Raw genomic sequence first — 57671 nt, 5'->3', positions numbered from 1 at the left:
ATCCCACTGGTTGGCGGATGGTCACGTTTCCGAACGAAGGCCTTGTTCCGGCGCTTGTCGGAGATCGACCGTTGCGGCGGAGATTGCGCTGCGACCTCGAAGAGATAATGCATTGTCGCCCGGAAGGGTGCAGCGGTACCGGGACAACGACATGCATCAAGACAAAGGACAAAAGGCGTCGCATGCTTCATATTTGACGTAACGCGCTTTAGAGCATTTCCGGTTCTGAAGGCCGGCACCTCCAATCCGTTGCCAACTTATTTCTTAATTACTCAGTACAAATCGAACACGGCGAAAAATATCTGTGGTCGCGAAAATGACAAAACTGTGGGAAACTATAATCTACCGATAATAGTCTGTGACAATATCAAGATTAAGCGCAATCATAGCTACGCACTGCGGAAGAAGCCCTACCAGAGGACCCGTCAACCACCCCGGCGGGTCCTCACCTTTGCGAGGGACAGGTTGCAGCGGGGCAACCGTTATGATCGCTGCATCGAATAAAGAAGTGCTGCGCCGACAGCGGTATTCCCCGTTGCGATGGCCTTGCGCAGACCTGTCTATCCGCAAGTAATGACCGGACTCGCGCTCGGCGCCAAGTGCTTCCGCTTGGCGACGAAATTACTGAACAGAAAATTCGCCCCCATAGAGATAATGTCGTTATTATAAAGTGATAGACCAGCTCATCTTTATTATTGAAATAAGCACATCTTGCCGCTATTAACCATAAACAGTTCAGTCATCACAAAACCAACTCTTAAATACAACCATTATCTGAAATATATATTTTTACCTTTTGATAAAATTTTAATTTTATCTTATTTATTATCCGAAGTTATTTCACATGCCGCTCAACGGCACCGCCTTACATCCTTGTCGAAAAAACATAAGACATCCTCACATTCTTTTCCCGTTTCCTTCGCCTCCATGGCGCGGCCAGGCAACACTTGGGAAGGAGCAGTCAGGAGCAAATCGACGATCTCGGCATGAGCCGGCCTCGATAGTGCGCAACACAATTCAAACTTCGGAGAATGATGATCGTGAAGGCGAACGGAGATTTAACTCTTGAAAAATCAAAGAATTACGCAGGTCATCCCACAGCAGCCAGACCGGCATCGGCAAGCCTTCGACCGGTCACTTCAAATCCGCCAGGTGGCCCGAGACCAAAGAGCCGCAGGCTCAGAGACACCCACTCTCGTCGAGCGACGCCCGGCGTGAACAGTCAATCCACCTGCGCGAATGACTTCGCTCAATTCAACACACCCAAATGCCTTTGACTGACCAAATCTGTGTCGAAATGGTCGCACCGCGTCATTGAATTAACCGTTCGTAAAGCATTTACTTGCTCAACTTATAATTTGTGTCATGGTCACTGCAAGTAGTGAGGAGCCGACCTGATGAGTGATATAGCATCGCAGATTCCGGAATTTGGTTATGATGAACGCGTGATGATCTGCCGGAAGCAGATCGAGAAAGCGGTTTATCAGTTCATTGCAAACACGAAGGTCGAGGGGTGCGATCCGGCGGAAGTCGCAATGGCCATCGCGGACATTGCCGACGATTACATTTTACTGCTGGCTCAGAAGCGCAATTTGACCCATTGAGATCAGGGATCGGCCGGCCCGGCCGATCAGACGACCACTGAGACCAAACTCGCCGCCGTCTCCCCGCCCGGAGACAACGTCAACGAAACCGCTTACCGTACATTTTGAATGTCTATTGTGCCCGGGTATCGAATACAGCCCGAATAGCGGCAGCCCAAGACCCACTCCGGATTTCTCCCAGGCTCCAATCAAATCGATTTCCGAATAGATCGATTGCGCCGCCCCTATCCCGGCAGCACTCATCCATTGCCGCAGAGAACACCAGTGGCCGGCCTCACCCTTCGAAGCCCCCTGCGGGGAGCCCAGGATGTGGCCGGAGAGTGGGGGCGGTATTTTCGCTGAGGGTGTTGTCGTCCCTATCAATCAGCCGGGTCCACCGCGCAAAGCAGACCATCGACCGGAATCGCGGCCAGTCTTTCGCGCTTGATATCGGCCCTCCAGGCTTTGACGACGCTCTCCGATCGATAGGAACCATCCGGCTGTTCCACCATCCTGCCGAGCGCAAAGACGAAGTCCTGAGGAAACCGGCTCGACGAGCAATAGCCCGGTTGCAGAAGTTCGTGGCGGGGGCTGGGCTTGACAATCGTCACCTGATCGACCGTGCTCCAGACGGGAAGGTTTCCATCCCTGCCGGTCTGGCGCCGCAGCACCAGCGAGAGCTTCGCGCCGCATTTGAGCTCGGCTGCCGAATAGGCTGGGCCTCCGGCCATTCCGGTCAAGGCCGTTCCACTGACTTCCACACACCCATTCGCAGCAGGAGGCGTCGATTTTCCCCGCGCCTCGCTGGCATGGCCGGCGGCCGGGATCAGAGCAAGAAGAGCGGCGATCGCAGGAAAAGACCGTGACATGGATAAACCATTTTAACGTGAAGCCGGGGAAGAGGAACGCAGGTCGGCTATCAGTGTGAAGGCATGATTTTTCCCGCCTCGCGCAAAGCAGCTGAATTTCACGCGACACCCGCTACCTGAAAGACCGTAGCCTTGCTCCGAGGTGAGTCAATCCCTGCGATTTACGCGACTTCGGCCGCGGTGGTTGGTGGCCGATCTCGCCTTCGAGAGCTCCGAAAGCTAGACTAATGTCTCTTTACGCTCACTTGCGGAACCGGGGAGCTCAATTCAGCCAGATCCTTGGTCAGTTCCTCCCCGACCTCCTGCTTCACCGCCTCAAGGGCAAGATCGAGGCAATTCGTCGCGAATGGCAGTTTGACATCCTGAGCGACCTGTCGCGCATAGGCGATCATTCGCGCCAGTGCGACCAATTCGTCCAGAGCCTCTTCCGCCCTGAGGTCCGCATTTATGTTAGCAGCCGATGTCACGCCCATGCCCATTTCTCCAACGAATTGAAGGAACAATACGCGGGCTGGCGTGGCCAAGCCCGTGAAAAAAGCGTGACACAACTCCCGGTGACGATTGCTGCATTCGTTTCACAATGCAGGCCGTGTAGGAAATGCGGTCTCGTGCAATTTCCAGGACAAATCGGCATTCACGCGGATATCTGCGGCTGCCTGCACTTCTTTCAACAACTCCAGCGCATCGAGGCGTTTTTGATCGACGGAATGCGCGACAAGGGCCGAAAATAGTTTCGGACGATCCGGCGCAGCTATGCCCGCGCATTGCTCGACGATCGCCCGCCACGTCCGCCTCTTGAAAAAGATCGCGCTGGCGGCATTTTCAAGCTCCCGGCGCACGCCTCCTGGAAGCAATTCATTCCTTTCCATGGCATCGAGGGTGGCGCTGACATTGACCAGCGGCACCGTCAACGGTTTGCTGCCGAGCGCGCTCGGCGCGTGCACGAGCGCGACGGCGGCATCATCGACCAGCCGGCCCGAGCGGTAGTCTTCGAAAATGCGGCCGATCCCGATCATGCCGAACGGATGGCATTCTGCAGCCCGCAGCGCGCCCATGCTTGCCGCCCCCAGCACCGTCACGCCAAGCGAGAGAGCGCGGAGAATTTCCTTATGCCAGACCGGCGCGGCATATTCGAAGCCGCCGTCGATCAGGCCGATGACATTGGCACTCTGTTCCACCGCAGCCAGAAGATCCCCCTGCGTCGCAGGCGGCCGGACGCGTATCGCCTCGCCGGCAAGCGCGGCTGCGTCGGGAAGACTGGGACCTGCGAAAATGATCTTCAAAAGCCTATCGCTCTCGCCAGCGCCCTTGTTCCCAACCGCCGAGCACGTTCCCCTTCCGGATTTTCGAGCGCGGGAATAACGACCTTGACGACGCTGAAGGGAAGCGTGTCCGCGCTGAGGCGCACGGCGATGACCGAGCCGATCCCTCTTATTCGCAAAGCCTCCAGCACATGCTGCAGCATCTGCGCCAGATCCCGTGGCCAATGTTCCGGTGCTGAGCCCGGCGATACGGGGACTGCGTCGAAGGCTCGGCGCATCAGCGGCGGCAAGGATCTTGAAAACGTGGCTGGAGAAATATCGTCCCTGGCTCCGCTGATATAGGTGAGCCGCGATTGCACGGCTTCGGTTACCGCCCGAATGGCCGCGCGCACCGGAGACGGATGTGCCCCCGTGCCGCCGGTCACCTCGACAAGGCGGATGTCCCTGCCGCCGTGGCGATGCCGCAGATCCGGAATGCAATCCCCGGGGCCTAACATGGCGGTGAAGCAGGGTATGGCGATGTCGCTGGTGATATCGAAGAGCCTGAGCGTCAATCCCGACGCTTCAATCTTGTCGATCAACCGGCCCAAGGCGTCATCCTGGAATCCGCGGGGATCGACGCAGCCAGCATAACGATCCACTTCCGCGCTGACTTGCCAAAGCACATGCGCGTCCCGCTCGATCCGCTCGAGCACACCGTGGAAAATCGCCTCCTCGAGGTTGTTTCCCGAGGCTAGGCCGTCCGATGACATCCAGTATCGGGCATCGCGCGTACGGTCGAGCACCACCGCTTCAAAGGGGATATAAATCTTCCCGCCGGTGAGAATATCGATGCCGGCCACCCAATCCGTCTCCTCGTCCGGCCCGAGGTCGGGTTTATGGATGGCGATCAGGCAGTCCAGCGCGTCGATCTTGTACCCCATCGCCCGCAGGCCGGACGCGCTGCTGCGGAGCCGATCGACGAACGGTTCGCCGGCAACGGCACGTTCCAGGGCTTCCATGATCGTGGACACCTTGGCATCGACATCGGTCAGGCCTTTCCCCTGAGCAATCACGATCGATCGAGAATTCGGGGTGTATGCGCACCAGACGGGGATTCCGATGTCGTCGAGCCCGGTATGTCGCGCCACCCTGGTAACCCCGAATCTGGACAACAACGGCTCGACGCGGGAAAGAGTTTCCCGCGGCGATATGATCCTGTCGGAATATGTCGATTGGTTCGTCAGATGCCGGCTCAGCCGTCGACGTGGCCGGAAAGAGCGACCTGCGCCGACGAAACGGCGACAGCCAAGTCGACGCCCTTCACGAATGTACCACCGGCTTTTCGCAGGCTGCTCACAGTCGCCAAATCCCCCGTCGGATTGAGCGGCGTAACCGTGCCCGCGTCGAGATCGGCGAGCCAAAGACCAGCCTCGCCCGGTATTCCTATAACGACTACTTTCGCCATGTAAATGCCCCTAATTTATTATTAAAAACCGGCCTTCAACAGGCCCTCCCGGTATAGCTCTTTTTGCCAATGCTCCTTGAACGGAACGATGGCGAGCCACTTCTCGACGTCGAAAACCGGATTGATGCTTTCAGCACGCTGCCGATGGAAAAGCGCCCGCTTTCGATCGCCGATCATTGCGCAACTGGCCGCGGCGATGCGATGGGCCGGCGCTTTGTCTTTCATCGCCTCGACATAGGCGATGGCCTCCTCATACTGTTCCAGAAAGAAGCTAGCTCCCGCGGCGCACCAGAGATAGGCATCAGGCGCGAGCGGATTGAGCGAAATCGCTCTCTGGATCTTGGCGAGCGCATCACCTGGACGGGAGGCATGCACGAGCGTGTCGGCATGGCTGTAGATGACGTCGGCAAAATGCGGGCTGAGCTCCTCCGCCAGATGAAGTGAGGCGACACTGGCATCGACATCGCCGAGATAGAGTTTGGTGACGCCAAGCTCGCGATGGCCCGCCGCCGATGCCGGATCCCGCTCGATTGCGCGAAGCGCATTCTGCTCTGCCAGATGCAGCAGCTCGTTGTCTCCCTGCGCAGTCACGAGCCATTCACTGGTGAAGGTTCTCGCCAGTCCGGTAAATGAGGCGGAGAAATCCGCCTTATGCGACAGCGACTGCTTGAACGCCTTCCGTGCCCGGCGGATATGCGGCAAGGTTAGTTTACTCATCAAGCTCGAGCCAACGAGATAAGCGTGATAAGCCCCAGGATTGGCTTCGAAACGTAACCGCTCCTCCTCGTTCTCAGCCAGCTCACGCGCCACCGACACGGTCAGTTGCTGGGCGATCACCCGCCTTTGGCGCGGCAATATATCGGGGTTCATCGCAAAGCGGTTGGCCCAGATGATCTCGTCCGTGGGAAAGTAGATCAGCTGCGCAAACAACCCCTCTTCGGAAAATCGGGTGTCCAGAAGATAGGCGATCGAGTGTCGGGCGACCACAGCCGCCTTCTCGGAGTCACGGCGGATCTGGCCGGCCGTATGCGGCGCGACGATGGAAATGTTTCGAAGCGCGCACAGTTCTATGGTGACGTCTTCGATCAGGGCGTTGGCAAGGGCAAGTCCGGCATCGGCCTGCTTGGCTGTCGGGGGAAGCAACACCAGACGAGGCAGGATCAGCGGCGCCGACATGCTTTCGATGTCGGTCGGCTGGCTGCCAGGCTCGGAGCGCTTCACCTCCACCCTTGGAGGGCCGTCGCCATTTGCCAATCTCTCGGAAAACGACGAGCCGCGGGATATCTGGTGCAGCAGCGCCCTCACTTGCTCGTCATTCGGGTCCCGCTCGAGGATTTGCAGGGCGGCGCTCGAAATGATGCGTGCCGCGCCGTGCTTCTGCACCTCGGGCAGCGCCTCCAGCAATGCCTGACGCAATTGCAGCGCCTGGGTGTCCCGCTGCGCCCTGATCCACGCATCTATCGGCTTTGTCGCCGGCTTGATATTTCCGATGAAACCGCGCTGGGCCAATTCCGCGATGGCCTGCAGCCGATCCAGCGGCGCTCCGCCGGCCCGAAAGACATCCAGATCGCTCGAAACCGCCTGCATGTTCAGGCGAACCGTCGTGGCGGTGAAATCGAACGCTATTTCAGCGCGTCCGCCGTCCATTTCGCGGATGCGAGACAGCATTTTACGCAGGTTGAGCCGCGCTAATTCCGGCTCGACGTCGCTCCATAGAAACTGTGCCAGTTCATAGCGGCTGAGCTCAGGGCTCGCCCCGGCATAGATATGGGCCATCATCAACAGACCTTTGATCGGATAGCGAACCAGCTCGCCATTCGTCTCGGTCAACCGCAGATCGCCAAATGTCTGCAGATGAAGCACGATCCATCCTCAGTTGTGCACGACCGGATCCTGCAGGTCGCTGTCGATGTCGGGCAAGCCCGAAACCGCCAGGCTTTTGGCCAGCGCCACCAGTTTTTGCCTGATATTCGGATCCTCGATGGCGATAAACGCCTTGTTGAGCGCCAGTCCTTCCTTCGACGAGAGGAACTTGTTCAACTCGCTCGTCTCACCTTCGATTGGTCCGGAACCGCCGTTCTCAAAGAAAAAGCCGACGGGCACGCGAAGGATCTCCGAAATGCGCTGAAGACGGCTGGCGCCGATGCGATTCGTTCCTTTTTCGTATTTCTGAATCTGTTGAAAGGTAATGCCCAGAAGTTCAGCCAAACCGTGCTGGGTCATCCCGAGCGTCTTTCGCCGAACTCTCACGCGGTTGCCAACATAGACGTCGATCGAATTCGGCGATTTGGCCTTCATGTGAATAAGTCTCCCGCTTTATCAGCACGCCCGCTGTATAATGAAGAATTTGAGCAAAAATGCAACTAAAAGTAAATATTTTGTAAGGATTTTTTTCAGCGCCGCGCACAGTGGAAACAACCTGTGGACTACCGCAGGCGCGCGCCATGACGCACATATATAAGGAGTTCCTTATCGAGAAAATCAGAGCGGGGACGGATTGTCGAAATCGGCCCCCACGGCCCTGTCTCACTAAAGAGGCTTTTCAGCCACGGCGATCATCGACTTGGCAAGAGCAGGTATCCTTCCGACATATTCGAAACGAATACTGCGGAAACCGGCATCGAGCAGCAGCGTGCTCAGGGTGTTTCTCGACCAGAACTTGATATGTCCATGATCCCTCAGCGGCATGAAGTGATCATCCATTTTCCCAAGCGCCGCCAGGGCGACATTCTTTAGGTAGCCGTGATAGGGCGTCGATACGACGGCAATGCCGCCGGGCTTGACCAGATCATACATCGTCGAGGTGAATGCCCTGGGATCATAGACATGCTCGACCACCTCCAGGCTGATCACAGCGTCGAAGGTGCCGTATTCGCCGGCAAGCTCGTCATAGGCCGAACCGACACTCAGCGGCAGCCCGGGGTAATTGACATTGGCCTTGGCGATGCCATCGCTTGAAGGATCGACGCCGACGACGCGGTATCCCTTTCTCGCAAGAACTGCCGCCGCCCCGCCCGTGCCGCATCCCAGATCGAAGACATTGGTCTTCGCCGAGCCGGCAAAATGACCCTCCAGCAACCCAAGCACAGCTGGCAGGATGTAGGAATGCGCGGTTGTCGGTTTGGCGTGGATATAGGTGGTCGCATCAAGTTCGACGGACATATCCCTCTCCTTCTGCAATTCGCGGGACCCTATAGAAGAATACGTCGAAAATTGGGTAAAACCTGGCAAAACAGGATATAGACCAAGAATATAACCTGCAGTTTTGTAATAAGAAATTTAACCTTTGCGCGAAGATAAAACAAAGATGGCAGCATCAACAAATGATCGCGCGCAGAGAAATTGGATCGGATTCGGCGACTCTAAAATGCCGCCAACAACGGGAAGAAAAACCCGCCGAGGCCGAGAAGCAAACCAGACTGCGGCGACCCGCTTGCCAGTCACGGCCGTGGATCATCCGCGGTCTTCGCTGCTGCCGCGGGTCGGCGCATAGGACAGGATCAAAGTCCAGTGAGCTCAAAACGCCTCTGCCAAAATATGAATCGCACGCTTCCCGGCGATGGCACGCCCAGATGCCGAACAGCAAGCCAAAGATATTTAACGGATGGATGTATACTGCTGGATCAAGACTGCCCGATCGAAACCCTTCTCGCGTATCGGAGAAGATGAGCTTGCCCGAGAATTCGTCGCCCGCATATGTGAAACAGCCAGTGGGAAAACCGCGGATTCCCGTGGTCTTCTGGTTGCTGCTGACGGTTTCCCTCTCGCTCATCATGGGAACTGTGCTTCTTTCCAACGACATGAAGCACTTGAGGACGATCGATCGCTATTTCGGCTTCGGTCTCTTTTCATATGGGGTCAAGCCCCCGCCGCCAAAGGCGCTTCCCCGCCCGGCGCCCACCGTCTCCGTCACGCTACCCTTGCATGCCACCGAACCGCCTATGGCGCAGACCGCATCGACCTTCCTCCGGACGTGGCGCATTTCAGGAGCGGCAATGTGCGCGGCCCTGCGCGACGCCGGCATTGAAACCAGCGAATGGGCGGCAGCGAGCTTCAACGCCAATACCTTCGAGTGCTTTTTCGAACACAACGGCAGACGTGAAAAGGATCAGCTTCCCAGTTCCATCTTCGTCATCGTTCGCGGCGACGCTGCCGGCACGATCAACAACATACGCGTGAAGATCGTCAATCCCGAGACTGACCAATATGGCCAGCTCGACCCGAACATCCTGCGGATTTTTGAGGTCATGCTGAGCCAACCGCAATGGCTCGATTTTCGTGAGGCGTTGAACGCAATCCAGAACCTGAGGGACATCAAGGAAGACGGCTTCGGCGCCAGCATCACCTTCAGTCGCGAGGTGCTCAATCCGGACCGTTACAATTTCACGCTCTCGTTGGATGCGGCCTCGGGCCCCCAGAAGAGAACGAGAAACTATTTTTCCGACAGAACCTGGCTTCCATCGCCGGAGCCGATGGTCGGGACCGACCCTTCGCAACCGGCGCCGGCATCAAGGCAATAAATCGGGAAAGCGGCGGACGCCGCACGCCATTAACCTGCCTATCAGGCCATGCGACTTGCATCGTCGCCATGCCGGGCCAGAATCTTGTACAGCTCTTTCAAACTGTCCCCGCTCGGTCGTTCGCTGCCGTCACCGCTGGCAAGGCGCCAGACACGCTCGACATGCAGATCGTGCGTGACCTGGGCGAGGTCGTCGTTCAGCAGGCGAATAGCATCCGCCGGTCGACCCAGCCGCCGGGACATCCCCACGAGCGTCGCAAGGAGAATGACGAACACGCCGAAGACCCCGGAAATGACGGCTGCGAACCCCAGGTCATCGAGAACAGCGAGAGCGTTTCGAAGGGTCGCCATAAAAAAAACGGCATTTTGAAATGCCATATGAAAAACGCTCATCACGTAGCTGAACCAATCTTCCATCACGAGCGTCCTCCGGGAAGATCTATATCTTGGCACGGGCTGAAAAGTCTAGCGGATGCTCACAGTATTCGCTCCGGGGAAAGTATATTTGAGGTTGCATTACTCCGCCAAAGCAAACGCAACTCGAGACGGAACCGCCGCAAACCGACCCGGCTGTCGCAAGTTCGGTCGCGGACATGAGAAAAGCCCACAGCGAGGGATCAAATGAACAGAAGAGAGTTCCTCGCTTCGATTCCGCTCGCGCTGTCTTGTGTCCAGGCGGGCACGGTCCTGGCCAGGGCGCCGGCGGAAGCCGGGCTGCGCGCGCTTGCCGACAGCAAATCGTTCCGATTCGGATCGGCAATCGACCTGCAAAATATCGGCGATCCGGGCGCTTGCGAATTCTATGTCGAGAACGTCAATTCGATAACGCCGCGCAACGAATTGAAGTGGAAAGCGACGGAAAAGAGTCCCGGCGTTTTCTCCTTTACTGGCGCCGACAGGGTGGTTGCATTCGCGCGAAAAAACAACATGAGGATTTATGGGCATACGCTGATCTGGTATCGCGTCCCGGACTGGGTGTCTGAGATCACCGACGCGCAAGCGCTTCGGACGGTCATGAACCGTCATATAAAACAGGTTGTCGCTCGCTATAAGGGGTCGATCGATGCCTGGGATGTGGTGAACGAGCCGTTGGAATATGATGCGCCCGACCTTCGGAACTGTGTTTTCCGACGCCTTCTCGGCGACGATTATATTCGCATGAGCTTCGATATGGCGCATGAGGCCGATCCGGGCGCGACGCTGGTTCTCAACGAAACGCATCTTGAGAAAAAATCCGCTATCTTCGAACAAAAGCGCGTGCACATTCTCAAAATCGTCGAGGATCTCGTCACCAGGAAGACTCCGATCAACGCGGTGGGGCTGCAGGCGCATTTCCGCCCGGGCCTCGACCGGCTAGATCCGGAGGGAATGGGGCGATTCTGCGCGGCTCTGAAGGATATGGGTATTGCTGTCTATATCACCGAACTCGATGCGTCTTGCCACTTCCTGAAGCACGACCAAGGCTTCACGCAGGCCGCCTACGCCGATATTTTCCGCGACGTGATCACCGTGGCAGCCGAACGTGGCGACTTGCAAGGCGTCACCGTATGGGGCATGTCGGAAAAATACGGCGAGCCCGATAAAACGGGGACCGATGCCGATGGAGCCTGCACAAAGCGCATTAATCTTTACGATGAAAACAACGCGCCGCGCAGTTCAGTTGATGGCATCAGGCAGGCAATAGAGGCGATGTGATGCGAAAGACAACGGAGACATCGACAGATTCATGAAAAAGGCAGTTATTTATGTAGAAAAATTTCTGCCTGCCAGCCAGGCATTTGTTCTCAATCAGGCGGTAGCGTTTCGTTTGTTCGAGGCAGAAATTCTTGCCGGCACGCGAATTTCCTCGGCCCACACCAAAAAATCCACTGTCCCGGTTCACGACATCCGCCGGTCGCCGATCGCGCGGGCCGGTGAACTTCTGTTGAAAATTCCTCAGATCGGCCTCCCTTTCCTCTTTCCCGCCATCGGTCAGGCCGATCTCGTTCACGCGCATTTCGGCAAGAACGGCTATGTCATCGGCCCGTTGGCGCGGGCCGCCGGCAAACCGCTCGTGACGACGTTTCACGGTTTCGACGCCACCTATCGCGGCGATCCGAAAAAACCGGGCGGCTTCAATCAGGTGCGCTTCTTCGCCAAGGGCCGCAGCGAAATGGCCGGCTGGAACAGCTGGAATATTGCCGTTTCCGATTTCATCCGCGACCGGTTGCTGGCGCTCGGCTTCCGTGCCGACCGCGTCTATCGCCACCACATTGGCATCGATCTCGATCTCTTCAAAATGGAGCCTCGTCCGCGAAAAAAGGGACTGGTGGTTTCCATCGCCCGTTTCGTCGACTATAAGGGCCACCGCTTCATGATCGACGCGCTGGCGCGCGTGGCGGCGACCGGCACGCCGGTCGAATTCGTCATGGTGGGTCAGGGACCGCTGAAAGAGGAAATCGAGACGCTGGCGCGTCGTTCCTTGCCAAGCGTCACGATCCATGAAAATCTGTCGCAGACTGAGATAAGGGATCTGCTGGCCAGTGCAGAGCTTTATCTCCACGGCAGCGTGACCCTCGACAATGGTCACGCGGAAGCGTTCGGCCTCGCCAATCTCGAGGCCGAGGCCGTCGGCACTCCGGTCGTCGCATTCCGCTCGGGAGGCGTGGGCGAAGCGATCGAGGAGGGGAAAACTGGTTATCTCGTGGAGGAGCGGGATGTCGCGGGCATGGCGGAAGCGGTCGGAAGGCTGCTCAACGACCAGGCCTTGTGGACAGCCTTCAGCGCGCGGGCACCGCTTCTGGTGGCCGAGCGTTTCGACATACGTCGTCAAACGGGAATGCTAGAGGACTATTACAGTTCCGTTCTAGACGAATTTGCCAGCCGGGGTCGGACTTGATGGTGCAGACAGGAAAGAAGCCGAAGTGGGGACTGAACGTATTTCGGCCGCTGCGGAACGGAATCGTCAGGGCCAAGTGGCTCTATTATACGAAATTCTGGGGAATGGACATCGATCCGACGGCAAGCTTTTCCTTAAGCGTGCGGTTCGATAAGACCAACCCGAAAGGATTGCATATCGGCGCGGAAACCTATGTTGCCTTCGAAGCCGCGATCCTGACCCACGACCTGACGCGCGGGCTCTATCTGCACACGAGGATCGGCAAACGCTGCTTCATCGGCGCCCGCAGCATCATTTTGCCCGGCATCGAAATCGGCGACGAATGCGTCATCGGCTCGGGCTCGGTGGTAACCAAGAGCGTGCCGCCGCGCTCGCTCGTCGCCGGCAACCCGGCCAAGATAATCCGCAGCGACATCAAAATCATTTCGCGTTACGGCCGCATGGCGACGAATGACGAGCGCGATGGTTCGGTTCAGACATCCGAGTTTTCGGAAACCAGACAACCATTCTGATGGTGGGGAAATAGATATGATTCTATTAAGTGTTATTGTGCCTGCATACAATAACGAAAACGATATATCGATCATCCTCGATGCATTTTCGAAGCAGACGATTGATGCTGATCAAGTTGAATACATAATCGTCAACAATAATAGCAAAGACAACACCAAAGGCATCGTCAACGAATACGCCAAGAAACTGCCTATAACCGTGAGATGCGTTGACGAAAACAACATTCAGAGTTCCTACGCCGCCCGCAACGCCGGAATTCGAGCTGCAAGAGGCAATATTCTCCTATTCACTGACTCGGATTGCGTTCCCGAACCTGAGTGGGCTGCTCGGATGCTGGAAGCCTTCGACAGGCCGGAGATCGGGATCGTTGGTGGTGCAATTCAAGCGAGCCACGGCGATTCTCTGGTCGAAAGATTCAGCTCCGAAGCCAACGTGCTGTCCCAGGAACACAGCCTCAAGAATCCCTTTCTCCCATTTTTTCAAACGGCAAATGTCGCCTATCGTCGTGAGGCCTTTCAGAAAGCCGGTCTGTTTCGCTCACGTCTTAAGACAGGCGGCGATGCGGACATGTGCTGGCGGGTACAGAAGAGCACCGACTTCGAGCTTCGCTACTGTGCTGGAGCAAAGGTCCTTCATCGACACCGCACGACCCTGGCCGGATTAAACGAACAATTCTCTCGCTATGGCCGGTCTGCCGTTTACCTCAACCGGCTGTATGGAACGGAAATCCAGCCGGAACCGAAAACCCAATATTTTATCCGCAAGGGCGTTTCGTGGGCGTTTCTTCACCTTCCCATTACGCTGGCAAAACGGCTGGCTGGGCAAGCTACGAATATCGATCTGTTTCGTGAACCTTTGCGTCTTTATATTCGCTGGTGCCGCAAGACAGGCATTTCGAGTGCTGAAACCGCCGGTCTGCCCAAGGAGCTTGACATCGAATATCTGGGATAACCCAGGCTGACGCGGTATCCTGAGATCACGGCGATACTTGCCTCGAGATATGAACCTGAAACGCAAATAGACCATTCGCCGTCAGACGAGGGCCTGCTGTTGAACGTTACCTATTTTTCTCTCAACTTTCCCGAGTTGACGCAGACGTTCGTTTACAACGAAATGCGGGGTCTCAAAGACCTCGCCGTCGATATTGATGTCGTCGCGTTGCGCCGACCCGCCAGCAATGTATCGAGCCTGCCGGAACAGTACGGATTTTCTGATCGTATTCGGTATGTGCAGGCGGATAAGCGTCGCCTCTCCCGTATCGCCGCGTTAGTTCGAGGAGCGATCCGGCTTCTCGCCCGCGCAGATTTCCGTACCCTCTGGCGCCTCGCCACGATGCGCGACAGCGAGATAAGGTTGCCGATCTCTCAGAAATTGCGCCTAGCAGCCAGTCTTCAGCCCGGCAGCTCTCCTTCGAATGTCATTCATTGTCACTTTGGTCCGGCTGGACGCGTTGTCGCGCATCTGAAAAAACTCGGGCTTATAAAAGTTCCGATGACGACTGTTTTCCACGGTTACGATATTACCCAATATACGGATGGCCGCCCGGAGATTTACCGCGAACTCTTTGAGCAGGCGGATTTGCTTCTTCCGATCAGCGATCTCTGGCGCCGGCGTCTGATAGATCTTGGTGCGCCCACTGAGAAAATAACGACGATACGCTTGGGGGTTGATTGCGACGCTTTCGATTATAAGCTGAGGACCATTCCCGCCGGTCAACGCACGCGCTTCATCACGATCGGACGAATGACGGAGAAGAAGGGGCATCGCTTTACTATTCAAGCGTTTTCGCAGCTTGTTTCCCGTCGCCCGGATCTCGATCTTTCCCTCGATATCGTCGGCAACGGTCCACTGTTTGGCGATATGCGAAGCCTTGCAGAAGCTTCGGGGCACTCGGACAGAATCCAGTTCCACGGAGGCCTGCCGCATCAGGAGATCAAACGCCTGCTGGACGAGGCACATATCTTTGTGCTCCCGAGCGTAACCGCCGCGGACGGCGACATGGAAGGCATCCCGGTGTCGATCATGGAAGCCATGGCGATGGGACTTCCGGTCGTCAGCACACGTCACAGCGGGATCCCGGAATTGGTGGTCGATGGGAGCTCCGGGCGTCTGGTCGACGAAAAGGATGTTCCTGCTCTATCAAGTGCGATGGAGGATTTGGCCAGTAGCCCCGACCTCGTTGGCACAATGGGATCGCAAGGACGGATGATCATCGAACAGGGCTACAATGAACGGAGTCAAGCTCGTTCGCTGAAGCAAGCACTCCAGCAGCTTCAAACAAAAGGGATCTGACAGCTCGCCATGTTGATATTGATAGAAAACACTGTCTGTTTGAATGCGGGTGATGCAGCCATCATGCTGGCGATAATCCGGATTTTGCGTCGCACTTTTGGCGAGCAGACTGAGTTTGTTGTTTTTGACAGCAATCCGGAAGTCGCCGCGCGTTACTACCCCGATATCAAATTCCGCCCGCTGACCACACCCCTCGCAGCACCACCGTCGATTTCGCTTCCGCTGATCGGGAAGCGCTTGGCGACACGTATCCGTCGAAAGATTGGCGGGTTGAAGAAGCGAGAGTTCCGCAGATTGCTGACCTCCGCGAAAAACGACAACGGAAGTGTCGGCTGGAGCCCACTTTTAACGAAGCAAATGCGTGAAAATATTGCTCTTTACGCCAAAGCGGATCTGGTTGTCTCCACAGGGGGGACATACCTCGTTGAGCATTACGATCTTTCAACTCGGTTTGAGGAATTTGAGAAGGATCTGGCCCTTAATAAGCCGCTAGTTTTGTTCACACAGTCGCTCGGCCCCTTCGACAAGCCGGAAAATCAACGAAGAGTTAAATCCATCGTCGATCAGGTTCGAGTGGCGCTTCTGAGGGATGAAAAATCCGAAAACAATCTGCGCGCCATCGGCGTCGAGCACGATCGCCTGAAAGTGATTTCTGATAGCGTTTTTGCCTTTGCTGATATGGAACGCCTGTCCAAGCGGCAGGGATCGAAGCGATCGGAAAAACTCAGGGTCGCCGTCTCCGTCCGCGATTGGGCGCACTTTGACGGGCTTTCACCGCAAGAAGGCATGGCTCGATATAAGAGCGCAGTCTCTCAGGCGATCTCGGAGCTCGTGAAGACAAAGAATGCGGAAGTCACGTTTCTGTCGACATGTCAGGGTATTCCTGAATACCACTATGACGACTCCATCGTCGCCCAGGCGATCGCCGATGGATTGGATGCAGAAACGCGAAAGTCGGTCTCGGTCGATTCAGGATTTTATGGCCCCGATGCCTTGCTTAACAAAGTGACTGACTTTGATTTCGTTATCTCCACACGCATGCACATGGCCATTTTATCATTGTGTGCCGGAGTGCCGGTGCTGCCGATTTCCTACGAATTCAAGACGACGGAACTCTATCAAGGTTTGTCTCAGAGCCAATGGGTCACGGACATATCGCATATTGAACCGGTGAGCTTCACCCAACGTGTACTCGATTTCACGGAACATTTGGATGAGTTCTATCAAGCCGCCGCGCCCAGAATTCGCGAACAATCTGCATCGGCTTGGTCGGCAGGCCCCCTCATCCAGGCGTCCTTACCTTCGCAACCAGCCCACCTTGGTGCGAAAGCAATGAAGCAGGCATCATGATGACAACTGCACCCAAGCAAATAGGGGCAAAGACACTCCAGGCATCGTTTTGGTTGATGTCAGGTGTCTTCTACGGTCGGCTCGCAAATTTGGCGATGACGATCATTCTCGCGCGCATTCTCGTACCGGCAGACTTTGGTCTGGTCGCGTTGGGTACGACATTGCTGATCATCCTGACATCCGTGACCGACTTATCGCTGGCAAATGCGCTCATTCATCATCAGGACGTGAAGGAGGAGGATTACCATACCGCGTTTACGCTCAGCGCCATTCGCGGCGTTTTGCTGGCGATTGCCATGGTGATCAGCGGGTTTGTCATGGCCCACCTCTATAACGACCCGAGACTTATCGGTGTTTGTGCAGGACTCGCGTCGCGGCCCCTCTTAAGCGGGTTAGGAAGTCCTTACTACGTGACATTTTCCAAGGAACTCGACTTTGGTACGGTCGCAAAGAACGAGGCGTTGAATTATACGGCGCAGCTGGTGGTAGCCGTAGGCGTTGCCTGGCTGACCAATAGCTATTGGGCAATCGTCGCGGGGGCGATGGCCGCGTCCATCACCGCGATCGTCGCGACCTACGTGAGAGCGCCCTACATTCCCCACTTCACTTTGTCGTCGTGGCGAAAACTCACGAATTTTTCGGTTTGGCTTACCCTGAATCAATTCGTTACGATCATCGGAAATCGCTTCGATAATTTCCTTGCCGGCGGCCTGCTCGGGATCGCGAGCTTTGGCGCATATAATGTCGGCAACAACGTCGCTGCGATGATCACGCAGTCTGCATTCCAGCCGCTGGAGCGGGTCCTATTCCCCAGTTTTGCGAAGTTGACTGGCGACAAGACAAGATTAAATGAAGCCTTCCAAAAAAGTCAGGCCTCCCTGTTTGCGATCGGTTTTCCCATGGGTGTCGGCCTAGCACTGATAGCCGAACCTTTCGTCTACCTGACACTCGGTCCGAAATGGAGTATCGCCGTCACGGTGATCCAATTCATCGCACCGGTGCTTGGGATGCAGATCGTTTTTGGCCCCTCGAACGCCCTTGCCTATGCTTTGGGCGCCACTCGAACCCTGTTTAACAGAGGTATCGTGCTTCTCATTTTTAGAGTTCCGATCGTGCTCGCCGGTCTATATTTTTTCGGACTAATCGGCTTGCTCGTTGCTAGAGTGATATCCGGTGGCATAGTGGTGTCGGTTGTCAATTTCTACATCGTCAGATCCTTAACCGGGCTCAGCCCCTGGCGGCAGCTTTTCGTGACCTGGCGATCATGGGTCAGCGGCGGTGCGATGATCCTCGCATTGTTGGCCTTGCGTGAACTGACAGGTCCGATCACGAATAATTTCGCCGCGGGTAAAGCCCTTGTCGAAACGGTACTGCTGGGTGGCGGCGTCTATTGCTCTGTCCATGCTGTACTGTGGATAATTAGTGGCCGATCTCAAATTGGCGTGGAAGCTGAGCTGATGAAAGTAATTTCCGCCATTTTAGGACGCTTCAGGAAGCCACGTGAAAGATCCGTATAAAACCGCACGCCACATAATTCGAAAACGAGGCCCGAAGTCATGACGAATCCCAAACTTAGCGTGGTGTTCTCATCCTATAATGGCGCCAGCCGCCGGCTGCGCCACACTTTGGATTCCTTGTTGTGCCAGGAGCTTTCTCATGACCAATGGGAATTGATTGCCGTTGACAACAACAGCAATGACGGCACGTTTGATCTTTTGAAATCCTATAACGACAAGCTGCCCATCACCGTCCTGCAGCACCACACGCCGGGTAAGTCGGGGGCGCTGAACCTGGCTCTGGATCGAGTGAAGGGCGATCTCATCGTCTTTACCGATGACGATATCCGCGCCGAACCCAACTGGCTGAGAGCGATCGTCGATTGCGCCGCCGCCCACCCGGGTTATGGCGTCTTCGGCGGCAGAATCGTTCCCGATTGGGAAAAAGAGCCCAAAGACCCTTTCATCGAGTGGATTCCGATGGGATCCACCTTTGCGATCGTCGATGAAACGCAAAGCGGGCCGTGTGACCCGACAAAGGTCTGGGGTCCGAATACGATCATTCGGCGAGAACTGCTTGGCACAAGCGTGCGCTATCGCGAAGATATCGGTCCTCTTCCGGGAAAGATTTTCGCCATGGGCGAGGATGCGGAAATCATCATTCGCCTGGCGGCAAATGGCGTCAAATCCTACCGATGCGCCGAGGCTGTGGTTCATCACTGGATACCGGCGTCCAGCGTCACCGAGGCTTGGGTACAGAAAAGAGGAGAGCGGCTTGGCTACGGCATGCCAGCGCTCTTTCCCGACGAGGTGCCTGAAGGGGTGAGATTGAGCGGAGTTCCGCTTCCGACCTGGATCGAAAGCGCGCAATGGGCCTTCCGAGCAGCGATGCTTTATCTGCTGCCGCAATCGAAGACGCGCTTTTGGGCAATCTGGAAATATTATTACATGCGCGGCTATCGCGCCGGAATTCGCCGATACGCGCCTGGGACCCTGGTGCGGTAATCGACTAGCCTGCTGCCTAATTCCTTAAATCGAAAGCAATTTAAGGACAAATTATGCAGCAACTCAAAGCATTACAGCGTTCTTTGCGCTTAAAGACGCGGCGCTGTAGGGAGACGGAAATTTGAAACTCTCGGTGCTGATCAACAATTTCAATTATGGGCAGTTCCTGCGCCCATGCATCGACAGCGTTCTGTCGCAGAACTATCCGGACTTCGAGGTCGTCGTGGTCGACGACGGCTCCACGGATGATTCCAGGGAGATCCTCGCTTCCTACGGGGCGCGCATTCGGTCCGTGCTAAAGGAAAACGGCGGCCAAGCCTCGAGCTTCAATGCCGGTTTTGACGCGGCGAGCGGGGATATCCTCTTTCTCCTCGACGCCGACGATGCGTTCCTGCCCGGCAAACTGGCGCGCATCGGCGAAATCTATGACCGCAACGAGATTGACTGGTGCTTCGACCGTGTGACGACCAAAGAAGACGACCAGCCTCCCGGGGAGTTGCAGGTGACGCTGTTCGACAAGCGGGAAACATTGCGCAAAGGCGGTTTCCCTTCGCTTCCGGTGCCGACATCCGGCTTGAGTTTCCGCCGCGCCCTGCTGTCGCAGATATTGCCGATGTCGGTGGCGACGGATGTGGTTCTCAGCGACAATTACATCAAGTTCGCGGCGGCCTATCTCGGCCGCGGCGCCATCATCGAGACGCCGCTGACGTTCCAGCGCATTCATGCGTCGAACCGCTACACAGGCACGAGCCGGGCAAAGACGCTTCGCCCGCGGATCATGATCGCGACCGGGCTGGAACTGGCGCGCCGCTATGACGGGCTGCAAGCACTCGGCAAGAGCCTGGTGGCCGGTGGTATCGCGCAAACGACATCGCTGCTCAAACTCCGCAGCGAAGCCCGCAACACCGTTGCCGGCGGCCCCTTTGGCCGGGATGCCGCAACCGAAGTGGCCTTGATGGCCGCGCGCAAGCGTCTGGGAAATATGCTGCGCGGAGGACAGTCATGAACCGGCAAGGCACTTTCCCGCATTCGTCGGCCGAAGCCGATCAGCCAGGCACGCCGCCGTTGAACATCGCCGTCGGCGTGTTGACCTATCGCCGGCTGGACGGGATCGCCAAGCTGCTTGACGTGATGACGCGCCAGACAAGGCACCCGGCTCGCCCCTATCATCTGACCATGGTGATCGTCGACAATGAAGCGGCCGGCAGTGCAAGAGCCACGGTCGAGGGCTTTGCCCAGACGGGCGCCTACGATCTGATCTATGTGGTCGAGCCGAACCAGGGCATACCCTTTGCGCGTAACCGCGCCATGGATTCAGCCCCTGCCGGCACCGACCTCTTCTGCTTTCTCGACGATGACGAATGGCCTGTCGATGGCTGGCTCGATGCGATGCTGGAGACCCGGGAGAAAAACCGCGCCGATTGCGTCTACGGTCCCGTCCAGCCCGTCTATCCCGACAACCCGCCGGAATATTTCATCAAGGCGAAGGTTTTCGAGCGCAAGAAGAACAAGGATGGTCAACGCATTTCCTATGCGGCCTCGAACAACGTCATGTTCGATTATCCGCTGATCCGCTCGTGGAATCTGCGTTTCGAAGAGAAGATGCGCTTCACCGGGGGCACGGATTATCTCTTCTTCAATCAGGCCATTCGCCGCGGCATGCAGGTTTTCTGGGCTGACGAGGCGCTCGTCTATGATATCGTTCCTGCCAGCCGCATGACCTGGAAGTGGGTATTGCAGCGGCAATACCGGCTCGGCAACACTTTCGCAGTCAGCGAGGTCCTGCACGGCAACCTCAAGCGCCGGCTCTATCGCGCCGCCTATGGCGCCTCGAGGGTGATACTCGGGTTGGCCATGCTGCCGGCGATCGTGATTTCACCCTATTGGGGCATGCGGGCGCTGACCCACGTGCTGCGCGGCGCCGGCATGGTCAACGGCATCCTCGGACATGCATACCAGGAATATAAGCCCAATGCCGCCCTCTGATATTGTTTGCAGGAGCGCCCTCGGATGAGTGTCGGCCCTACCTATGTTCGAGACGGAGATATCGGCCTGCGGCCGGCCGCCCGTGCACGGCCGCGCCACGGCATCCGAAAGGAGACGCTCGTCCGTCTGCTCCTGACGGGGATATTCTACCTCGCGCTGCTCCGGGCCACCGGCATGTGGTATGGTTATCCTGCGAACTTCGACGAGGGCGTGTCTGTTGATCCGCTTCCTCAGAAGCTGATGCTCTATTCGCTGATCCCGTTGATCGGCCTCTATTGTCTTCTTGAACCGAACCGATTCATCGCCTTTTTCCGCGGCATTTCGCCCCTCGCATGCGTGGTGATCTTTGCCATCGTGGCGTCATTTGCCGGTTCGCTCGATTTCGGCGCCTCTGTTCGCGGCGCCGCGGCCGTCGGTCTGCTGGCGCTTGGCCCCCTGCTCTTTCGACTGCGCTACGGCAACGAGGAAACCTTACGTCTCCTGGCCAATTTCGCCGTTTTCTCCGCCTTCGCAAATGTCCTCTATACGGCTGCCTTCCCGCGTTTCGGGATCATGGGCGGCTCGCTGGCGGGAGCAGTGAAGGGACTGTTTTATCACAAGAACACAATGGGACAGTTCAGCGCGATCTGCTTTATCGTGCTTATTTCCCATCGCCTGCCCTCCCCCAGGCTCCGCTACAGCGGCCTGCTGAGAAGCTTCGCCATCCTGCTGACCCTGCTCCTTGTCGTGGTCTCCTTGTCGTCGACGGCCGTCGTCATGGTGGCGATCGGTCTCGCCACGATTTTCGGCCTGAAGATGATGGAGAACGTCAGGCACAATATGGCTCGCGCTTTGATCGTGCTCTTCCTCTGCATCCTCATCGGCGTCGCCGGCTCGATCGCCTATCTCGGTGTCGCCCAGGCCGTTGCGGAAGCTTTCGGCAAGGACCTGACGCTATCGGGCCGCTCCGATATCTGGGAACAGGTGATCCCGCTGATCTACGACAGGCCGATCTTCGGCTACGGCTTCGCCACGTTCCGGCAGGCCGACATTGTCGAGGAATATGTCCGTCTCGGCCACACCGTCCGCTCGCTGCACAACACCTATCTCGAGATTTGTCTCAATATCGGTATTCCGGGCTTTCTCTGCTGGATTGCTTTCCTGTTGACGCGGATCTTCAAGAAGATTGCTGCGGTCTACAGGAGCCAACAGCTGCAGACCGTCCAGGCGAAAGAGGTCGCGCTGATCCTGCTTGTCATGATCGGCGCGATGACCGAAGCGGGAATGATGCTCGCGCCGATCGGTCTATGGCCGGTCCTCGTCTCCGTCTTGCCCATGACGACGGAACCCGTCGTCCCGCCGCGTCGGCGGCGGCTTCTCTCGAGAAGATCGGCCGGGCGGCGGAGCTTCGACCATTCACAACCCGTTTCAGGAGAGTAGGCAATGACCAGCGCCCCAATGGCCGTGCCGGAATCGAAGAGAGCCGCGGTCAGCGTTGAACGCGAAAAATTGCTGGATATCGAACGCGGCAAAGGCCTCGGCATCCTGCTGGTCGTCTACGGCCACCTCGTGATGCAGGGCACGCTTGGCGAACAGGCATGGTACCAAGCGACGAAAGCTGCGATCTACACGTTCCACATGCCGTTCTTCATGTATCTCAGCGGCTTCGTGTTCTTTTTCACCGGCGCGCATAAAGCGCTCGACCGGAATTTCGGCGCGTTCTCCGCCAAGAGGTTTGACCGGCTGCTGATCCCGTTTATCGTGATGTGCCTGGTAAACGTCTTCGGCAAGCAGCTCGCCGAGATGTTCATTCACGTCGACGATGGCGTCAGCGGCTTCTGGCAGGGCCCATGGGCGGTGATTTCGAACAGCCCGAACAACCCGACCATTTCGATCTGGTACCTTCTCGTGCTTTTCGTCTATTCGGTGCTGACACCCATCCTGTGGCGGCTGAGCGGCCGGCAGATCGGCATCCTTTTCCTGTTCTCGCTGGCGATCTTCTTCATTCCCGCTTCGGAGAGGTTTTATGTCGCGCGAATTCTGAGCTATTTCGTATTCTTCGCCGCTGGAATGGTGAGCTGCAAATACTCGGCCCAGGCGCTTAACATATTCTCCAAATATATCGTCCTCTGGCTGATCGTTTTCGCAGCCGCACTTTATATCGGCCGGAGTTTCCCCTATTGGCTTCTTCTATGCGGGGCAGCGTCGATCCCGTTCCTGCATGCTCTGGTCAGATTGCCGATTTTCGCAAATGACAAGGTCCTTCTCTGGTTCGGCCAGAATTCAATGGTGATCTATCTGCTCAATACGATTTTCATTGGAATAGCCAAAGGTGTCTATGTGAAAATCCTGCCATATCACGGGCCATGGTTTGCATTCATGATCCTTATATTGATGATTGCTGGGACGTTATTGCCGATCTTAGCCAAGATGGCGCTTCAGGCAGTGCCGATGGCAGGACCCGTTTATAAGTATGTCAGGTGAGTCCGCTGCCCCGAATTGAGAATTTTTCCCGCTCCGTGCGCTCGACCTGCCGGCCAATGATGTTAGAATTCGATTAAACTGCCGTGCTACAGCCACGGTTTCGGTGGAATGGTCTTGCCTATAATCATCGGTCAAACATAGGAGATGCCTGTCTATGGCTGGGAAAAAATTGAAGGTTCTCGCTGCGTCGTCAGGGGGCGGCCATTGGGAACAGCTGATGACCATGCGCAGCGCCTTCGAGGGCTGCGACATCATTTTTGCAACCACCATCCCGGGGCTGCTTTCCAAATACGAGATTCGGGACGGACTGGTCCTTCCCGATTGCAGCCGCGACTCGATCACCATGTCGATCCGGTGTTTTTTCAGCGCTTTCGCCATCGTCATCAGGCACAAGCCCGACGTCATCATCTCGACAGGTGCCGCGCCCGGGCTTTTTTGCCTGCTTGCCGGGAAATTGACTGGCAAGCGCACGATCTGGATCGATAGCGTCGCCAATGTCGAGAAACTGTCCCTTTCGGGGAAGCTGGCCGGCCATATTGCGACGCTCTGGCTCACGCAATGGCAACATCTGTCGCGGCCGGACGGCCCGCATTACGCAGGAGCTGTCCTTTGATCCTGGTCACTGTCGGAACCCAGCTGCCGTTCGACCGCCTCGTCAAGGCGGTCGACGCCTTCGCCAAAGAACTGACCAGGCCGGTTCTGGCGCAGATCGGCAAAGGCACCTACACGCCTGAGAACATGAAATGGATCAAGAATATCGAACCCGCCGACTTCGACAGGATGTTTCGCGAGGCGAGCGTCATTGTCTCTCACGCGGGCATCGGCACCGTGCTCACGGCGAAACGTTTCGGTAAACCGATCATTCTCGTTCCCCGCAAGGCAGCCCTTGGTGAACACCGAAACGATCATCAGCTGGCGACCGTCAGCCAGCTCGTCGACCGGCCGGGCATCTATGTCGCGCATGACGATGACCAACTGAAAGATTATCTCCTGCAGGACCTCAGCAGTCCGTCCCATGACGATCCATCCGATGCCGGCCGGACGTCGCTGGTCAACTATTTGAAGGGTTATCTCGCGGCAGGCTGAGCCCGCGACCGGCCGCATTCCCCCTCGAGAACGCGGAGATTCAGTCTACGCAATCGCGGCCGGCGATGTGTCCGACGAGTGCAGGCACGATGATCCTTGTAGCAACTTCCGGCCGCGGATGGGCGCCGTCGGGAATTGCGGCGGCCTGATCGTCCGGGCTCAGGCGCTCCCAGCCAGGCCGGTGGTCGACAAACTCCACACCGCGCTTCCGTGCCTCCGCCTGATGAGCCGAAATATAACTGCCGACGAAGGGACGGATCAGCCCCCGCAGTCCCGAAAACGGGTTCATTGCCATGAGGATGATCCGTGCCCGCGGCAGGCGCCGATGCAGCCGATCGAGGATCTCGCCGATATTCCTTTGGCTTTGCGCCAGCGACACGAACCGGTGCACGGTTGCGTCATTGGCGTAGAGCTCGATCAGGATGATATCCGGCTCCTCGGCCACGACGCGGTCCAGCTGGGTCAAGGCCCAGGCCGACGTCTCGCCGCTCTTGGCGACGCTCTCGACCCTGACGGGTCTCTGCAGGCAGGCGGCAAGCTTTGCCTCAAGTCCGGCCTGCCATCCCCCGCGCGCCGTCAGCGATGTTCCGAAAGCCACGATTTTCACCGGCGGAAGGTTCTCGGCATCACTCTTCCCAGTCGATGAAAATATGACGAGGCAGGCCAAAAACAGAACCCGCGCCCATGCCAGTCGCCTCTCCGTCGGCACCGCTCGCCAAAGCCGCAAACATATCATGAAGAGACCCTATCGCGGCGGGAGCTATCCGTCACCCGCCAGCATGGTACAAGGCAAGCTTTGCCTCCAGCCGGATGGGCAAAGCTTGCCTGAGAGGTTGCGATATGCAGCAGCGGCGCGCGAAGCCGCCGATCATTCCTCACGGAAGACGTGCTGCATCTGATCGGTCAGCGGCTTGGTGAGATAGGAGATGACGGTCCGGTCGGCAATCTTGATAAAGACCTCGGCCGGCATGCCGGGATAGAGCTTGATCGACTTCAGCTTCGCGATACTTTGCGCCTCCGGCTTGACTCGCAGCGGATAGTAGCTGATCCCGGTTCGCTCATCCTTGACGGTATCAGGCGCAATCGAAGTGATCACCGCCCGCACGTCGGGCGTCGTGCGCTGATCGAAGGCGCTGAAACGCACATCGACGGATTGCCCGACATGGAGCTGGTCGATATCGCGGGTGGCGACCTTTGCCTGGACGGTCAGATCGTCGTTTTCCGGAACGACGAGCATCAGCGTCTGGCCCGGCTCAATGACGCCGTTGATCGTATGAACGGCAAGTTCGTGGACCCTGCCGCTCAATGGCGCAGTGATATCGAGGCGGCGGAGCTGATCGAGCGCGGTTTCACGACGCTCTTCGTTTTCGGCGATCTTCGCCTCGACATCGGTCAGTTCCTTGGCAATCTCCGAACGCCGATCTTCGTCCAGTTGGATCGACTGGCGATCGATTTCGATCGCCTTGCCTTCGGCCTCCGCCTTTGCGGCGATTTCCTGGCCGCTATTGCCCTGAAGGTCGGCGCGTGCACGCTTCAGCGCGTTCAAGCGCTGAAGCGTGACCAGTCCCTTTTTGTAGAGCGCATCGACGCCTTCCAGTTCCTGCTCGATCAGGCTGAGAGAATCATTGGTGGCATTGATCTGAACGACCAGACCCTTGATCTGCTCGGCCAGTTGATCCTTGCGCGACGCCAACTGGCTCTTCATTCCGACGAGTGCCGACTTGCGGCTGTCAAACAATTTCTGTTCGCCGTCGAGAAGATCCTGTGCGGCATTTCTGGACGCCGCCTTGTTGGATGCGGCAGCGCTGGATGTCATCAGATCGCTGATGTTTTCCTCGACCTTGAACGAATCGGCGCCGATCCGTTCAGCCTTGAGACGGGCACGACGCGCATAAAGCTGCGCCAGCGTGCTTTCGACGATCGAGAGCTGCGCTTTGGTCGTCGTTCCATCGAGCCGTATCAACACCTGTCCAGCCGACACATGGTCGTTTTCGGCGACCAGGAGTTTCGACACGATGCCACCGGTCGGGTGTTGGATCTTCTTAACGTCGCCGTCGACGATGACCACGCCTTCGCCGATGACGGCGCTGGAAAGCTCGGTCGTCGCCGCCCAACCGCCGATGCCGCACACCAGCGCGAGAGACAGTGCGCCGACAACGGCAACGTGACGGTTGAGGGACCGCTTTGATTCATTGGTGATTTTGCTCATCATCGTCCTTCCGGCCTATTCGGCCGCATTACCTTCGACCACGACCTTGAGCTGAGCCACGCGCTCGGAAATCGAAGTGCGCGTCGCCTCAGGCCGGCTGACCCGCGCCAGAACTTCTTCCTTGGGGCCGAATGCGATCATTCTGCCCTCCTGCATCATCAGCACGAAGTCGCACACGGCCAGAACGCCGGAGCGATGCGCGATGACGACGACGATGCCGCCGCGTGCCCGCACGCTCATGATCGCAGCGCTCAGCGCCCGCTCACCTTCCTCATCGAGATTGGAATTCGGCTCGTCGAGCACGACCAGGAACGGCTCGCCGTAAAGCGCTCTCGCAAGGGCGATACGCTGTCTCTGACCGGCCGAAAGCGCCGCACCGCCCTCGCCGATGTCGGTCTCGTAACCGTTCGGCAGACGCAGAATGAGATCGTGAACGCGGGCAGCCCTCGCCGCCGCTACCACCGCCTCCGGCGACATCTCCTTGGCGAAGCGGCAGATATTCTGCGCGACGGTGCCCGAGAAAAGCTCCACGTCCTGCGGGAGGTAACCGATATGGCGGCCAAGTGCGTCGCCGTCCCACTGGTCGAGCGCCGCGCCATCCAGGCGAATGGATCCCCTGACCGTCGGCCAGATGCCCATCATCGCCCGCGCCAGCGACGACTTGCCCGAGGCGCTGAAACCGATCACGCCGAGCGCGCTGCCTGCGCGCAGACCGAAGCTGACATCGGAAATGACCAGCCGCTGGCCGGCCGGCGGTCCGCTGGCTACACCCTCGACCGTGACCTGCTTGGAAGGCGCCGCAAGCGTCAGCGGAGCCGGCATCTCCGGAATTGTCTTCAGCAGGTTCGCAAGCCGGCCCCAGCTCTGCTGGGCGGACACGAAACCGCGCCAATTTCCGATCGCGGCTTCCACAGGCGCCAGCGCGCGGGACGTCAGGATGGAGCCGGCGATGATGATGCCCGAAGAGGCCTGTCCCTGAATGACGAGGATCGCCCCGGTCGCCAGCGTTGCCGATTGCAGGGCGATACGGAAAATCTTCGAAAGCGTCGCATATCCATTGCCGACATCCGATGCCTGCCGGGTGATATGCCGGTATTCGCCGTTCTTGCGGTCCCAGATCTCGGCCATGGTGCCCGCCATGCCCATGGCGTGGATGACCTCGGAGTTGCGGATCGAACTCTGCGCAAAAGCGTTGCGCATATTGGCGGCTTCCGACTGCTGCTTAGAGAGTGTACGCGTACCCTGGTTGGTCAGGAACGTCAGGATGGCGAGCACCAGCGATCCGCCGATGGCGATATATCCGATCGCCGGATGGAAGAGGAAACAGATCACGATATAGAAGGGAAGCCAGGGCAGATCGAACATCGCCGTCGGACCCATGCCGGACAGAAAGGTTCTGATCTGATCGAAATCCCGCAAGGGCTGCAGCCCGTCGCCGCCGATCTTGACCTTCAGCGGCGCCTTGATCAGCGCCCGAAACACCCGCCCGTTCATCATCTCGTCGAGGGCACCGGCAACGCGGACGAGCATTCTGCTTCTCAGAACTTCGAACGCCCCCTGAAAGGCGTAAAGAACCAACGCCAGTATTGCCAGGGCAGCCAGCGTCGGTATGCTTTTGCTGGGGATGACCCGGTCATACACCTCAAGCATAAAAAATGAACTTGTAAGGTAGAGGATATTAACAAGCGCGCTGGCTATGCCAATGAAGATCAGCCCACTTTTGCATTTCCGCAAGGCTTTTGACGGTTCATTGACGTCAGCTGTTGAACTCTGAAACACGAAGCAATCCTCTCCTGCCGCACCACGTACGCAGCGAATACGCCGGTCCGCACTGCAGTTGCAGGCCCCTCAGGCCCGATCATTGACATGGCTGCCCTCGGACCCGGCATCGGCGCCGAACCCGTTGGCACGCTCCTACACTAGTACATGAATCCCACCGAAACGTGACCGAAAATACAAATTTATCACGAACAATTTCAGAGGCCCTAACTTTAACGGTACGATAATCATACCGTCACAAGCAAGTGAAAAGCGCAAGTCGCCCAATAATGGTCCAAAGCGGCGAAACCGTGGCGCGTTAGCTTCGGTATCTACTAGCGTGTTAACTATAAATGCAATCTATAGTTCGATTTATTCGCGCGGGCGGAACATTTTGCCGCCGCTCATCCCGTACATTCCGGTCCAGCAGACGGACCCCGCCCGACCTCGGACGGACATCGAGCGGCCTCGGCGGAGGACATGCCGGGGCCTTAGGAAAGCATGTGCGAGCTCTGGCTGCTGTGGAATGTGTCGACGTTGATGGAGACGCTCAAGCTGTCGGCGTCGATATGGGAGGCGCCATCGGAGATCTTGTATAGGAAGGATTCGCTGACCTTGCCGCTGAGGCCCGCGAGCTTGGCGGCATCGACCGTGTAACTGTAATCGCCATCCCTTTCCACGTGAATGACGCCGTATTTCCCGGTCAGCGTCAGCCCGTGCTTGTCGACCGCGCTGTCGCCGAAGCGGCGAAGCAGTATCGTGCCGTTGCTCGCCTCGTCGTTCTCGAGCAGGTTGCCGTGAAAAGCGCTGCCGGTATCTTCCGTGATCTTCAGGCTGTCATGGACGGCGACAATCTTTTGGGTGGCGGCAGGCGGGGCGGCGACCAGCGGTTCCGTGACAGGCGCAGGAGAGCTGACCTGCGTATCGCCGGTCGTGCTGCCGGCCGCGCTGTCGATTTCGGCCTGCGCTTGCTCGAGCGTCTTGCTTTCGCCGATGGTGAACGTGTTCTGGGCGGCGATGGTGGCGGGCATCGTCAGTGTCGACACCGCGCTGTCGATGATATTGTCGTAGAAGGAGCCCGATGCGGGCTTGTCGACCTTCAGCGCCGAGGAAGACAGATCCTCGAAAACATTGTCATGGATCACGATATTCTCGCGGATATAGGCGGGATTGCCGATGGCGCTGATCAGCACGCCGTATACGCCCCCGTGCAGATAATTCCCGCTGATATCGTAGTTTGTCGCGTTGCCCTGATCGCCGAGGCCGATGCCGTAGGACCAGCTGTAACCGCCATATCCCGAGATGTCATTGTCGTGGATGGCAATGTTCGTCCCCGCCTGCGCGCTCAGCCCAAAGCCGCCGCCCACCAGCGTATTGCCCTCGACCACGGCGTTCTGCGCCCGGATCAGCACGAGCACGCCCTTGGCGCTGTTGGTTTCGGTCTGCTCCAGATGGTTGTCCTTGACCAGGATATTGCTGCTGTCGTTGAGCTGGATGGCGTCGGCCGCGCTGCCCAGGCTGTTGGTGACCGTATTGTTGACGAGCGTGATGCCCTTGACCTTGTCCATCCAGATGCCGTCAGAATGAACACCGGTCAGTGTGCTGTTCTCGATCGTGATGTTCTGGCTGCTCTGGAAGCTGACCGACCCCGGCTTTCCGGAAAGGCCGGTATTCGACACTTCGACATTGCGCACGGTCCAGTTCGATACATTACCGGCATAGATCGCGTTGGCGCCGGTATCGGCGATTTTGATGTTCTCGATGACGACATTCGACGCCTTGGAACCGTGGATCCCGTCATTGCTGCTGCGAATGACCGGTGCGTCACCAATGCCGTAGCTGCCGATTGTGATCGGAGCGCTGACGCTGCCAGAATATTTCAGGTCAAACTGTTCGTTAAACACGCTTCCGGCGGCAAGCAGCACGCTATCGCCCGGATTTAACCTCAAGGCTTCAACAGCAGCCAATGTCGCGAAGGCTGAACTCTCACTGGTTCCGTTGTTATTGTCGGATCCTGTCACGGAATCCACGTAATAGACGGTCATGCTGCGATCTCCCAAGGTAATGGAAAATCTTCTAACCGCGCACCTCTCTCCGGCTGCTAAAATGAAACACTAAAATGCGTGATATCTGGCAATAATTCTTGCGCCATCAATATAAACAACTTGGTGTGCGAATTATACTTCATCGCGATAGGGTTGCAGCCTCACGGCGGCTAGCGGGCTTACTGGGCCGGGCGCAGTTGCCAAGCTTGGATGCGGAGCAGGCAGGATTTCTACGGCGCGCTAGGACAACGCTCACGGAAAATCCCTGCATGGTGGTAATATGATAGGCATTGCCTTCCCGATTCTCCGCCAGTACTTGCAGAAATAACCTATAATCCGAAGTGATTACATGGTGGGGTATACAGACGGATACACCATCAACCATTTTAATTACAATTTCTTATGAAGAAATATTCCTTCAGTGAGAAGAAACGGCCGTACAATATGACAATCTGAGACAATCACTTATTATTAAAGCAACATTATCTAAGTCTTTCATCGTCTTATGCACATTGCACCTGTGTCATTATTGATAAAATACACTTATGAAGATCAATCTGTTGTTAACCATCCGCTTGACTCTATGTATTAAGATATACTTAATCGGACGGCTCGCTGAAGTCAAAAATGACCGGTAGAGATCAATTCTAAGGAGAGAGGCAAATGGCTATTCACGCAACCGACGATACTGCAACTTTTTTGGAAACCGACGTTATTTCGGGAAACCTGCTCAGCAACGACACATCTGACGGCAACCTTTTCCTGCGCGCCTTCGACCAACAGAGCGTCGGCGCCAAACAGCCCGGCCAGGTCACCACGATCCAGGGGGATTACGGCACCTTCTACGTCAAGGCCGACGGCAGCTACACCTATGTACTAAGCGATGCCGCCAAGATTGGCTTCAGCAACGGCGAACTGATTCAGGAGAAGGTTTCCTACAAGATCTCCGACGGCGCCGGCCACACCGATATGGGCCTGTTCACCCTCAACATTCAGGGCGTAACCCAGGTCAAGCCGGTCGCGGTCGACGACCATTACAGCTTCAACGAAGGCGATCTGATCAGCGGCAACGCGCTGGCCAACGACATTCCGGGCGACAATGGTCAGCTTTTCCTCCGCCAGTTCGACGGCACGAACGTCAACGGCAATAGCGGCGCCGTTACCGATATTCTCGGCACCTATGGCACGTTCCACGTCAAGGCGAATGGCGACTTCACCTATGAGCTGACGCAGGATATTGCGCCCGGCGATCAGGTCACCGAAACCGTCCAGTACTACAAGATCTCCGATGGCGAAGGCCACACGGACGCCGGCATTCTGACGCTCAACATTACCGGCACCGACGTGGTGTCCGGCGGCGTCGGAGTCTGATCATCGACAACCATCAAGAACAACGTCCGCTCACAAACAGCGGGCGTTGTCGTCGCGTGAAGGTGAAATTTCGCGAGCCATTCGGCCGCATCAATGGTAATGGAAGCTGATACCGCGTCATCAACTCTGTCGATCATCGTCCACAGTCCGCTTCAGGGCGCCAGCTTCAATCGTCGAAGCTTCGCAGCTGGAATCACCGGCTGCAGCGCTGTCGAAACCGCGCCGTCGCCCCTTCCCCGACATTCGCCCAGATCCGATCGAAGGCCGGACGGAGTTGCGGGCTGATGGCTTTCATCGTGGCATTGACCCGGCAGCGGTCGCCGAGTTTCAACATCGTCGTCAGATCGCCGTCAACGGCGCTGCTGGCCGCCGAAAGCGTTGCATCGGTGAAATCGTTCCAGAAATAAAACCGGGTCAAAACGATCGACTCGTCATAGGGCGCAAGAGCGACCGACCGTTTCATCATTTCTGCAATCGCAAGCGGTTCCTCCGCGATTGTCGACTGAACAGCGGCAAGACGAAGCCAAAAATTGCTGTTGGTCGGCATGCAGGAGAGCGCGTGCCGGAGATAGCGGCGGGCATTCGAGGCCGCCGCAACCCAGGCATCGTAGTTGCCATTGACGCTTTGTCGATCGAGCTGCGCCAGAACGAGCGTGACGCCGGCGGCGACGATGTCCGATCGGCAATAATGTCCGTCAACCACGGCGATGGCGCGCGCCGCATATCTGGCCGCGATCTCATTCGTGACGGTATCGCCGCGCTCGATCCTTTCGGCAACGATCGAGATGCTGGCCGTTCTTATCGAAGCATACAGATCTCGGCCGGCCAGCACCGCGAAGACCGCGGTAACGATAAGGAAAACGATCCTTGCAGGTGAAATAAGCCGACCGGCGAGCATCACTCGGTATAGTATCGCGAATAACGCTTATAGTAATATTCGCTGGAACCGAATGTCCGGTAGAGCTTCATCTGCGACGGATCGACCTTGGTCAATATCGCGCCGACGCATTTGGTATAAAGATCCGGCTCGGACAACAGGGTCGACTGCACCACCTTGCGCGAGGTCTTGCCCCACTCGATCACAAATACGACGGCATCGAGCTTCGGGTTAATGGCGCGCGCGTCGACCACAGGCGCGAGCGGCGGCAAGTCGACGATAATGTAATCGAAGCTCTGGCGCGCCATCTCAAGCAGCTGATCCATGCCGCGCGAAGCCAGCAGCTCCGAAGAGTGCGGAACGCGGTATCGCGCCACCGTCGGCAGGAATGCAAGCTTCGTTTTGGGATCGAGAAGGATGAGATCCTTGAGCGGGCGATTGTCGACGATTGCTTCAAGCAAGCCGGCTTCGGCATGGCGGCCAATCGCCCGGGTCGCTCCGGGATTTCGCATATCGCCGTCGATCAGCAGGCAACGCGCGCCCTGCATTGCCAGAAGCTTGGCAAAGTTGATGGCTGTCGTCGACTTGCCCTCGCCCGGCAGGCTGGACACGACGCCGATAACCTTGCAGCGCTGATCCGCCGCGCTGATATCGATGGCGATCTTCGCACTTCGAAGCGTCTCGGCGAATGCCGATAGTGGATGCTCCTCGACATAGGTCGTCGTCTTGCCGCCCCTGGCGATGCTGCGCGGATTGCCCGGATCGACGAGGGTCGGATCCTCGACGTTGTTCTCGATCAGCGGCATGACACCGAGAGACTCGACGTCGAGCATGTCCTTGACGTCGTCACCCGTGCGGAAGAAGCGATCGCGGAATTCGCGGAAAGCGCCGATGCCGCTACCGAATGCACATCCCAGGAACATGGCAAAAGCGATAACGAGGCTTCTCTTCGGCGCGCTCGGCTTCGTCGGCGTCTCCGCGATTGTGATGATACGTGCGGCGGTAATGGGGAAGCTCTGCTGCTGGATCGCCTCCTGGTAGCGCGTCAGGAAGTTCTGATAGAGATTCTTATAGGTATCGCGCGTCCGTTCGAGCTCACGAAGCTGAACCTGCGTCTCGCCCGCCGTTGCAGCCACGCCCGTTGCCTGGTCAACACTGTCGCGCAGCGATTTCTCGCGCGATTGCGCAACCTGCAGCTCGCTCTGGTAGCTCTCGGCGATACGATTGAGTTCGTCGAACATCAGCCGCTCATATTCGGCCATTTCGGCACGGAGCCGGACGGCCTGGACGTGGTCCGGACCCAGCCGTGCCTCGATCTCGGCCTCGAGCTTCGACGCTTCCAGATATTTCTTGCGAAGATCGTTCGAAATCGAGCTGTCGAGCACGTCGGTCACGATCGCATCGGTCTGCTTGGCCTGGATGATCGACTTGATGCGGGCATATTTCGCCTCGGCCTGGGCCGTCGCGGCCTGGGCGGTGATCAACTGGCTGTTGAGCTCGGAGAGCTGCTGTTCGCTGAGCAGCGTGCCGGATCCTGACTCGACAAGCCCATGCTCGCTGCGGAATTTCTGCACCGCGAGGTCGGTATCCAGCGCCTGCTGCCGAAGCTCTTCGATACGCTCCTGCAGCCACTCGCCGGCCCGGCGTGTCGCCTCATATTTGGAATTGAGCTTATCGACCATGTAAACGTCGGCGATGGCGGCGGCGATTTCGCGCGCCAGATCCGGCGACTGCGAGGTATAGCTGACATCGAGAACATAGGATTTGCCAACCCGTTCGACATCGATATTGCCCGCGACCGTTTCAGCGGCACTTCGCCGCTTCCTTGCCGGATCAGGTGCAACAGCCACGTCATCGGCAAACCAGGAACGAAAATTCACCAGCGATTTCAGCGTTGCGACAGAAAAAAGCGAATTCTTCGGCGCCGTGAACACCGGGTCGTCAACCAGTTTCAGCTTGTCGACGACTGCATAGGCGATCGTGTCCGACTTCAACAGTTCGACCTGGCTGAGAACGGTGCCTTCGTCGTCGTCCAACTGGCCGAAAGCGGCGAGCTGATTGATGACCTGATTGTCGCTGCGGTCGATCAACACGCTGGTATCGGCAGTGTAAACCGGCACGGATGTCAGGACATAGACGACGCCGAGAATGCCAAAGGCGAAAGCACAAGCTGCAACGATCCGCCACTGCCGACGAGCAATGGCGATGAGCTTGTCGAAATCGATGAAATCAGCTTCGTTTCCCGTATCGCGGGAGGGGTCGATACGCGGCGTAAGTTTATCTGGCGACAGCAATTTCGATCTCCAACAAAGGCGTCAAGCGCTAAGATCTACAGGCAATTCCAGCTATTGTGTGACGGGCACACTCTGACTCGTCGATTGCGTCGGGTCGGTTGACGACTGCCCTGCCCCGCCCGTGCTGATCAGTGTCGTCGTTGAGGTCGACGAACTATCGCCGTCCCCCGCATTCGAAACCTGCAGCGTGCCGGCAGTCGTAGCGCTGCCCGCAAACGGCGTACCGTCATCCGCTCCGGGACCGGTGCGACCGATCGATCCGTCATTGCCGATACCGGATGCTGCGGCAGCCGCGCTTGCGCCCGAACCGAGTGCCGCTGTGCCGCCTTCGGCAAGAACTTTTGCGAAGGCTGCCAGCAACGGCGCAAGGTTGGGATCGGCAGTGGCCGCCTCGGCGACCGCTTTTTCGATCGTGAGCTTGAATTGCGGGTCCGAGACCTGGCAGCTGTTGGCGGCCCGTCCAAGACCGGCGCCGATCGCCGCCATCTGGGCGGCATTGGCCTTCTTGGCCTGCTCGATCACCGGCGACAGGGCGTCCTCGCTGCTTCCGACCAATGCGCGTACACGCGATGACAAAACCAGTGGATCGGACATGTCGAGCAGAACGGCGGGATTGGCCGTAAATCCGCTGATGTCGACGGGCGTCAGATTTGCCGGCCCCAGGCAAGCAGCCGCAAAAGCGCTTGAAGTCATGCCGGCAAAGGCCGCGACGATAATACCGCTATAAGCAAGCCGACGATAAACAACTGACCTTGCCATACCCACAATTTCCTTCAACAAATCCGCTAGCTGATGGACCGCCGGCCTCGATTATTCACGATCGACGCCGGTCGGCCCATTTCAATCAACGTCCGAGATTGCGCACTGCGTTGCGAGTATCGTTCACGTCGTCCGACACGCCGGCGACAGTGGACGATACCGAGTTTACGATGTCAAGGAACTTGACCAATTCAACAGAGTCCGAATTGGAGATATAGATAACGTCCTTGTCTTCCATCTTGAATTGCTGAGTGGCAAACAAGGTTGCCGGATCGCGAAGATTGGCGCGAACGATCACCGGAACCGTATCGCCAGCAAACCTCGTCGTATCGACATGCATCGCGGCAAGCGTCTTCTTCGGGACCAGGCGATAAAGCAGGATCTGAGCCGGATCCGCGCGATCGTCGCGCAGGCCGCCCGCCTTGGCGATAGCCTCTCCAAGGGTGAGGTCGGACTCCTCGAAATCGAAGCGGCCACTGACGCCGGCGGCGCCGAGCGCAAGATAGGTACGGCGCTCATGATCGATCGAGATCGTATCATCCGGCGCGACATAGATATTCTCCGCCGGATTCTTCAACAGCGTATTGTAGGCGACGGTTGCAGTTCTGCCGCGGCGCTGCAGCGTCACATTCGTTTCGATATTGTTGGTCGTCAAACCGCCCGCGGCGGAAATGACATCGAGAACGCGCTCCCCGGCCGGGCTGATCGTGACGCGCTGAGGACTGTTGACGTCACCGAGCACGGCCACCTGACTGGAGCGGCTGGTCGTTGTCGTAATAACCACCTGCGGCTCGATCGCGCGGCTGGCCAGCCGATCTTCGACGTCCTGCTCCACGGTCTCCTTGAGGCGACCGGCAGCCGGAACGCGACCGGCATAGGGGATCGTGATCGTTCCGTTTCTGTCGATGGTCTGCTCCGGCAGAGAGATGTAATTGCCGGGTCGGCTGCCGGCGTCCGACGGAATGAACAACCCACCGGACTGGGCTTCGAAGATAGCGACCTGGACGACGTCGCCATAACCAAGCGGAATTTCAGGCGCCCCGCCGCGACCACCGCCAAACCCCTTGAAGGAGGTCGGCTGCGGAGACGTGAAATATGGCAGGACGTTCTTGCTGAGGTCAATCAGGGCGTAGTCGATACCGACGCGACGCTCCTTCGTTGTTACTTTCACTGCCGCGCCTCGATCAACATCTTTGTGATCGGGACCGGATCTTGGCAACGACGTGCAGCTTGCCAATATAGTCGTTAGCGCTACAACAATGGCGACGCGTGTACTACCGATAGGAAAACAACCCATAGAATAACCTGTGTTGACGCCCCTGAAGCTACTGCCTCGCAATTTTACAAAATACAAGACAATCCCTGACCAATAATCACTGTAGGCGGATTAACATTCCTCTAACTGTGGCAGGCTGGCAACGCCGAGCCCTTCACCAAGCGAAACGCTCGAACCCGGCTTCTCTGTTGCCGGCAACGACCTGAAGGCCGCCCCCGCTATAAAATCTCTTGCGTTTCAGAGTCAACAGCGCGTTACCCCACAATCGGCATTTTCGAAAAACCTTCACGAAACCATTTGTTCAATCATCGACCGCTGACCGGCCGCACATATTGCCGTTCCGCTTCGCCGCCATTGCGTCCAAGGCTGATGGCGACGACGGCGCTGAGGAAAGCGGCAAAAAATACTGCAAAGCCTGGTATTTGCAGCGAAAAATCAACCCCGGCATGAAGGGCGACCAATACCGTCGCCGCCAGACCAAGAAGAACATAATGTCTCAAGCGGCGCCGTTGCGCGAGCCCCCGCCAAAACACTCTGGCAAGCACCGAGAAGGCAACGATCGCCGCGATCGGAAATAAAATCCCGAGGCCCAGAAATCCTTCGAGGTAGAAATTATGAGCGCGATCGAAAATCCCGAAAATGCCGCAGGCCGGATCGCGATAGGCGGAAAACACGGTGCGGAAGGTGCCGAGACCCGTCCCCGTCACCCAATGTTCCGAAATGGCACGCCAGATGCCCGGGAGGATGCAAAAACGATCATCGTCCTCGAGACGCCGCTGTTGCGCACGCAAAATCGCCTGGCCGGCAAACATGCTCAGCAACAGGACGACGAAGGTCATCGCCGAAAGAAACTTCACTATCGACCGCCACCTTGGCGTCGGTCTCATATGGCGGCTGGAGTTGTTCCAAGAGATGACAAGCCAGGGAAAGTAGATGAGAGCGGCAACAAAGGTCGCGAATATTCCAGCGCGTGATCGGCTCAGCATCAGCGCGGTGAAACATGCGCACAAAAGCAGAATGTAGATCCACACTCTCAAGAGAAGAACGTTTCGGCCCGGCTCGCCGGGCGGATGGTTTGAATAGGAACGGGCAATGTCCCTGACCAGGGTCAGCATGAGCAGCGTCCCCAGCCCGAGGAAGGTCGCGGCGGTATTGCGGTTGACGAACACGGCCGTCAGGCTGTCGAGGTAGGCGTGTTTTTCGATGATGATCAGGATGTCGGGAAACATCGAAAATTGTATCAGACTGAATACCGCGATACCGCCCGCCGTGAGCCCGAGGCTGGCCAGCACTTTCCGCGCCCGTTGATCGGTATCGCACAAGACCAGTCCAGTCAGGAAGGTCACGAAAGGCAGAGCCACCCAGAGAATCGATGCGAGCGTATCGGCCGGCTCGACGGAGATCGCCGCGTATTGAACGCCCGCCAAGTCACGTGCAGCGCTCCAGGCAGGATTTGCCAGCCAATTGGCCGGCAGTTCGATTGTCTGGACGAAGGTCCAGCCCGTCAGCACGATCAGCAAAAACAGAGTGATGCTGAATACCGATCTGGTCTGCCTGGGCTCTCTGAACAGCAGCCCCGAAATAATCGCCAGAACAAACATTCCGATTGCGGCAAAGGCGAAGGGAAAGGGCGTGACGCTTCCGAACGGAATGAGTGTCAGTATCACCAGGCCGATGAACGCGACGAGGATCACCTCCCGCAAAATCTGCCTGTTGATGAGATTGGACAACATTTGATTCGCTCACCAGCAGCAGCGGGTATGAAGGACCCACAACCATTACGGTTAATATACCCGTACTAACATAAGTTGCATATCATGCGCTTGCGTGCTAAAGTGCAACAGAATTCCACATCGTTTAAAATTGTCGCGAACGGCTTAAGCCAATCGAGACCGGCCCCGATTATGCTCCTTCAAGCAGCAGAAACGGGACAGACGTTCTGTGCCCAATACTTGGCAGATCACTAATCCGCCATGCCATTGACTGAGAAAAAAGGCAAGCCTGATCTCAATCGGTTGCCCTGAACGGGGATTAAGAGATGAAGAAGACGTTCGTTACACTTCTGGCACTGGCTTTTACAGCAGCGAATGCCTGCTCTTCACTTGCCGCCGGCCCCGCAGGTTTCGCCCGCGGCCTGACCAGCGGTTCGGCAGTGAGTTATATCTCTGAAAAAGGAACGATCATTCCGCCCTTCGCCCAGGTGCTGTTCTGCGCCCAGAACCCTACCGAATGCCGCGACAACAATGGTTTGTCGGTCTTGGCGCTGACTGACAAGGAAATGCTGGAGCTGAAGGATGTGAACAACTCCGTCAATCGTACGATGATCGGCAGGAACGATCCGCGCAACGAACTGAACGGCGATGTCTGGAAGGTGAACGTCCGCAGCGGCGACTGTGAGGATTTTGCGCTGACCAAGCGCAGCCGGCTGATGGCAATGGGCTGGTCGTCGCGCGCTTTGCGAATTGCGACGGCGTACACCCCCTCCGGCGAAGGACACGCCGTCCTTGTGGTCAGAACCGACAAGGGCGACCTGGTGCTCGACAACAGGAAAAGCAGCATCAAGAACTGGCGCGATACCGATCTGCGCTGGGACAAAATTCAATCGGATACCGACCCCTACGTCTGGTATCGCCTGTAAAAACGGGCACGGCTGGGGAAATTCCGGCAAAGCCGTGAAGTGCCTTAGCCCGCAATGCCCACATCTAAATAAATTAAATCCACCCGTTCCGGGTTGAAGTCGAGCAGGCTCCGATGCGCGGCTCGACTTGTCATATCTTCCACACAAACCTATGTTTTTGCTGTCGACAGGGCAGCTGGCGCGGGTCGCAGCGCCCTGAGTTGGAATTCCGATTTGGGCCACTAGGCGATCTTCGATGTTGTCTTTTCGCCCAGATTAAGTATGACGGGGGCCATGCTGCGACGCAGCATGACGTTCTACTCTAATGATTTGAGGGAAATATGCGCATCACGATGATTGGATCAGGCTATGTCGGCCTCGTTTCAGGCGTTTGCTTTGCGGATTTCGGCCACGACGTCATCTGCGTCGACAAGGATCTGGGTAAGATCGAGGCCCTTCGCGAAGGCCGCATTCCGATTTACGAGCCAGGTCTCGATCAACTGGTCGCCGAAAACACCAGCACCGGCCGCCTGTCCTTTTCGACGGATGTCGGCGAAAGCGTTCGTGGCGCCGACGTCGTGTTCATCGCGGTCGGCACGCCCTCCCGGCGCGGCGACGGCCATGCCGATCTCTCCTACGTCTATGCGGCGGCACGCGAGATCGCGACCTACGTAGAAGGCTTCACCGTCGTCGTCACCAAGTCGACGGTACCGGTTGGAACCGGGGATGAGGTTGAACGCATAATCCGCGAAACCAATCCGACCGCCGATGTCGCCGTCGTTTCCAATCCCGAGTTTCTCCGCGAGGGCGCGGCGATCGAAGATTTCAAGCGCCCCGACCGCATCGTCGTCGGTCTGAACGACGACCGGGCGCGCGAAGCCATGACCGAAGTCTATCGTCCGCTTTATCTCAACCAGGCGCCGCTGGTCTTCACTTCCCGCCGCACCTCCGAGCTGATCAAATATGCCGCCAACGCCTTCCTCGCGATGAAGATCACCTTCATCAACGAGATCGCCGATCTCTGCGAACGGGTTGATGCAAATGTCCAGGACGTTTCGCGCGGCATCGGTCTCGACGGCCGTATCGGCGCCAAGTTCCTGCACGCCGGCCCTGGTTACGGCGGCTCGTGCTTCCCCAAGGATACGCTGGCCCTGGCCAAGACCGCGCAGGATTTCGACGCGCCGGTCCGTCTCATCGAGACGACGATCTCGATCAACGACAACCGCAAGCGGGCGATGGGACGCAAGGTGATTTCGGCGGTCGGCGGCGACATTCGCGGCAAGAAGATCGCGATCCTCGGCCTGACCTTCAAGCCGAACACCGACGACATGCGCGACAGCCCGGCAATCGCCATCATCCAGACCTTGCAGGACAATGGAGCTCAGGTGGTCGGCTACGATCCCGAGGGCATGGAGAACGCCCGCAAGGTCATCGAGAATATCGAGTATGCGAGCGGCCCCTATGAAGCAGCCGCTGGCGCGGACGCGCTGGTCATCGTCACCGAATGGAACCAGTTCCGCGCGCTCGATTTCAACCGGCTGAAGCAGTCGATGCGGGCTCCGGTCCTGGTCGATCTGCGCAATATCTACCGCAGCGACGAGGTCCGTAAACACGGCTTCACCTACACCGGCATCGGCACCAATCTCTTCCAGGAAACGACCAACTCCTGATAAGGTCTGCTGAGATCTGACATCCTGACGCCGCGGAACATAGATTCCGCGGCGTTTTTTATCCATGACGTGCGGAAGCCTGCAGTGGCCCGGGACAACGACATGGGTGAAAAACCGGCGAAAGCGCGTCGTCGAACACCGCAAGCGATTATCGCACGCACCAGTCCCTCCTGTTCTACAGCAGTCCGACCCGCGTCCCTTTGATCGTCAGCACGGTCAGGCGGCCCGTCGCCGAAACAGCGGTGTCGATACCGATGCGTTGCGGACCGAATGTCGGGATCCGCGCCGGGGTGTGTCCATGAATCACGAGGAAAGGAAGCTGCGGCCCCTCGTCCAGAAAGGGCTGGCGGATCCACATAAGGTCGCTGTCCTTTTGTCTCTTGAGATCGATGCCGGGTCTGATGCCCGCATGGACAAAGACAACCCTTCCCATCTGCACCATGATCGGCAGCGATTCCAGGAATTGGATATGCCGCTTCGGTATCATGTTGTGAATGACGCGGGCGATCATTTCGTGTCCAGCCGCCGATTGCAGCAGATGCTCGATGTCGATGCCGTATGAATTCAGCGTCTCCGTCCCGGCAAAACCAAGCCATTCAAGAAGGCGCGTCGGCTTGCGATAGAGCTTCACCAGTTCCGCATCGTGATTGCCGCACAGGGCGAGACGCTGAAATCCCGGCGGCGGCGGCTTGCTCAGGAATTCCAGCACGGCGCTCGAATCCGGCCCGCGATCGACATAATCGCCGAGCAGGAGAATGAGTTTCGGCCCCGGAATGCGCTCGGCATCCGCTTCGATGCGGCGATGCGCCTCGACGAGTTCGCTATAACATCCGTGGACATCGCTCATCGCATAGACCGCGGCGAAATCGCCTTCGGCAAATGTCAGCCGTTCACGCTTTTTATGGCTGCCAGTCAGTATCGGTATCTGTTGTCGCCACGGGACGAGATAGTTAAACATGTAACCCATTTGTGAAACCCGGCCGCGTGGCGGGCTGTCGGAACTGATCCATTTCTCACCCATCGCCGCAACGGCACGAAGTTAGTGTTCATAAGAAGTTGGCCTGATCGCGGCGATCGACATTGTAGCCGGAACCTATTGCCACATTCAAAACGACGGACCCATCGCCGTTTTGCTGAAGCGCCTGCGCCAGGCTCGCCTGGCTGGTCGCGGCCGAACGCTCCGCGTCCAGCACATCGGGCAATGATGATCGTCCATCCTCGTCGCGCCCGATGGAAAGCGCAAGAGTCTCCTGAGCGGTCACCATCTGGGCGCCAAGCGCTTGAACGATTTTCGCGTCGCGATGGACCGACAAGAATGCGAGGAATCTCGCCCGCCGGTCGGTTGTCGGCGGCACGTGGCCAAGGCTCCTCACGCCGCTCTGCGGGCATAGCCAAACGGCTGCCACGAACAAGGGCACGTCGTATTGATCCATAGTCGAGAAGATGTTTCGTTTAATATTTCCACGTCTCTTAATATATTCTGGTTAACAGTTGGCTAAGCTTGTGTTTCTTTACCAGTTTCTTCGTAATTTCGCTGCGTCACGCAATACTTCTGCGCCTGAAAGAACCGGAGACTGTCAATTTTCCACAGGCGTGGCCTTCGAAAAAGCTGTATTAATCAACTAAAACGAGAGACCGCAGGAAAAAATGAACGTTAAAGCAGATCCCGCTTGACGACCTTGCGACACAGCATAAAGATGGTGCGTTGCGAGCGCGAATGACATTCTTGAGCAAGAATATCTCAGATCCAAAACTGCGGGGTGCAAAGTGGAAACTGCGGTTGATTCGAAACTTATCCAGGCGATCGCCTACGACGAAGACAGCCGGCATCTACGGGTCTATCTGACCAACGGTCAGAGGCGAGAATATGAAGGGGTTCCCAAAGGCGTCGTCGTCGGCTTGACGATGGCTGAGTCACCGGGGAATTTTTATATGAAGGCAATCAGGGGCAAATATCCTCCTCGTCCCTAGGTTGGCCCAACATCTGAATCCTATTCTCAATTAAAGAGTTAGAGCACTTTTGGTGGCATCTCTATTGGCGTTGCCAAGTCGTCGTTTGAGCCGAGATGCGGGACCGGTTTTCACCAGCCCCGCAATTCAGCCGTCGCCGATTGGCGGCGCAATCGATCAATAGCCGCTGAAGAAATCGCGAATTGCATCGATTTCGAGCGGCGCGATCTCATGGCCACCGGGATGCCAGATTGTGCCTACCTCGGCGCCGCGGTCTTTCAGGTGTTGCGACAATGCTTCGGTCACGGCCATCGGGGCGATCGGATCCCGCCGCCCGGCCGTCACCAGCACCTTTCTTCCCGCAAGCGTCGAATGGGCTTCCGGTTGAAACGGAATGAGCGGGTGCATCAACACCGCCAGGTCGAAGATACCCTTCTCGATCAGCACGTTGGCAAGAATGTTGGCGCCGTTCGAAAAGCCCAGGCCGAAAATATGGGAAGCCTGGGACTCGTCAGCGAATGCTTTGACATAGGCGGCCATCTTCTCCGTCGCCCTTGAAAGGTCGGCCATGTCGTAGACCCCTTCACCGCTGCGCCGGAAGAACCGCGCAGCACCGTGTTCGGAAACATCGCCGCGCGGAGCAACAACCGTCGCTTCCGGCAGCAGCTGTCGGCCGAAATCAAACAGCTGGTTTTCGTCGCCGCCGGTACCGTGCAACACGATCAGAATTGGTTTGCCAGGTGCGCCGGCATGCAGCCGGTGCACATATCCGGTGTCGGTCATGCCGCCCTCCTTACGCTTCCAGCGGCTGCAAATGCTGTTCAAGCAGCGCTCGAAGATGGGCGTGCTGCTGCGGCAGCTTCAGAGCTTCGCCGAGATGGGCCGTATCCTCGTCGCGGTCGAAGCCGGGTTCATTGGTCGCAACCTCGAACAGAACGCCACCCGGCGTACGGAAATAGATTGCCCAGAAATAATCGCGGTCGATCACCGGGGTCACCTGATAGCCGGTGTCCATCAGCGCCTTGCGCACTTCGAGCTGCTTTTCACGGTTTTCGACCGAGAAGGCGACATGGTGGACGGAGCCGGCGCCGGGAAGCGCGCGGGCAATATTCGGCATCGTCTCGAGATCGATGAGATGCGCACCGTTGCCGTCAGGCTTGATCAGCCGTGTGACCCCGTCCCGTTCCTCGGCGACTTCATAGCCCATGAACTTCAGCAGTTCGGCTGTGGCGCCGTCATCCCGCAGCCGCATGGCGACGGAGTGAAAGCCGCGAATGGCATAATCCTCGCTGATGCCGCCATGCGTCCACGGCTGGCGGCCATCGTCCCTGACCTCGACGAGCGCAAAGCCGTCGCCATCGGGACCGGAGAAGTTCAACCGCTTTTCGCCGAAGCTTTCATCGGTCTTCAGGCCGCCGACGCCGTGTGCGGCAAAGCGATCGTTCCAGAAGCCGAGCGAACCTTGCGGAACCGAAAACACGGTCGTACCCACTTCACCGGTGCCGGGCCGGCCCTGTGCCATCTTCGGGAAGGGGAAATAGGTCATGATCGTGCCGGGCGCACCGGTCTCGTCGCCATAATAGAGATGATAGACATCGGGAGCGTCGAAATTCACCGTCTTCTTGACGCGGCGAAGGCCGAGCGCATGGGTAAAGAACTGATTGTTGGTGCGGGCGTCCTCCGCCATCGACGTGACGTGGTGCAGACCCTTGATCTGATCGAGCATGTGAGACCCCTTTCTCGCCCGCCGCTTGCGGGCTTTCGATGGATCATAAATGCGCTCGGTCAGGCCTCCGGTATAGACGTCCAGACCAAAACGCATTGTCTCTTTTTTGTGAACGCTGATCCAAGTGCGTTCACTTAAGAGCCGTGAGGATCGACCGGCAACTGCCAGTCGATCGGTGCGCGCCCGCGGGACTGCAGGAAGGCATTCGCCTTGGAAAAATGCTTGCAGCCAAAAAAGCCATTATGGGCCGAAAGCGGCGACGGATGCGGCGCTTTGAGCACCATATGCCGCGCCGTATCGACGAAGGCGGCCTTGCGCTGGGCATAAGAACCCCAGAGCATGAAGACGACGGATTCGCATTCGTCGTTGACCTTGCGGATGACGGCATCGGTGAAGCGTTCCCACCCCTTGCCCTGATGGGCAGCCGCCTGTCCTTCCTCGACTGTCAGCACGCTGTTCAGCAGCAGCACGCCCTGCCGCGCCCAATGCTCGAGAAAACCGTGACGCGCCGGCACTATACCAAGATCCGCCTCCATCTCCTTGTAGATATTGACGAGCGAGGGCGGTATGCGCACGCCCGGCCGGACGCTGAAACATAATCCATGCGCCTGCCCTAGCCCGTGATAGGGATCCTGACCGAGGATGACGGCCTTGACGTTGGCGATCGGTGTCAGGTCAAGAGCACGGAAATATTCGCTGCCTTTGGGAAATATCCGTTTTCCGACCTGCTTCTGCGCGACCAGGAAGGATTTGAGCTGCTGCATGTAGGGGCTTGAGAACTCCCCCTCGAGGGCGGACTTCCAGCTCTCCTCGAGACTGACGGATGTATCGCTCATCGGCAAACCTTCGATATGGGACAAACAATGGATACACGGTTCTAACAAAATAGGCTGATGCCGCAATGGCTGTCGGTCTCGCGGCGACCATCGAAACCTGGCGAGTGGGCGCAAACCTTGTTGGTGACTTCACCGTCCGTGTTTAACTATAAGCCTGCTTCGGTATTTACGCCGGCTGGCGGGCTGAGTAGAACTTTGATCGTGACAATCGGAGCTTGTCTTCACATGAAATTCGGCACGAGCGGCCTTCGCGGACTTTCCGTCGAACTCAAGGGACGCGCCTCCGCCCTCTACGCCACCGCGTTCGGCAAATATCTGCTGGAGACCGGCAAGGCACGGGCCGGCGACGTCATTCTGATCGGACGCGACTTTCGGGATTCAAGCCCTGAAATCTCGGCGAACTGCGCCGGTGCGCTGACGGCACTCGGTTTCCGTGTCTTCGACTGCGGCAATGTGCCGACCCCGGCCCTCGCCCTTTATGGCCTCGAAAGCAAGGCCGCCTGCCTGATGGTCACGGGCTCGCATATCCCGGCAGACCGTAACGGCATTAAATTCTATCGCCCGGACGGCGAGATCGACAAATCAGACGAGGCGGCGATCATCGCACAGGCAGCCGAGATCGAACGAAGCGGCAAAGCCCTGGTCGAGGCGCCGGCCAAGGTAGAAGATCATGAGGCGATCTGCCGGCAGCTGTTTTTCGAACGCAATGCGGCCCTGCTTCCGCAAGGTGCGCTCTCCGGGCTGAAGATCGGCGTCTACCAGCACAGCACGGTCGCTCGCGACCTCCTGATCGACGTTCTCGCCCATTACAGTGCCGAGATCATCGCCCTCGGCCGTTCGGAGAGTTTCATACCGGTCGACACCGAAGCCGTTTCCGACGAGACGATCGCGCTGATGAGGCGCTGGGTCTCCGAGCATAAATTCGATGCAATCGTTTCGACCGACGGCGACGGCGACCGCCCCCTGGTCGCGGATGAAACCGGCACGCCCTTGCGCGGCGACTTTCTCGGCCTTGTGGCAGCCAACTTCTTGCGAGCCCGAACGGTGGTGACGCCCGTGACCTCCAATTCCGGCATCGAGGCCGCAGGCACTTTCGCCATCAGGCGCACGCGTGTCGGTTCACCCTTCGTCATATCAGGCATGGAAGAGGCAGTGGCCGCCGGCGACGATCACGTCATGGGCTTTGAAGCCAATGGTGGTCTGCTGACGGCAACCACCTTCGATGTCAATGGCCAGAACCTGCGCGCATTGCCGACGCGTGATTGTTTCATTCCCCTGCTAGCAATCCTGTCACTGGCGGCCGCCCGCAGGCAACCGCTTTCTGTCATTGCCGCCTCCTATAAGCTGCCCTTTGCCGCCGCCGATCGTCTGGAGAATTTCCCCGTCGAGACGAGCGCGGCATTGATGGAATATCTGCGCGCCTCGGATGAAAACCTTGCCTCTTTCCTGCAGCCGATCGGCGCGGTAGCGACAAAATCCGATATCGATGGGCTTCGGGTTACACTGAGAGATGGCGGCATCATCCATTTCCGCCCGTCCGGCAATGCGCCGGAAATGCGCTGCTACGTGGAGGCAGGGAGCGAATCCGCCGCCCTCGCCCTGCTGCACAGCGGGCTCGACAGAATAAGAGGCTGGGCAGCCGCCCGCTAACATGCGACGAATAAGCCGTTTATTTCAAGGAACACGCCTATGACGCAGAAAATCGTTCCCGTGATCATGGCCGGTGGCAAAGGCACGCGCCTCTGGCCGCTTTCCCGCGCCACCGCGCCGAAACAATTCATCCAGTTCGTCGGCGATAAGACGCTATTTCAGGATACGCTCGATCGCGTTTCCGATCCCGAGCTCTATGAAGCCCCGATCGTCGTCACCAATGAAGACTTCCGCTTTCTGGTCGCCGAGCAGGCGCGCGAGCTCGCCCGTCCGCTCGCCGCCGTCCTGCTCGAACCGGTTGCCCGCAACACTGCCGCGGCGGTCGCTGCCGCAGCGACGCTGGCCGCCGATCTTTTCGGCAAGAATGCCATCATCCAGATGCTCGCTTCGGATCACGAGATTCTCGCCGATAAAAGCTATTTCGACTGTATCCGCATCGCCCGCGAGGCGGCTGCCGACGGCAGGCTTGTCACCTTCGGCATAAACCCGACCGAACCGGCGACGGGTTACGGCTATATCGAGATTGGCGACGCGCTGGAGAACGGCGCTCACAAGGTGACCCGCTTCGTCGAGAAACCGGCGCTGGAAGAAGCCCAGCGGATGCTCGCCGACGGCGGCTTTTACTGGAATTCGGGCATCTTCATGTTCCCGGTAACGGAACTTCTTGCCGAACTTCAGGAATATGCACCGGAGGTGCTCAAAGCCGCAAGCAAGGCTGTTTCCAAGGCAAGCCGCGATCTCGACTTCACCCGTCTCGATGCCGACCATTTCGCCAAGAGCCCTGACATATCGATCGATTATGCGATCATGGAAAAGACTTCGAAGGCTGCGGTCGTCCCCTCGCCGTTCCGCTGGTCTGATATGGGCAGCTGGGATGCCGTGTGGAAATCGGGGAAACGCGACGATAACGGCAATGTCGCGGCGGCCAATACGACCGTGGTCAATACCCGTAATTCGCTGGTCATGACCCATGGCGTGCATCTTGCCGTCCAGGGCATGGAGGATGTCGCCGTCATCGCCAGCGAGGACGCCGTCTACGTCGGACGGCTCAAGGACAGCCAGAATGTCGGACAATTGGTCAAGATGCTGGCTTCCTCTTCGGCGACAGCGAAGTTCACCGAAACGCATCCGACGTCCTACCGCCCCTGGGGCGGCTATACCTCCATCTTCAACGGCGATCGCTTTCAAGTGAAGCGCATCTTCGTGACGCCCGGCAAGAAGCTTTCGCTGCAAAAACACCACCACCGCTCCGAACACTGGGTCGTCGTCAAGGGAACGGCCGAAGTGACGGTTGGTGAGAATGTGCGCATGCTGCGCGAGAACGAAAGCGTCTACATTCCGCTCGGCGAAGTCCATCGTCTCGCCAACCCCGGCAAAATCCTCCTCGAACTCATCGAGGTACAGACGGGCTCCTATCTCGGCGAGGACGACATCATCCGCATTGTCGACGAGTTCGGAAGAACGTAAGGCCGGCTTTGCAACGGCTGGCGGGCACACGACAACTCGCCGCCGGTTCCGCTCGATCAGCATTGCTGTTGAATTTCCTCACGGGGTTCTCGTAGAATGAGGATGCCGACAGACATGACCGGAGATATCCCCTGATGCGTATCCTGCCCGCCCTCGCCGGATTTCTTTCACTCATGCTGCCCGCTACGGCGTTCGCCCAGACCGCGAATATGCGCGCTGCCAGCGAGACCGAAATTCGCCAGCACTTGCCGGGCACGGCGGAGCTGAAAGAAAGCAGCAACGGCTACGAATATCGCGAGGGCAACGAGAATGGCTACAAGATAGAAAACGGCCAGGTCTGCGTTCTGTTTCCCAATAAGTCGAAGGATTGCGTCAGCGTGAAAACCGATGGCAAGACCTTCCAGATGATCGACCGGAAAGGCGGCCGAACGAGATTCTGACTTGCGGCATGCGTCACCTCACCGGTGAAGTTTCCTGATCGAGCGCGAATTCGGCGATCAGACCTGAATGGTTCGAGCCGAGATTGTCGTCGAGACGTTTGAGTGAGATCAGGCGAAGCGGCGCCCGCGCGAATATGTGGTCGATGGCGATCCCCAAGGCGCCGGCAGCGATTGGCCATGTCGCCGGTTCAGGTGCAAGCGTCTTGAGGTTCTGTTCGCGGAGAAGACCCTGGATGCTGGGCGCGATCGCCGACGAATTGAAGTCGCCGGAAAGCACCAGAGGGCCGGAGAGCGAACGGAGCGCCTTGCCGAGGTCGTCCAGTTCGCCCATCTGGTAGTCGTCGTAATAGGGTTTGGACAGATGCGCCGACACGAGATTGATGACTTGGCCGCCGAAGTCGACGCTTGAGACGACCAGCCTGTCTTTCCTGAGACTGCCAATACTTGCGACCTGCCGCATCACGAACGGCCGTTTGGACAGGACCAGCGTATCACAGCTATCTTTGCCGTTGTCGCAGCCGATATGGTAGGGATAGGCCTTGAACAATCGCTGCAGATGGAATGTCAGCGGCTTGGCTTCCAGCAAATTGACGATATCGGCGTTCGAAGCAATCACCATATCGGCGATGGCCGTCGAGTTCTTCCAATTGTCGATCGCGACGTTGAAAGAGATCAGACGGAAAAGCGGCGCGGCACCCGTCCGCTGGTCATCCTGTGCAAATTCGCGCAGCATGACGAAACCGTGAGCGGTGAGAAAAAGCGAGGCGAGCAGAAGAACCAGGCCGAAGATCTGCCTCTTGATTGCCAGAATGACGAGACTAGCGGCAACAAAGATGATCCCGAGATGAATCTGAAAGCTGTAGACAAACGACAACAGCCAGAAGTTCGTGATATAGCGCAGCGACACGATGGCAATGGCAAGAGTCAGAAATGCGCAGAGAATCCAATAGATTATATCTCGCATCGATCCTGATTCCACTTGCCGACGACTGGGCGGGCATAACATGCAGGCCGCCATGTTGCAACGCAGCATAACGATCGAAGCTCATCCCGGCAGATGAGCAAAATCGATGGCATCCGCCAAGCAGTCCGCGCCGACGCCCGTGAAACCCGCATAGGTGTCGCAGCCTTCTCCCTTAAAGACCTATCGACTCGGCCTCTTCTTATCTTGTAAGGGGGGTCACGCGATACGGAATCGGCTCTTTGCCGTCGGCAGGGGCCAAGAAAAGGTGGGAATGCGCTACTTCATTACAGGGACGGCCGGTTTCATCGGTTTTCATCTGGCCAGGCGCCTGCTGCAGGAGGGGCATGAGGTAACGGGCTTCGACGGCCTCACACCCTATTACAACGTCAAGCTCAAGGAGATGCGCCATGCGGCCCTCTCCCAGTTTCCGGCCTTCAAACCGGTCATCGCGATGCTCGAGGACCGGCCGGCGTTGGAGGCGGCTGTCCTCGCGGCCAATCCCGACATCCTGATCCACCTCGCCGCACAGGCCGGCGTCCGCTACAGCCTGGAGAATCCTGAAGCCTATATCCATTCGAACGTCGAAGGCTCGTGGAACATCATGGAAATCGCCCGGCGGGTCGAAGTCCGCCATCTGATGCTGGCCTCGACGTCATCGATCTATGGCGCCAATGCGACCGTCCCCTTCCGCGAGACCGATCGCGCCGACGAGCCGCTGACCATCTACGCCGCGACGAAGAAATCGATGGAACTAATGGCGCACAGCTATGCCCATCTTCACAAGATTCCGACGACGGCCTTCCGCTTCTTTACCGTCTATGGCCCATGGGGCCGGCCCGACATGGCGCTGTTCAAATTCGCCAAGAACATGCTCGAGGGCCAGCCGATCGAGATCTACGGCGAAGGCAATATGAGCCGTGATTTTACCTATATCGATGATCTCGTCGAAGCGATCGTCAGATTGTCGGCAATTCCGCCCGGCGAGGAAAATCGCCTCGACGACGCGGCTGTCGAAACGCTTTCGCGCCAAGCGCCCTTCCGCGTCGTCAATATCGGCGGCGGCCAGCCGGTCAGCCTGATGGATTTTGTCGAGACGGTTGAAAAGACGCTCGGCCGGCCTGCGATTCGGCTGATGCTGGCGATGCAGAAGGGCGACGTGCCGCGCACTTTCGCTGCCCCCGACCTGCTCGTCGCGCTGACCGGATACAAGCCGGATACGACCTTGGAGGTCGGCGTCAAGGCTTTCGTCGACTGGTATCTCGACGCGCGCAGCGAACTTGACGCCTGACGCAGGCAGCTTTGAAGCTGCGACGCGCTTTAACGGAGAAGCGCAGCCGCCTGCACCGCCTCGACGGCCTTCGAAAACATATAGTCGACGACGACCGTCAGGTTCTGCGCATAGGTCTTGAGCTGGTAATCTTCGCCTTCGACCGCCGCCGGACTGCGCAGAACGAAGGGAACACCCGGCCGTACGAATCCGGCGCGCGTCGTCAGCGGAACCTCGGGCGCGTGGCCGATGGCGGAGGTGTGCATCAGGTCGCGTGCAAGGCTGGCGGGGCCGATGGCGAAGGCCGGTCCGGCAGCGGCAGTGACGGTCAAAGTCAAGGCGATGGCGGCAAGTTTTTTATGCATGTCGAGTCCCCATTTGTGGATCGGCGGGCTTTCACTCCGGCCGGCTCCAAACGATCGACGCGTCTGTCCACGCCTCGGCCGCTTTCATGAGACCACTCTACACGCCAGGATTTGCAGTGCTTTTAAGCGGATCGGTCAAATTTTACGAAATTTGACTTTCTCCGGCTTTCCAAGATTTGAGGACCGAACAGCGCCCCGACACACGGCAACGCCTCCGCTGGCCGAGACGCCGCGACCAGCATGCAATGCCAATGATGTGAACGCTGGCTCGCAGTCTACAGAATGCGATCCAGCTTTTTGTTGATGTGCAAATTGGGCATCAATCCCGCACTCTGGGCAGCATGATAGGATTCTCGCGCCGCGTCGAACGAGATCGACCACATAATGGCGCTCAGCAGGAGCGCGATAATATAGATTTGGATACGCATCGCACTGGCGATACGGAAGGAGCAAGGCAGCTTTGTGTCAAAAAATGAGCGTATAACGAGAAAAACAGCGGGATTGTCGTTCCGTGGCGGACGAGCCCAGACTGATTAGTATCGTCGAAATCAGCGACGCTGCAGCGCCACTGTTAGCAGTCACCCATATCCCTAGAGGTCCGTTTGCACGGGCGTCTTTTGCTTTTTCCTGCCGGCGCATCCAGGCAAATCCCGACTGCCCGAGGAGGAAAGCTTGGTCTGCCCGGCAATCCTCCCGTCCCTTAACACTGTCTCGAAGGATCAATTCCCTGCCGTCAAAAAACGCAGCGTTCACGAATATATCATTCGATTGACTGATTTATGCGTTGGTGTTATAAGTCCGTCATGACAGAGAACAACGATACCCAAAACTCACCCACTTCCGCCCGCGCCGAGATCGCGCGCCAGAAGATGCTGACGGCCGCTCTCGACGTATTCGGGCGCTACGGCTTCGATGGCGCTTCGACCCGCCAGCTGACCGAGGCCGCCGGCGTCAACCTGCAGGCAATCCCCTATTATTTCGGCAGCAAGGAAGGCCTCTACATCGCCACCGCCGAATATCTGATGACGCGGATCGACGCCCATGTCAGCGGCATGCGGGCGCGCATCGGCGCGCATCTGATGGCGCTCGATGCAGCCGGCGAACCGCTCGGCGAAGCCCAGGCGCGCGCCTTCCTCACCGAAGTCCTCCAGACCATGGTGACGCTCTTCGTTGCGAAGGAATCCGAACCCTGGGCCCGCTTTCTGATCCGAGAGCAGATGGAGCCGACCGAAGCTTTCAGGCGGGTCTATCAGGGCATCATGCGGCCGATGATCGAGATGGGTCGCCGGCTCGTCGGCGCCATTCTGCGCGAGGATCCGGCGTCCGAACATGTGCGCCTGCGCACCTTCAATCTCGTCGGCAGCATCCTCATCTTCCGCTTCGCCCATGCTTCCGTGCTCGCCCAAATGGAATGGGAGACCTTTGGCCCCGAGCAGGTGGAAATCCTGCGGCGCCTGGCCGCCGAACTGGCCGATGTCATCGGCCAGCCGAAAGGCGGTGCAGCATGAAACGCATCTTTCCCTTCGCCATCCTTATCCTTATCGCCGGCGGCGCTGCCGCATGGTGGTACGGCGTGCCGGAGAAGCTCGGCTGGCTGCCCGAAGCCCGCCGCGAATTCGTCCTTTACGGCAATGTCGATATCCGCCAGGTCTCGCTCGGCTTTCGCGTCAGCGGCCGCCTCTCCGAACTCCGCGTCGACGAGGGCGATGTCGTCAAGAGGGACGAGGTCCTGGCGACGCTCGACGCCGCGCCCTATGAGTTCGCCGTCCGCTCCGGCGAGGCCAATGCCGCAGCGCTTCGCGCAACGCTCGACAAGCTGAAGGCCGGTCCGCGGCCGACCGAAATCGCCCAGGCGCGTGCCGCCTATGACGAGAGCCTCGCCGATCTTGAAAATGCCAACCTCGCCTATGAGCGCGCCCGCCAGCTTCGCCCGCAGGGCACGATTTCCGAGGCGAGCCTCGATCAGGCGACCGCCGCAAAGGCAATGGCCGCCGCCCGCTCCCAGTCCGCCAATGAGGCGTTGAAACTGCTTGAGGAAGGCTCGCGCGTCGAGGATATCGCCGCCGCCGACGCCCAGCTGAAGGCCGCCGAGGCAACGCTCGCCTCGGCCCGCACCTCTCTCGCCGACACCGAGCTGCGCGCGCCGAACGATGGCATCATCCTCTCCCGGGTGCGCGAGAACGGCGCGATCGTCTCGCCGGCCGATACCGTCTTCGTGCTCTCCCTGACCGAGCCCGTCTGGGTGCGCAGCTATGTCGCCGAGCCCGATCTCGGCCGCATCCACCCCGGCATGAAGGTCTCCGTCGCCTCCGATACGGCGCCGGAGAAGCCCTACGAGGGAACGATCGGCTTCATCTCGCCCGTTGCCGAATTCACGCCGAAATCAGTGGAGACGCCGGAGCTCAGGACCGATCTCGTCTATCGCCTGAGGATCGTCATCGACAAGCCCGGCCCGGATCTGCGCCAGGGCATGCCGGTCACCGTGCGACTTTCCCAGCCTGCGGCAGGCGGACAATGACCGCCGCCGAGACCGCCTCCCAGACAGGTTGGGATGACAGCCCGCTCGTCCGGATCGACGCCGTCACCAAACGTTTCGGCGACGCTCCCCCTGCTCTTGACAGAGTCTCCGGCACGATCGCCGGCGGTGCGATCACCGGCCTCGTCGGCCCCGATGGCGCCGGCAAGACGACGCTGATCCGCCTGATGACCGGGCTGATGCTGCCCGACAGCGGAACGGTGGAGGTTCTCGGCTTCGACACCAGGAAGAATGACGCCGGCATCCAGGCGGCGATCGGCTACATGCCGCAGCGCTTCGGCCTCTATGAAGACCTCTCGGTGCAGGAAAATCTCGATCTCTACGCCGATCTGCGCGGCCTGCCGAAGAGCGAACGCGCGAGCACCTTCGACGAATTGCTGAGCTTCACCGATCTCAAACGCTTCACCGGCCGGCTGGCCGGCAAACTCTCCGGCGGCATGAAGCAGAAGCTCGGCCTTGCCTGCGCGCTTCTGAAGAAGCCGCGTCTGCTGCTGCTCGACGAACCGGGCGTCGGCGTCGACCCGATTTCGCGGCGCGACCTGTGGAAGATGGTCGAGAACCTGACGAGAGAAGGTATCGGCGTGCTCTGGTCGACCGCCTACCTCGACGAGGCCGAAGCCTGCGACCACGTGCTGCTCCTGAACCAGGGCAAGCTGTTTTTTTCAGGCAAACCCGAAGAGATGACCGAGCGCATGAGCGACCGGGTCTTCAGAGTATCCGGCGTCAAAGGTCGCCGCCGGCAGGTGCTCGCCGAACTCCTTGAAGCCAATGGTGTCATCGACGGCGTGATCCAGGGCGAAGCGATCCGTCTCGTTGCGGCAAAGGACATGAAACCCGATATCGACACTGCCGGCGGCAGTGCAACGCTCACTGCCGCCACGCCCCGCTTCGAGGATGCCTTTGTCGATATGCTGGGCGGCGGCCCCGGCGGCCGCTCCAGGCTCGCCGAGGCGCAAGAACCGCTGAAGGCCGAGGGCGACCGGCCGGTGATCGAGGCCCGGGGCCTCACCAAACGCTTCGGCGATTTCACCGCCGCCGAGGACATCAGCTTCGACATCCGCCGCGGCGAGATCTTCGGCCTGCTCGGCCCGAACGGCGCCGGCAAATCCACCACCTTCAAGATGCTCTGCGGCCTGTTGAAGCCGACCGGCGGCGAAGGCCGCGTCGCCGGTTTCGATCTTCGCCGCGATGCCGCCGAGGCGCGCAATCAGCTCGGCTACATGGCGCAGAAATTCTCGCTCTATGGCGATCTCACGGTCATGCAGAACCTTGAGTTCTTCGCCGGCGTCTACGGCCTTCGCGGACAGCACAGACGCGAGCGCATCGCGCTGATGGCCGATATCTTCGATTTCGGCCGCCATGGCCGCGAGGCCGCCAAGGATCTGCCGCTCGGCCTCAAGCAGCGCCTGGCGCTCGCCTGCGCCGTCATGCACGAACCGCGCGCCCTGTTCCTGGACGAACCGACATCGGGCGTCGACCCGATCACTCGGCGCGAGTTCTGGACGCATATCAACGGATTGGTCGAAAAGGGCGTCACCGTGCTCGTCACCACCCATTTCATGGACGAGGCGGAATATTGCGACCGCATCTCGCTGATCTATCGCGGCCGCTCGATCGCGCTCGGCTCGCCCGATGAATTGAAGGCCAGGGTGGCGACCGAAGAGCAGCCGGACCCGACGATGGAGGATGCCTTCATCGCGCTGGTGCAGCAGTCGGAAGCGGAGGACGCGGCATGAACACATCCGGCGGCCGCCTTCGGCGTCTCTTTGCCCTTGTGCGCAAGGAAAGCTTTCAGGCGATCCGCGACCCGAGCAGCATCCTCATCGCCTTCGTGCTGCCGCTGATCCTACTGTTTCTCTTCGGTTATGGCGTCTCGCTCGATACCACCCGCACCCGCATCGGCTTGATCGCGGAAGAGATGACGCCGCTGACGCAGGATCTCGCGGCCAGCTTCCAGGCTTCGCGTTATTTCGATGTGGCGATCGGCCGCGACCGACGCCTGTTCGAGGAAGACCTCGTGCTCGGCAAGGTGCGCGGCATCGTCGTCATTCCGGCCGAGTTCACCACGCGCTACACCACCGGCAACCGGCCCGACATCCAGGTGATCGTTGATGGCTCGGATCCGAACACCGCGAACTTCGTGCAGAATTATGCGCAGGGCGCCATTGCCAATTGGGAACGGCAGAGGCAGGCGGATGTCGCCTCCTCCGGTCCCCCCATCGCGGTCGAACAGCGCTTCTGGTTCAATCCGGAGCTGACCAGCCGCAACTTCCTCGTGCCGGGCTCGATCGCCATCGTGATGACGCTGGTCGGCACGCTTCTGACCTCGCTGGTCGTCGCCCGCGAATGGGAGCGCGGCACGATGGAGGCGATGATGGCGACGCCGGTAACCGCGGTCGAGCTGCTCGCCGGCAAGATCCTACCCTATTTCCTGCTCGGCCTCACCTCGATGACGCTCTGCGTGCTGCTTGCCGTCTTTCTCTTCGGCGTGCCGTTCCGCGGCTCCGCCGCCGCCCTTTACGCCTTGTCGGCCGCCTTTCTGATCCCGGCGCTGGGGCAAGGCCTGTTGATCTCGACGGCGACGAAGAACCAGTTCCTCGCCTCGCAACTGGCACTGATCTCCGCTTTTCTGCCGGCCTTCCTGCTGTCCGGCTTCCTGTTCGAGATCAACTCCATGCCTGAGATCATCCAGTGGATCACCTTCATCGTGCCGGCGCGTTACCTGATCCCCAGTCTGCAGACGGTGTTCCTCGCCGGCGACATCTGGCCGATGTTCGTTCAAGCCATTGCCGTCATGCTGACGATCGGCGCCATCATGTTCGTGCTCGCGGCGCGCAGCACCCGA

General features: G+C 58.3%; 54 protein-coding genes (2 of these 54 running past the window's edge). 29 read left to right on the top strand and 25 right to left on the bottom strand.

What is annotated here, in order from left to right; genetic code table 11:
* Together A7X77_RS21800 and A7X77_RS21795 are read left to right on the top strand one after the other, a co-directional pair.
* Positions 1 to 108, top strand: partial view of a glycosyltransferase family 2 protein gene (locus A7X77_RS21800; RefSeq protein ID WP_064684951.1) — the end only. It extends 1002 nt beyond the left edge of the window; 108 of the gene's 1110 nt are visible here — the last part of the coding sequence; its start codon lies off the left edge, out of view; its stop codon occupies positions 106 to 108.
* A gap of 1289 nt (positions 109 to 1397) precedes the next feature.
* Positions 1398 to 1604, top strand: coding sequence for a hypothetical protein (locus tag A7X77_RS21795; RefSeq protein WP_003542083.1), 207 nt, complete (start codon positions 1398 to 1400; stop codon positions 1602 to 1604).
* A 359-nt stretch (positions 1605 to 1963) separates the two neighbouring features.
* Here A7X77_RS21795 and A7X77_RS21790 read toward each other — a convergent pair whose 3' ends face one another.
* The 8 genes from A7X77_RS21790 to A7X77_RS21755 all read right to left on the bottom strand — a co-directional run bounded on the left by A7X77_RS21790 (position 1964) and on the right by A7X77_RS21755 (position 8323).
* Positions 1964 to 2314, bottom strand: coding sequence for a hypothetical protein (locus tag A7X77_RS21790; RefSeq protein WP_245293780.1), 351 nt, complete (start codon positions 2312 to 2314; stop codon positions 1964 to 1966).
* 362 nt (positions 2315 to 2676) lie between these two features.
* Positions 2677 to 2925 (bottom strand): hypothetical protein, encoded by a 249-nt coding sequence (locus A7X77_RS21785; protein ID WP_064684914.1) that lies wholly within the window; start codon positions 2923 to 2925, stop codon positions 2677 to 2679.
* Between the two features lie 102 nt (positions 2926 to 3027).
* On the bottom strand, positions 3028 to 3735 hold the full coding sequence (locus tag A7X77_RS21780) for a TfuA-like protein (protein WP_064684913.1): 708 nt from the start codon (positions 3733 to 3735) through the stop codon (positions 3028 to 3030).
* Complete coding sequence (locus A7X77_RS21775) at positions 3732 to 4907, bottom strand: YcaO-like family protein (protein ID WP_064684950.1); 1176 nt, start codon at positions 4905 to 4907, stop codon at positions 3732 to 3734. Before A7X77_RS21775 ends, A7X77_RS21780 begins: the two co-directional genes overlap by 4 nt.
* Before the next feature lie 41 nt (positions 4908 to 4948).
* Positions 4949 to 5161 (bottom strand): hypothetical protein, encoded by a 213-nt coding sequence (locus A7X77_RS21770; RefSeq protein WP_064684912.1) that lies wholly within the window; start codon positions 5159 to 5161, stop codon positions 4949 to 4951.
* Positions 5162 to 5182: 21 nt separating this feature from the next.
* Positions 5183 to 7024 (bottom strand): hypothetical protein, encoded by a 1842-nt coding sequence (locus tag A7X77_RS21765; RefSeq protein WP_064684911.1) that lies wholly within the window; start codon positions 7022 to 7024, stop codon positions 5183 to 5185.
* A 9-nt stretch (positions 7025 to 7033) separates the two neighbouring features.
* The gene (locus tag A7X77_RS21760; protein WP_064684910.1) at positions 7034 to 7459 is read right to left on the bottom strand and encodes a helix-turn-helix domain-containing protein; all 426 of its coding nucleotides are present in this window, start codon (positions 7457 to 7459) and stop codon (positions 7034 to 7036) included.
* A gap of 231 nt (positions 7460 to 7690) precedes the next feature.
* Entirely contained in the window at positions 7691 to 8323 is a 633-nt protein-coding gene (locus tag A7X77_RS21755; protein ID WP_064684909.1) for a class I SAM-dependent methyltransferase, read from the bottom strand.
* Positions 8324 to 8832: 509 nt separating this feature from the next.
* On the opposite strand from A7X77_RS21755, the gene A7X77_RS21750 reads away from it, so the two are divergent.
* Positions 8833 to 9681 (top strand): DUF6030 family protein, encoded by an 849-nt coding sequence (locus A7X77_RS21750; RefSeq protein WP_064684949.1) that lies wholly within the window; start codon positions 8833 to 8835, stop codon positions 9679 to 9681.
* A 41-nt stretch (positions 9682 to 9722) separates the two neighbouring features.
* Here A7X77_RS21750 and A7X77_RS21745 read toward each other — a convergent pair whose 3' ends face one another.
* Positions 9723 to 10097: a hypothetical protein gene (locus tag A7X77_RS21745; protein WP_064684908.1), complete on the bottom strand. Its 375-nt coding sequence runs from the start codon at positions 10095 to 10097 to the stop codon at positions 9723 to 9725.
* A 204-nt stretch (positions 10098 to 10301) separates the two neighbouring features.
* Between A7X77_RS21745 and A7X77_RS21740 the strand changes: the two genes are divergently transcribed.
* The 14 genes from A7X77_RS21740 to A7X77_RS21675 all read left to right on the top strand — a co-directional run bounded on the left by A7X77_RS21740 (position 10302) and on the right by A7X77_RS21675 (position 24749).
* The gene (locus A7X77_RS21740; RefSeq protein ID WP_064684907.1) at positions 10302 to 11375 is read left to right on the top strand and encodes an endo-1,4-beta-xylanase; all 1074 of its coding nucleotides are present in this window, start codon (positions 10302 to 10304) and stop codon (positions 11373 to 11375) included.
* Positions 11376 to 11406: 31 nt separating this feature from the next.
* Complete coding sequence (locus A7X77_RS21735) at positions 11407 to 12558, top strand: glycosyltransferase (protein ID WP_064684906.1); 1152 nt, start codon at positions 11407 to 11409, stop codon at positions 12556 to 12558.
* Positions 12558 to 13070 carry an acyltransferase gene (locus tag A7X77_RS21730; protein ID WP_064684905.1) on the top strand — a complete coding sequence of 171 codons (513 nt, stop codon included), beginning with the start codon at positions 12558 to 12560 and terminating at the stop codon, positions 13068 to 13070. Before A7X77_RS21735 ends, A7X77_RS21730 begins: the two co-directional genes overlap by 1 nt.
* A 16-nt stretch (positions 13071 to 13086) precedes the next feature.
* Positions 13087 to 14022, top strand: a complete 936-nt coding sequence (locus A7X77_RS21725) for a glycosyltransferase (protein WP_064684904.1) — start codon at positions 13087 to 13089, stop codon at positions 14020 to 14022.
* Between the two features lie 99 nt (positions 14023 to 14121).
* A complete protein-coding gene (locus A7X77_RS21720) occupies positions 14122 to 15363 on the top strand; it encodes a glycosyltransferase (RefSeq protein WP_082928843.1) in 1242 nt (413 codons plus the stop codon).
* Positions 15364 to 15372: 9 nt separating this feature from the next.
* Positions 15373 to 16713, top strand: a complete 1341-nt coding sequence (locus A7X77_RS21715; RefSeq protein ID WP_064684902.1) for a polysaccharide pyruvyl transferase family protein — start codon at positions 15373 to 15375, stop codon at positions 16711 to 16713.
* On the top strand, positions 16710 to 18230 hold the full coding sequence (locus A7X77_RS21710) for a lipopolysaccharide biosynthesis protein (protein ID WP_064684901.1): 1521 nt from the start codon (positions 16710 to 16712) through the stop codon (positions 18228 to 18230). Before A7X77_RS21715 ends, A7X77_RS21710 begins: the two co-directional genes overlap by 4 nt.
* Before the next feature lie 39 nt (positions 18231 to 18269).
* Positions 18270 to 19214, top strand: a complete 945-nt coding sequence (locus A7X77_RS21705; protein ID WP_064684900.1) for a glycosyltransferase — start codon at positions 18270 to 18272, stop codon at positions 19212 to 19214.
* 121 nt (positions 19215 to 19335) lie between these two features.
* Positions 19336 to 20220: a glycosyltransferase family 2 protein gene (locus A7X77_RS21700; RefSeq protein WP_064684899.1), complete on the top strand. Its 885-nt coding sequence runs from the start codon at positions 19336 to 19338 to the stop codon at positions 20218 to 20220.
* Complete coding sequence (locus tag A7X77_RS21695; protein ID WP_064684898.1) at positions 20217 to 21200, top strand: glycosyltransferase family A protein; 984 nt, start codon at positions 20217 to 20219, stop codon at positions 21198 to 21200. The genes A7X77_RS21700 and A7X77_RS21695 overlap by 4 nt, the downstream gene beginning before the upstream one ends.
* A 24-nt stretch (positions 21201 to 21224) precedes the next feature.
* The gene (locus A7X77_RS21690) at positions 21225 to 22619 is read left to right on the top strand and encodes an O-antigen ligase family protein (protein WP_064684897.1); all 1395 of its coding nucleotides are present in this window, start codon (positions 21225 to 21227) and stop codon (positions 22617 to 22619) included.
* A 3-nt stretch (positions 22620 to 22622) separates the two neighbouring features.
* The gene (locus tag A7X77_RS21685) at positions 22623 to 23663 is read left to right on the top strand and encodes an acyltransferase family protein (RefSeq protein ID WP_082928842.1); all 1041 of its coding nucleotides are present in this window, start codon (positions 22623 to 22625) and stop codon (positions 23661 to 23663) included.
* A gap of 154 nt (positions 23664 to 23817) precedes the next feature.
* Entirely contained in the window at positions 23818 to 24276 is a 459-nt protein-coding gene (locus A7X77_RS21680; RefSeq protein WP_064684895.1) for a glucuronosyltransferase, read from the top strand.
* Positions 24273 to 24749 carry a glycosyltransferase gene (locus A7X77_RS21675; RefSeq protein WP_064684894.1) on the top strand — a complete coding sequence of 159 codons (477 nt, stop codon included), beginning with the start codon at positions 24273 to 24275 and terminating at the stop codon, positions 24747 to 24749. The genes A7X77_RS21680 and A7X77_RS21675 overlap by 4 nt, the downstream gene beginning before the upstream one ends.
* 40 nt (positions 24750 to 24789) lie before the next feature.
* Here A7X77_RS21675 and A7X77_RS21670 read toward each other — a convergent pair whose 3' ends face one another.
* The 4 genes from A7X77_RS21670 to A7X77_RS21655 form a co-directional block, all read right to left on the bottom strand.
* A complete protein-coding gene (locus A7X77_RS21670; RefSeq protein WP_064684893.1) occupies positions 24790 to 25485 on the bottom strand; it encodes an SGNH/GDSL hydrolase family protein in 696 nt (231 codons plus the stop codon).
* Positions 25486 to 25617: 132 nt separating this feature from the next.
* Positions 25618 to 26958, bottom strand: a complete 1341-nt coding sequence (locus tag A7X77_RS21665; RefSeq protein ID WP_064684948.1) for an HlyD family type I secretion periplasmic adaptor subunit — start codon at positions 26956 to 26958, stop codon at positions 25618 to 25620.
* Between the two features lie 15 nt (positions 26959 to 26973).
* Entirely contained in the window at positions 26974 to 28737 is a 1764-nt protein-coding gene (locus A7X77_RS21660; RefSeq protein ID WP_064684892.1) for a type I secretion system permease/ATPase, read from the bottom strand.
* Positions 28738 to 29207: 470 nt separating this feature from the next.
* Positions 29208 to 30761: a right-handed parallel beta-helix repeat-containing protein gene (locus tag A7X77_RS21655; RefSeq protein WP_064684891.1), complete on the bottom strand. Its 1554-nt coding sequence runs from the start codon at positions 30759 to 30761 to the stop codon at positions 29208 to 29210.
* 663 nt (positions 30762 to 31424) lie between these two features.
* Between A7X77_RS21655 and A7X77_RS21650 the strand changes: the two genes are divergently transcribed.
* Positions 31425 to 32132: an Ig-like domain-containing protein gene (locus A7X77_RS21650; RefSeq protein ID WP_064684890.1), complete on the top strand. Its 708-nt coding sequence runs from the start codon at positions 31425 to 31427 to the stop codon at positions 32130 to 32132.
* A gap of 193 nt (positions 32133 to 32325) precedes the next feature.
* On the opposite strand, the gene A7X77_RS21645 is transcribed toward A7X77_RS21650, so the two are convergent.
* The 5 genes from A7X77_RS21645 to A7X77_RS21625 all read right to left on the bottom strand — a co-directional run bounded on the left by A7X77_RS21645 (position 32326) and on the right by A7X77_RS21625 (position 39071).
* The gene (locus A7X77_RS21645) at positions 32326 to 33030 is read right to left on the bottom strand and encodes a hypothetical protein (RefSeq protein WP_064684889.1); all 705 of its coding nucleotides are present in this window, start codon (positions 33028 to 33030) and stop codon (positions 32326 to 32328) included.
* Positions 33030 to 35303: a polysaccharide biosynthesis tyrosine autokinase gene (locus tag A7X77_RS21640; RefSeq protein WP_064684888.1), complete on the bottom strand. Its 2274-nt coding sequence runs from the start codon at positions 35301 to 35303 to the stop codon at positions 33030 to 33032. The genes A7X77_RS21645 and A7X77_RS21640 overlap by 1 nt, the downstream gene beginning before the upstream one ends.
* A 51-nt stretch (positions 35304 to 35354) precedes the next feature.
* Positions 35355 to 36062 carry a hypothetical protein gene (locus A7X77_RS21635; protein ID WP_064684887.1) on the bottom strand — a complete coding sequence of 236 codons (708 nt, stop codon included), beginning with the start codon at positions 36060 to 36062 and terminating at the stop codon, positions 35355 to 35357.
* A gap of 85 nt (positions 36063 to 36147) precedes the next feature.
* Complete coding sequence (locus A7X77_RS21630; protein WP_064684886.1) at positions 36148 to 37359, bottom strand: polysaccharide biosynthesis/export family protein; 1212 nt, start codon at positions 37357 to 37359, stop codon at positions 36148 to 36150.
* 284 nt (positions 37360 to 37643) lie between these two features.
* Entirely contained in the window at positions 37644 to 39071 is a 1428-nt protein-coding gene (locus A7X77_RS21625; RefSeq protein WP_064684885.1) for an O-antigen ligase family protein, read from the bottom strand.
* A 305-nt stretch (positions 39072 to 39376) separates the two neighbouring features.
* On the opposite strand from A7X77_RS21625, the gene A7X77_RS21620 reads away from it, so the two are divergent.
* On the top strand, positions 39377 to 39976 hold the full coding sequence (locus tag A7X77_RS21620; protein ID WP_064684884.1) for a transglutaminase-like cysteine peptidase: 600 nt from the start codon (positions 39377 to 39379) through the stop codon (positions 39974 to 39976).
* Between the two features lie 320 nt (positions 39977 to 40296).
* Positions 40297 to 41625, top strand: a complete 1329-nt coding sequence (locus A7X77_RS21615) for a UDP-glucose dehydrogenase family protein (protein ID WP_064684883.1) — start codon at positions 40297 to 40299, stop codon at positions 41623 to 41625.
* Between the two features lie 175 nt (positions 41626 to 41800).
* On the opposite strand, the gene A7X77_RS21610 is transcribed toward A7X77_RS21615, so the two are convergent.
* On the bottom strand, positions 41801 to 42592 hold the full coding sequence (locus tag A7X77_RS21610) for a metallophosphoesterase (RefSeq protein ID WP_064684882.1): 792 nt from the start codon (positions 42590 to 42592) through the stop codon (positions 41801 to 41803).
* Between the two features lie 79 nt (positions 42593 to 42671).
* Positions 42672 to 42890, bottom strand: coding sequence for a hypothetical protein (locus A7X77_RS34065; protein WP_245293778.1), 219 nt, complete (start codon positions 42888 to 42890; stop codon positions 42672 to 42674).
* Positions 42891 to 43392: 502 nt separating this feature from the next.
* Between A7X77_RS34065 and A7X77_RS21600 the strand changes: the two genes are divergently transcribed.
* Entirely contained in the window at positions 43393 to 43596 is a 204-nt protein-coding gene (locus A7X77_RS21600; protein WP_080710989.1) for a KTSC domain-containing protein, read from the top strand.
* A gap of 156 nt (positions 43597 to 43752) precedes the next feature.
* Here A7X77_RS21600 and A7X77_RS21595 read toward each other — a convergent pair whose 3' ends face one another.
* From A7X77_RS21595 to ung, 3 genes are all read right to left on the bottom strand, one after another.
* Entirely contained in the window at positions 43753 to 44358 is a 606-nt protein-coding gene (locus A7X77_RS21595) for an alpha/beta hydrolase (protein ID WP_064684879.1), read from the bottom strand.
* Positions 44359 to 44368: 10 nt separating this feature from the next.
* Positions 44369 to 45301 carry a VOC family protein gene (locus tag A7X77_RS21590; RefSeq protein WP_064684947.1) on the bottom strand — a complete coding sequence of 311 codons (933 nt, stop codon included), beginning with the start codon at positions 45299 to 45301 and terminating at the stop codon, positions 44369 to 44371.
* A gap of 134 nt (positions 45302 to 45435) precedes the next feature.
* Positions 45436 to 46137, bottom strand: coding sequence for a uracil-DNA glycosylase (gene ung, locus A7X77_RS21585; protein ID WP_037140873.1), 702 nt, complete (start codon positions 46135 to 46137; stop codon positions 45436 to 45438).
* Between the two features lie 225 nt (positions 46138 to 46362).
* Between ung and A7X77_RS33580 the strand changes: the two genes are divergently transcribed.
* The 3 genes from A7X77_RS33580 (at position 46363) to A7X77_RS21570 (ending at position 49694) form a co-directional block, all read left to right on the top strand.
* On the top strand, positions 46363 to 47787 hold the full coding sequence (locus tag A7X77_RS33580) for a phosphomannomutase (RefSeq protein WP_064684878.1): 1425 nt from the start codon (positions 46363 to 46365) through the stop codon (positions 47785 to 47787).
* A gap of 39 nt (positions 47788 to 47826) precedes the next feature.
* Positions 47827 to 49254 carry a mannose-1-phosphate guanylyltransferase/mannose-6-phosphate isomerase gene (locus A7X77_RS33575; protein WP_064684877.1) on the top strand — a complete coding sequence of 476 codons (1428 nt, stop codon included), beginning with the start codon at positions 47827 to 47829 and terminating at the stop codon, positions 49252 to 49254.
* Between the two features lie 134 nt (positions 49255 to 49388).
* Entirely contained in the window at positions 49389 to 49694 is a 306-nt protein-coding gene (locus tag A7X77_RS21570) for a hypothetical protein (RefSeq protein WP_064684876.1), read from the top strand.
* Between the two features lie 13 nt (positions 49695 to 49707).
* Here A7X77_RS21570 and A7X77_RS21565 read toward each other — a convergent pair whose 3' ends face one another.
* Positions 49708 to 50658: an endonuclease/exonuclease/phosphatase family protein gene (locus A7X77_RS21565; protein WP_064684875.1), complete on the bottom strand. Its 951-nt coding sequence runs from the start codon at positions 50656 to 50658 to the stop codon at positions 49708 to 49710.
* Between the two features lie 271 nt (positions 50659 to 50929).
* On the opposite strand from A7X77_RS21565, the gene A7X77_RS21560 reads away from it, so the two are divergent.
* On the top strand, positions 50930 to 51946 hold the full coding sequence (locus A7X77_RS21560) for an NAD-dependent epimerase (RefSeq protein WP_064684874.1): 1017 nt from the start codon (positions 50930 to 50932) through the stop codon (positions 51944 to 51946).
* 29 nt (positions 51947 to 51975) lie between these two features.
* Here A7X77_RS21560 and A7X77_RS21555 read toward each other — a convergent pair whose 3' ends face one another.
* Positions 51976 to 52290, bottom strand: coding sequence for a hypothetical protein (locus A7X77_RS21555; RefSeq protein WP_064684873.1), 315 nt, complete (start codon positions 52288 to 52290; stop codon positions 51976 to 51978).
* A gap of 803 nt (positions 52291 to 53093) precedes the next feature.
* On the opposite strand from A7X77_RS21555, the gene A7X77_RS21550 reads away from it, so the two are divergent.
* The 4 genes in view from A7X77_RS21550 to A7X77_RS21535 are tightly spaced (each overlapping or abutting the next) and all read left to right on the top strand, a layout consistent with a single transcriptional unit that may run on beyond the window.
* Positions 53094 to 53798, top strand: a complete 705-nt coding sequence (locus A7X77_RS21550; RefSeq protein WP_064684872.1) for a CerR family C-terminal domain-containing protein — start codon at positions 53094 to 53096, stop codon at positions 53796 to 53798.
* A complete protein-coding gene (hlyD, locus tag A7X77_RS21545) occupies positions 53795 to 54808 on the top strand; it encodes a secretion protein HlyD (RefSeq protein WP_064684871.1) in 1014 nt (337 codons plus the stop codon). The genes A7X77_RS21550 and hlyD overlap by 4 nt, the downstream gene beginning before the upstream one ends.
* Positions 54805 to 56562, top strand: a complete 1758-nt coding sequence (locus A7X77_RS21540; protein WP_064684870.1) for an ATP-binding cassette domain-containing protein — start codon at positions 54805 to 54807, stop codon at positions 56560 to 56562. The genes hlyD and A7X77_RS21540 overlap by 4 nt, the downstream gene beginning before the upstream one ends.
* On the top strand, positions 56559 to 57671 hold the 5' portion of the coding sequence (locus A7X77_RS21535; protein ID WP_064684869.1) for an ABC transporter permease. Its footprint extends 15 nt past the window's final position; only the first 1113 of its 1128 coding nucleotides appear in the window; it begins with the start codon at positions 56559 to 56561; its stop codon lies beyond the right edge, outside the window. Before A7X77_RS21540 ends, A7X77_RS21535 begins: the two co-directional genes overlap by 4 nt.

This window comes from Rhizobium bangladeshense, from assembly GCF_001662075.1.
In the GTDB taxonomy this organism is placed as follows: Bacteria; Pseudomonadota; Alphaproteobacteria; order Rhizobiales; family Rhizobiaceae; genus Rhizobium; species Rhizobium bangladeshense_B.
The sequence above is the reverse complement of the archived record's forward strand: the minus strand, read 5'-3'. Positions and strand labels throughout refer to the sequence as shown.

What these genes read in the sequence shown, in the direction of transcription:
- A7X77_RS21795 (WP_003542083.1), top strand. Translation starts at nt 1,398, where the DNA reads ATGAGTGATATAGCATCGCAGATTCCGGAATTTGGTTATGATGAACGC.
- A7X77_RS21790 (WP_245293780.1), bottom strand. Translation starts at nt 2,314, where the DNA reads ATGGCCGGAGGCCCAGCCTATTCGGCAGCCGAGCTCAAATGCGGCGCG.
- A7X77_RS21785 (WP_064684914.1), bottom strand. Translation starts at nt 2,925, where the DNA reads ATGGGCGTGACATCGGCTGCTAACATAAATGCGGACCTCAGGGCGGAA.
- A7X77_RS21770 (WP_064684912.1), bottom strand. Translation starts at nt 5,161, where the DNA reads ATGGCGAAAGTAGTCGTTATAGGAATACCGGGCGAGGCTGGTCTTTGG.
- A7X77_RS21760 (WP_064684910.1), bottom strand. Translation starts at nt 7,459, where the DNA reads ATGAAGGCCAAATCGCCGAATTCGATCGACGTCTATGTTGGCAACCGC.
- A7X77_RS21755 (WP_064684909.1), bottom strand. Translation starts at nt 8,323, where the DNA reads ATGTCCGTCGAACTTGATGCGACCACCTATATCCACGCCAAACCGACA.
- A7X77_RS21745 (WP_064684908.1), bottom strand. Translation starts at nt 10,097, where the DNA reads ATGGAAGATTGGTTCAGCTACGTGATGAGCGTTTTTCATATGGCATTT.
- A7X77_RS21740 (WP_064684907.1), top strand. Translation starts at nt 10,302, where the DNA reads ATGAACAGAAGAGAGTTCCTCGCTTCGATTCCGCTCGCGCTGTCTTGT.
- A7X77_RS21735 (WP_064684906.1), top strand. Translation starts at nt 11,407, where the DNA reads ATGAAAAAGGCAGTTATTTATGTAGAAAAATTTCTGCCTGCCAGCCAG.
- A7X77_RS21730 (WP_064684905.1), top strand. Translation starts at nt 12,558, where the DNA reads ATGGTGCAGACAGGAAAGAAGCCGAAGTGGGGACTGAACGTATTTCGG.
- A7X77_RS21725 (WP_064684904.1), top strand. Translation starts at nt 13,087, where the DNA reads ATGATTCTATTAAGTGTTATTGTGCCTGCATACAATAACGAAAACGAT.
- A7X77_RS21715 (WP_064684902.1), top strand. Translation starts at nt 15,373, where the DNA reads ATGTTGATATTGATAGAAAACACTGTCTGTTTGAATGCGGGTGATGCA.
- A7X77_RS21710 (WP_064684901.1), top strand. Translation starts at nt 16,710, where the DNA reads ATGATGACAACTGCACCCAAGCAAATAGGGGCAAAGACACTCCAGGCA.
- A7X77_RS21705 (WP_064684900.1), top strand. Translation starts at nt 18,270, where the DNA reads ATGACGAATCCCAAACTTAGCGTGGTGTTCTCATCCTATAATGGCGCC.
- A7X77_RS21695 (WP_064684898.1), top strand. Translation starts at nt 20,217, where the DNA reads ATGAACCGGCAAGGCACTTTCCCGCATTCGTCGGCCGAAGCCGATCAG.
- A7X77_RS21690 (WP_064684897.1), top strand. Translation starts at nt 21,225, where the DNA reads ATGAGTGTCGGCCCTACCTATGTTCGAGACGGAGATATCGGCCTGCGG.
- A7X77_RS21685 (WP_082928842.1), top strand. Translation starts at nt 22,623, where the DNA reads ATGACCAGCGCCCCAATGGCCGTGCCGGAATCGAAGAGAGCCGCGGTC.
- A7X77_RS21680 (WP_064684895.1), top strand. Translation starts at nt 23,818, where the DNA reads ATGGCTGGGAAAAAATTGAAGGTTCTCGCTGCGTCGTCAGGGGGCGGC.
- A7X77_RS21670 (WP_064684893.1), bottom strand. Translation starts at nt 25,485, where the DNA reads ATGATATGTTTGCGGCTTTGGCGAGCGGTGCCGACGGAGAGGCGACTG.
- A7X77_RS21665 (WP_064684948.1), bottom strand. Translation starts at nt 26,958, where the DNA reads ATGAGCAAAATCACCAATGAATCAAAGCGGTCCCTCAACCGTCACGTT.
- A7X77_RS21655 (WP_064684891.1), bottom strand. Translation starts at nt 30,761, where the DNA reads ATGACCGTCTATTACGTGGATTCCGTGACAGGATCCGACAATAACAAC.
- A7X77_RS21650 (WP_064684890.1), top strand. Translation starts at nt 31,425, where the DNA reads ATGGCTATTCACGCAACCGACGATACTGCAACTTTTTTGGAAACCGAC.
- A7X77_RS21645 (WP_064684889.1), bottom strand. Translation starts at nt 33,030, where the DNA reads ATGCTCGCCGGTCGGCTTATTTCACCTGCAAGGATCGTTTTCCTTATC.
- A7X77_RS21635 (WP_064684887.1), bottom strand. Translation starts at nt 36,062, where the DNA reads ATGGCAAGGTCAGTTGTTTATCGTCGGCTTGCTTATAGCGGTATTATC.
- A7X77_RS21630 (WP_064684886.1), bottom strand. Translation starts at nt 37,359, where the DNA reads ATGGGTTGTTTTCCTATCGGTAGTACACGCGTCGCCATTGTTGTAGCG.
- A7X77_RS21625 (WP_064684885.1), bottom strand. Translation starts at nt 39,071, where the DNA reads ATGTTGTCCAATCTCATCAACAGGCAGATTTTGCGGGAGGTGATCCTC.
- A7X77_RS21620 (WP_064684884.1), top strand. Translation starts at nt 39,377, where the DNA reads ATGAAGAAGACGTTCGTTACACTTCTGGCACTGGCTTTTACAGCAGCG.
- A7X77_RS21615 (WP_064684883.1), top strand. Translation starts at nt 40,297, where the DNA reads ATGCGCATCACGATGATTGGATCAGGCTATGTCGGCCTCGTTTCAGGC.
- A7X77_RS21610 (WP_064684882.1), bottom strand. Translation starts at nt 42,592, where the DNA reads ATGGGTTACATGTTTAACTATCTCGTCCCGTGGCGACAACAGATACCG.
- A7X77_RS34065 (WP_245293778.1), bottom strand. Translation starts at nt 42,890, where the DNA reads ATGGTGACCGCTCAGGAGACTCTTGCGCTTTCCATCGGGCGCGACGAG.
- A7X77_RS21595 (WP_064684879.1), bottom strand. Translation starts at nt 44,358, where the DNA reads ATGACCGACACCGGATATGTGCACCGGCTGCATGCCGGCGCACCTGGC.
- A7X77_RS21590 (WP_064684947.1), bottom strand. Translation starts at nt 45,301, where the DNA reads ATGCTCGATCAGATCAAGGGTCTGCACCACGTCACGTCGATGGCGGAG.
- ung (WP_037140873.1), bottom strand. Translation starts at nt 46,137, where the DNA reads ATGAGCGATACATCCGTCAGTCTCGAGGAGAGCTGGAAGTCCGCCCTC.
- A7X77_RS33580 (WP_064684878.1), top strand. Translation starts at nt 46,363, where the DNA reads ATGAAATTCGGCACGAGCGGCCTTCGCGGACTTTCCGTCGAACTCAAG.
- A7X77_RS33575 (WP_064684877.1), top strand. Translation starts at nt 47,827, where the DNA reads ATGACGCAGAAAATCGTTCCCGTGATCATGGCCGGTGGCAAAGGCACG.
- A7X77_RS21570 (WP_064684876.1), top strand. Translation starts at nt 49,389, where the DNA reads ATGCGTATCCTGCCCGCCCTCGCCGGATTTCTTTCACTCATGCTGCCC.
- A7X77_RS21565 (WP_064684875.1), bottom strand. Translation starts at nt 50,658, where the DNA reads ATGCGAGATATAATCTATTGGATTCTCTGCGCATTTCTGACTCTTGCC.
- A7X77_RS21560 (WP_064684874.1), top strand. Translation starts at nt 50,930, where the DNA reads ATGCGCTACTTCATTACAGGGACGGCCGGTTTCATCGGTTTTCATCTG.
- A7X77_RS21555 (WP_064684873.1), bottom strand. Translation starts at nt 52,290, where the DNA reads ATGCATAAAAAACTTGCCGCCATCGCCTTGACTTTGACCGTCACTGCC.
- A7X77_RS21550 (WP_064684872.1), top strand. Translation starts at nt 53,094, where the DNA reads ATGACAGAGAACAACGATACCCAAAACTCACCCACTTCCGCCCGCGCC.
- hlyD (WP_064684871.1), top strand. Translation starts at nt 53,795, where the DNA reads ATGAAACGCATCTTTCCCTTCGCCATCCTTATCCTTATCGCCGGCGGC.
- A7X77_RS21540 (WP_064684870.1), top strand. Translation starts at nt 54,805, where the DNA reads ATGACCGCCGCCGAGACCGCCTCCCAGACAGGTTGGGATGACAGCCCG.